Annotated in this window: 72 protein-coding genes and 1 pseudogene (2 of these 73 only partly in view); 38 read left to right on the plus strand and 35 right to left on the minus strand. The window is 48.5% G+C overall.

The window, feature by feature from the left end; all coding sequences use genetic code 11:
- Positions 1-845: the 3' portion of an alkaline phosphatase gene (locus tag KNQ05_RS05985; RefSeq protein ID WP_214769343.1), read on the plus strand. Its footprint begins 514 nt before the window's first position; only the last 845 of its 1,359 coding nucleotides appear in the window; the start codon falls outside the window, past its left edge; it ends in the stop codon at positions 843-845.
- An 11-nt stretch (positions 846-856) separates the two neighbouring features.
- Positions 857-1,495 carry a DUF4352 domain-containing protein gene (locus KNQ05_RS05990; protein WP_214765901.1) on the plus strand — a complete coding sequence of 213 codons (639 nt, stop codon included), beginning with the start codon at positions 857-859 and terminating at the stop codon, positions 1,493-1,495.
- 375 nt (positions 1,496-1,870) lie between these two features.
- Here the strand turns inward: KNQ05_RS05990 and KNQ05_RS05995 are convergent, their stop codons facing one another.
- From KNQ05_RS05995 to KNQ05_RS06015, 5 genes are all read right to left on the minus strand, one after another.
- Positions 1,871-3,535 (minus strand): FAD-dependent oxidoreductase, encoded by a 1,665-nt coding sequence (locus KNQ05_RS05995; RefSeq protein ID WP_214804719.1) that lies wholly within the window; start codon positions 3,533-3,535, stop codon positions 1,871-1,873.
- Between the two features lie 12 nt (positions 3,536-3,547).
- Positions 3,548-4,852 carry an arsenic transporter gene (locus KNQ05_RS06000; protein WP_088838476.1) on the minus strand — a complete coding sequence of 435 codons (1,305 nt, stop codon included), beginning with the start codon at positions 4,850-4,852 and terminating at the stop codon, positions 3,548-3,550.
- Between the two features lie 94 nt (positions 4,853-4,946).
- On the minus strand, positions 4,947-5,255 hold the full coding sequence (locus KNQ05_RS06005; RefSeq protein ID WP_214765897.1) for an ArsR/SmtB family transcription factor: 309 nt from the start codon (positions 5,253-5,255) through the stop codon (positions 4,947-4,949).
- 94 nt (positions 5,256-5,349) lie between these two features.
- Entirely contained in the window at positions 5,350-5,592 is a 243-nt protein-coding gene (locus KNQ05_RS06010; RefSeq protein WP_029333604.1) for a hypothetical protein, read from the minus strand.
- The gene (locus KNQ05_RS06015; protein WP_214801486.1) at positions 5,589-6,137 is read right to left on the minus strand and encodes a GNAT family N-acetyltransferase; all 549 of its coding nucleotides are present in this window, start codon (positions 6,135-6,137) and stop codon (positions 5,589-5,591) included. The genes KNQ05_RS06010 and KNQ05_RS06015 overlap by 4 nt, the downstream gene beginning before the upstream one ends.
- A 405-nt stretch (positions 6,138-6,542) precedes the next feature.
- Between KNQ05_RS06015 and KNQ05_RS06020 the strand changes: the two genes are divergently transcribed.
- Positions 6,543-7,127 (plus strand): VanZ family protein, encoded by a 585-nt coding sequence (locus tag KNQ05_RS06020; protein ID WP_214804721.1) that lies wholly within the window; start codon positions 6,543-6,545, stop codon positions 7,125-7,127.
- Positions 7,128-7,214: 87 nt separating this feature from the next.
- Here the strand turns inward: KNQ05_RS06020 and KNQ05_RS06025 are convergent, their stop codons facing one another.
- Positions 7,215-8,921, minus strand: coding sequence for a methyl-accepting chemotaxis protein (locus tag KNQ05_RS06025; protein ID WP_214804723.1), 1,707 nt, complete (start codon positions 8,919-8,921; stop codon positions 7,215-7,217).
- 165 nt (positions 8,922-9,086) lie between these two features.
- Here KNQ05_RS06025 and KNQ05_RS06030 point away from each other — a divergent pair, with 165 nt between their 5' ends.
- Entirely contained in the window at positions 9,087-10,139 is a 1,053-nt protein-coding gene (locus KNQ05_RS06030; protein WP_214804725.1) for a C45 family autoproteolytic acyltransferase/hydrolase, read from the plus strand.
- Positions 10,140-10,198: 59 nt separating this feature from the next.
- On the opposite strand, the gene KNQ05_RS06035 is transcribed toward KNQ05_RS06030, so the two are convergent.
- Both KNQ05_RS06035 and KNQ05_RS06040 read right to left on the minus strand, forming a co-directional pair.
- Positions 10,199-10,678 (minus strand): GNAT family N-acetyltransferase, encoded by a 480-nt coding sequence (locus KNQ05_RS06035; RefSeq protein WP_214765889.1) that lies wholly within the window; start codon positions 10,676-10,678, stop codon positions 10,199-10,201.
- On the minus strand, positions 10,675-11,262 hold the full coding sequence (locus KNQ05_RS06040) for a GNAT family N-acetyltransferase (protein WP_214765887.1): 588 nt from the start codon (positions 11,260-11,262) through the stop codon (positions 10,675-10,677). The genes KNQ05_RS06035 and KNQ05_RS06040 overlap by 4 nt, the downstream gene beginning before the upstream one ends.
- 101 nt (positions 11,263-11,363) lie before the next feature.
- Here KNQ05_RS06040 and KNQ05_RS15660 point away from each other — a divergent pair, with 101 nt between their 5' ends.
- From KNQ05_RS15660 to KNQ05_RS06055, 4 genes are all read left to right on the plus strand, one after another.
- Entirely contained in the window at positions 11,364-11,669 is a 306-nt protein-coding gene (locus KNQ05_RS15660; RefSeq protein WP_251131957.1) for a phospholipase D-like domain-containing protein, read from the plus strand.
- Between the two features lie 159 nt (positions 11,670-11,828).
- A complete protein-coding gene (locus KNQ05_RS15665) occupies positions 11,829-12,146 on the plus strand; it encodes a phospholipase D-like domain-containing protein (RefSeq protein WP_251132435.1) in 318 nt (105 codons plus the stop codon).
- Positions 12,147-12,386: 240 nt separating this feature from the next.
- Positions 12,387-12,908: an HAD-IIIA family hydrolase gene (locus tag KNQ05_RS06050; RefSeq protein WP_214804727.1), complete on the plus strand. Its 522-nt coding sequence runs from the start codon at positions 12,387-12,389 to the stop codon at positions 12,906-12,908.
- A 78-nt stretch (positions 12,909-12,986) separates the two neighbouring features.
- Complete coding sequence (locus tag KNQ05_RS06055) at positions 12,987-13,391, plus strand: NUDIX hydrolase (protein WP_214804729.1); 405 nt, start codon at positions 12,987-12,989, stop codon at positions 13,389-13,391.
- A 142-nt stretch (positions 13,392-13,533) separates the two neighbouring features.
- Here KNQ05_RS06055 and KNQ05_RS06060 read toward each other — a convergent pair whose 3' ends face one another.
- Entirely contained in the window at positions 13,534-13,992 is a 459-nt protein-coding gene (locus KNQ05_RS06060) for an NUDIX domain-containing protein (RefSeq protein WP_214804731.1), read from the minus strand.
- Between the two features lie 105 nt (positions 13,993-14,097).
- Here KNQ05_RS06060 and KNQ05_RS06065 point away from each other — a divergent pair, with 105 nt between their 5' ends.
- From KNQ05_RS06065 to KNQ05_RS06075, 3 genes and pseudogenes are all read left to right on the plus strand, one after another.
- Entirely contained in the window at positions 14,098-14,607 is a 510-nt protein-coding gene (locus tag KNQ05_RS06065; RefSeq protein WP_088836992.1) for a MepB family protein, read from the plus strand.
- A 132-nt stretch (positions 14,608-14,739) separates the two neighbouring features.
- Positions 14,740-15,501 (plus strand): arylamine N-acetyltransferase family protein, encoded by a 762-nt coding sequence (locus KNQ05_RS06070; protein ID WP_251132434.1) that lies wholly within the window; start codon positions 14,740-14,742, stop codon positions 15,499-15,501.
- Positions 15,502-15,503: 2 nt separating this feature from the next.
- Positions 15,504-16,003: pseudogene (locus KNQ05_RS06075) on the plus strand (NUDIX hydrolase).
- Between the two features lie 60 nt (positions 16,004-16,063).
- Here KNQ05_RS06075 and KNQ05_RS06080 read toward each other — a convergent pair.
- From KNQ05_RS06080 to KNQ05_RS06090, 3 genes are read right to left on the minus strand one after another with little or no spacing between them, the layout of a single operon-like run.
- On the minus strand, positions 16,064-16,774 hold the full coding sequence (locus KNQ05_RS06080; protein WP_088836990.1) for a DUF554 domain-containing protein: 711 nt from the start codon (positions 16,772-16,774) through the stop codon (positions 16,064-16,066).
- Positions 16,775-16,827: 53 nt separating this feature from the next.
- Entirely contained in the window at positions 16,828-17,742 is a 915-nt protein-coding gene (locus KNQ05_RS06085; RefSeq protein ID WP_214804733.1) for a DMT family transporter, read from the minus strand.
- A 2-nt stretch (positions 17,743-17,744) separates the two neighbouring features.
- Positions 17,745-18,428 (minus strand): GntR family transcriptional regulator, encoded by a 684-nt coding sequence (locus tag KNQ05_RS06090; protein ID WP_353049616.1) that lies wholly within the window; start codon positions 18,426-18,428, stop codon positions 17,745-17,747.
- 127 nt (positions 18,429-18,555) lie between these two features.
- Here KNQ05_RS06090 and KNQ05_RS06095 point away from each other — a divergent pair, with 127 nt between their 5' ends.
- The 6 genes from KNQ05_RS06095 to KNQ05_RS06120 all read left to right on the plus strand — a co-directional run bounded on the left by KNQ05_RS06095 (position 18,556) and on the right by KNQ05_RS06120 (position 21,392).
- Complete coding sequence (locus KNQ05_RS06095) at positions 18,556-18,876, plus strand: PadR family transcriptional regulator (protein ID WP_214769383.1); 321 nt, start codon at positions 18,556-18,558, stop codon at positions 18,874-18,876.
- A 3-nt stretch (positions 18,877-18,879) separates the two neighbouring features.
- Entirely contained in the window at positions 18,880-19,632 is a 753-nt protein-coding gene (locus tag KNQ05_RS06100) for a hypothetical protein (RefSeq protein ID WP_214804735.1), read from the plus strand.
- 84 nt (positions 19,633-19,716) lie between these two features.
- The gene (locus tag KNQ05_RS06105) at positions 19,717-20,535 is read left to right on the plus strand and encodes an SMI1/KNR4 family protein (protein WP_214769388.1); all 819 of its coding nucleotides are present in this window, start codon (positions 19,717-19,719) and stop codon (positions 20,533-20,535) included.
- A gap of 24 nt (positions 20,536-20,559) precedes the next feature.
- Positions 20,560-20,733 carry a hypothetical protein gene (locus tag KNQ05_RS06110; protein ID WP_214769391.1) on the plus strand — a complete coding sequence of 58 codons (174 nt, stop codon included), beginning with the start codon at positions 20,560-20,562 and terminating at the stop codon, positions 20,731-20,733.
- Positions 20,734-20,759: 26 nt separating this feature from the next.
- The gene (locus KNQ05_RS06115) at positions 20,760-20,993 is read left to right on the plus strand and encodes a hypothetical protein (RefSeq protein WP_214804737.1); all 234 of its coding nucleotides are present in this window, start codon (positions 20,760-20,762) and stop codon (positions 20,991-20,993) included.
- A gap of 33 nt (positions 20,994-21,026) precedes the next feature.
- Positions 21,027-21,392, plus strand: a complete 366-nt coding sequence (locus tag KNQ05_RS06120; RefSeq protein ID WP_214769395.1) for a cupin domain-containing protein — start codon at positions 21,027-21,029, stop codon at positions 21,390-21,392.
- Positions 21,393-21,512: 120 nt separating this feature from the next.
- On the opposite strand, the gene KNQ05_RS06125 is transcribed toward KNQ05_RS06120, so the two are convergent.
- The 3 genes from KNQ05_RS06125 to KNQ05_RS06135 are packed head-to-tail and all read right to left on the minus strand — an operon-like array spanning position 21,513 to position 23,972.
- Positions 21,513-22,148: a histidine phosphatase family protein gene (locus KNQ05_RS06125; protein WP_214804739.1), complete on the minus strand. Its 636-nt coding sequence runs from the start codon at positions 22,146-22,148 to the stop codon at positions 21,513-21,515.
- Positions 22,142-22,717 (minus strand): GNAT family N-acetyltransferase, encoded by a 576-nt coding sequence (locus KNQ05_RS06130; protein WP_214769399.1) that lies wholly within the window; start codon positions 22,715-22,717, stop codon positions 22,142-22,144. Before KNQ05_RS06130 ends, KNQ05_RS06125 begins: the two co-directional genes overlap by 7 nt.
- Positions 22,718-22,736: 19 nt before the next feature.
- A complete protein-coding gene (locus KNQ05_RS06135) occupies positions 22,737-23,972 on the minus strand; it encodes an MDR family MFS transporter (protein WP_214804741.1) in 1,236 nt (411 codons plus the stop codon).
- A 101-nt stretch (positions 23,973-24,073) separates the two neighbouring features.
- Here KNQ05_RS06135 and KNQ05_RS06140 point away from each other — a divergent pair, with 101 nt between their 5' ends.
- The 4 genes from KNQ05_RS06140 to KNQ05_RS06155 all read left to right on the plus strand — a co-directional run bounded on the left by KNQ05_RS06140 (position 24,074) and on the right by KNQ05_RS06155 (position 27,992).
- The gene (locus KNQ05_RS06140) at positions 24,074-25,711 is read left to right on the plus strand and encodes an ABC transporter substrate-binding protein (protein WP_214804743.1); all 1,638 of its coding nucleotides are present in this window, start codon (positions 24,074-24,076) and stop codon (positions 25,709-25,711) included.
- Positions 25,712-25,858: 147 nt separating this feature from the next.
- Complete coding sequence (locus KNQ05_RS06145) at positions 25,859-27,019, plus strand: globin domain-containing protein (protein WP_214804745.1); 1,161 nt, start codon at positions 25,859-25,861, stop codon at positions 27,017-27,019.
- 174 nt (positions 27,020-27,193) lie between these two features.
- Entirely contained in the window at positions 27,194-27,367 is a 174-nt protein-coding gene (locus KNQ05_RS06150; RefSeq protein ID WP_214804747.1) for a DUF6440 family protein, read from the plus strand.
- Between the two features lie 61 nt (positions 27,368-27,428).
- Positions 27,429-27,992, plus strand: coding sequence for a GNAT family N-acetyltransferase (locus tag KNQ05_RS06155; protein ID WP_214804749.1), 564 nt, complete (start codon positions 27,429-27,431; stop codon positions 27,990-27,992).
- On the opposite strand, the gene KNQ05_RS06160 is transcribed toward KNQ05_RS06155, so the two are convergent.
- Positions 27,978-28,481, minus strand: a complete 504-nt coding sequence (locus tag KNQ05_RS06160) for a DNA topology modulation protein (protein WP_214769414.1) — start codon at positions 28,479-28,481, stop codon at positions 27,978-27,980. The genes KNQ05_RS06155 and KNQ05_RS06160 overlap by 15 nt on opposite strands.
- A 248-nt stretch (positions 28,482-28,729) precedes the next feature.
- Positions 28,730-29,929 carry an MFS transporter gene (locus tag KNQ05_RS06165; RefSeq protein ID WP_214804751.1) on the minus strand — a complete coding sequence of 400 codons (1,200 nt, stop codon included), beginning with the start codon at positions 29,927-29,929 and terminating at the stop codon, positions 28,730-28,732.
- A 209-nt stretch (positions 29,930-30,138) separates the two neighbouring features.
- Here KNQ05_RS06165 and KNQ05_RS06170 point away from each other — a divergent pair, with 209 nt between their 5' ends.
- Positions 30,139-30,441 carry a hypothetical protein gene (locus KNQ05_RS06170; protein WP_088836975.1) on the plus strand — a complete coding sequence of 101 codons (303 nt, stop codon included), beginning with the start codon at positions 30,139-30,141 and terminating at the stop codon, positions 30,439-30,441.
- A gap of 521 nt (positions 30,442-30,962) precedes the next feature.
- Positions 30,963-31,484, plus strand: coding sequence for a hypothetical protein (locus KNQ05_RS06175; protein ID WP_214804753.1), 522 nt, complete (start codon positions 30,963-30,965; stop codon positions 31,482-31,484).
- Between the two features lie 104 nt (positions 31,485-31,588).
- Here KNQ05_RS06175 and KNQ05_RS06180 read toward each other — a convergent pair whose 3' ends face one another.
- Positions 31,589-32,353 (minus strand): SDR family NAD(P)-dependent oxidoreductase, encoded by a 765-nt coding sequence (locus KNQ05_RS06180; protein ID WP_214804755.1) that lies wholly within the window; start codon positions 32,351-32,353, stop codon positions 31,589-31,591.
- An 82-nt stretch (positions 32,354-32,435) separates the two neighbouring features.
- Between KNQ05_RS06180 and KNQ05_RS06185 the strand changes: the two genes are divergently transcribed.
- Complete coding sequence (locus KNQ05_RS06185; RefSeq protein WP_214801576.1) at positions 32,436-32,831, plus strand: MerR family transcriptional regulator; 396 nt, start codon at positions 32,436-32,438, stop codon at positions 32,829-32,831.
- Here the strand turns inward: KNQ05_RS06185 and KNQ05_RS06190 are convergent.
- A complete protein-coding gene (locus tag KNQ05_RS06190; RefSeq protein WP_353048686.1) occupies positions 32,828-33,904 on the minus strand; it encodes a threonine aldolase family protein in 1,077 nt (358 codons plus the stop codon). The two genes, KNQ05_RS06185 and KNQ05_RS06190, sit on opposite strands and share 4 nt — an antisense overlap.
- 127 nt (positions 33,905-34,031) lie before the next feature.
- Between KNQ05_RS06190 and KNQ05_RS06195 the strand changes: the two genes are divergently transcribed.
- Both KNQ05_RS06195 and KNQ05_RS06200 read left to right on the plus strand, forming a co-directional pair.
- Positions 34,032-34,703 (plus strand): hypothetical protein, encoded by a 672-nt coding sequence (locus KNQ05_RS06195; protein ID WP_214804759.1) that lies wholly within the window; start codon positions 34,032-34,034, stop codon positions 34,701-34,703.
- A 200-nt stretch (positions 34,704-34,903) separates the two neighbouring features.
- Positions 34,904-35,200 (plus strand): hypothetical protein, encoded by a 297-nt coding sequence (locus KNQ05_RS06200; protein WP_088836969.1) that lies wholly within the window; start codon positions 34,904-34,906, stop codon positions 35,198-35,200.
- Between the two features lie 63 nt (positions 35,201-35,263).
- On the opposite strand, the gene KNQ05_RS06205 is transcribed toward KNQ05_RS06200, so the two are convergent.
- The 6 genes from KNQ05_RS06205 to KNQ05_RS06230 all read right to left on the minus strand — a co-directional run bounded on the left by KNQ05_RS06205 (position 35,264) and on the right by KNQ05_RS06230 (position 38,790).
- Positions 35,264-36,406 (minus strand): GGDEF domain-containing protein, encoded by a 1,143-nt coding sequence (locus KNQ05_RS06205; RefSeq protein ID WP_214804761.1) that lies wholly within the window; start codon positions 36,404-36,406, stop codon positions 35,264-35,266.
- A gap of 109 nt (positions 36,407-36,515) precedes the next feature.
- Entirely contained in the window at positions 36,516-36,764 is a 249-nt protein-coding gene (locus tag KNQ05_RS06210) for an SPP1 phage holin family protein (protein WP_214769812.1), read from the minus strand.
- On the minus strand, positions 36,761-37,423 hold the full coding sequence (locus KNQ05_RS06215; protein WP_214801432.1) for a M15 family metallopeptidase: 663 nt from the start codon (positions 37,421-37,423) through the stop codon (positions 36,761-36,763). The genes KNQ05_RS06210 and KNQ05_RS06215 overlap by 4 nt, the downstream gene beginning before the upstream one ends.
- A 22-nt stretch (positions 37,424-37,445) precedes the next feature.
- On the minus strand, positions 37,446-38,249 hold the full coding sequence (locus KNQ05_RS06220) for a helix-turn-helix domain-containing protein (RefSeq protein ID WP_214804763.1): 804 nt from the start codon (positions 38,247-38,249) through the stop codon (positions 37,446-37,448).
- A gap of 145 nt (positions 38,250-38,394) precedes the next feature.
- Entirely contained in the window at positions 38,395-38,595 is a 201-nt protein-coding gene (locus KNQ05_RS06225; protein WP_214804765.1) for a hypothetical protein, read from the minus strand.
- A gap of 15 nt (positions 38,596-38,610) precedes the next feature.
- On the minus strand, positions 38,611-38,790 hold the full coding sequence (locus KNQ05_RS06230; RefSeq protein WP_088836964.1) for a hypothetical protein: 180 nt from the start codon (positions 38,788-38,790) through the stop codon (positions 38,611-38,613).
- 179 nt (positions 38,791-38,969) lie between these two features.
- Here KNQ05_RS06230 and KNQ05_RS06235 point away from each other — a divergent pair, with 179 nt between their 5' ends.
- Positions 38,970-40,082, plus strand: a complete 1,113-nt coding sequence (locus KNQ05_RS06235; RefSeq protein ID WP_088836963.1) for a GGDEF domain-containing protein — start codon at positions 38,970-38,972, stop codon at positions 40,080-40,082.
- Positions 40,083-40,095: 13 nt separating this feature from the next.
- A complete protein-coding gene (locus tag KNQ05_RS06240) occupies positions 40,096-40,353 on the plus strand; it encodes a hypothetical protein (protein ID WP_088836962.1) in 258 nt (85 codons plus the stop codon).
- 77 nt (positions 40,354-40,430) lie between these two features.
- Here KNQ05_RS06240 and KNQ05_RS06245 read toward each other — a convergent pair whose 3' ends face one another.
- Positions 40,431-40,622: a hypothetical protein gene (locus KNQ05_RS06245; RefSeq protein WP_214769431.1), complete on the minus strand. Its 192-nt coding sequence runs from the start codon at positions 40,620-40,622 to the stop codon at positions 40,431-40,433.
- Positions 40,623-40,756: 134 nt separating this feature from the next.
- Between KNQ05_RS06245 and KNQ05_RS06250 the strand changes: the two genes are divergently transcribed.
- From KNQ05_RS06250 to KNQ05_RS06260, 3 genes are all read left to right on the plus strand, one after another.
- The gene (locus tag KNQ05_RS06250; protein ID WP_214765805.1) at positions 40,757-40,978 is read left to right on the plus strand and encodes a DUF4177 domain-containing protein; all 222 of its coding nucleotides are present in this window, start codon (positions 40,757-40,759) and stop codon (positions 40,976-40,978) included.
- A gap of 14 nt (positions 40,979-40,992) precedes the next feature.
- A complete protein-coding gene (locus KNQ05_RS06255) occupies positions 40,993-41,454 on the plus strand; it encodes a GNAT family N-acetyltransferase (protein WP_214765802.1) in 462 nt (153 codons plus the stop codon).
- A gap of 166 nt (positions 41,455-41,620) precedes the next feature.
- Positions 41,621-42,859 carry an MFS transporter gene (locus tag KNQ05_RS06260; protein ID WP_214804767.1) on the plus strand — a complete coding sequence of 413 codons (1,239 nt, stop codon included), beginning with the start codon at positions 41,621-41,623 and terminating at the stop codon, positions 42,857-42,859.
- Positions 42,860-42,879: 20 nt separating this feature from the next.
- On the opposite strand, the gene KNQ05_RS06265 is transcribed toward KNQ05_RS06260, so the two are convergent.
- Positions 42,880-43,674 (minus strand): cytochrome c oxidase assembly protein, encoded by a 795-nt coding sequence (locus tag KNQ05_RS06265; RefSeq protein ID WP_214805071.1) that lies wholly within the window; start codon positions 43,672-43,674, stop codon positions 42,880-42,882.
- 3 nt (positions 43,675-43,677) lie between these two features.
- Complete coding sequence (locus KNQ05_RS06270) at positions 43,678-44,148, minus strand: DUF2243 domain-containing protein (protein WP_088836960.1); 471 nt, start codon at positions 44,146-44,148, stop codon at positions 43,678-43,680.
- A 227-nt stretch (positions 44,149-44,375) separates the two neighbouring features.
- On the opposite strand from KNQ05_RS06270, the gene KNQ05_RS06275 reads away from it, so the two are divergent.
- From KNQ05_RS06275 to KNQ05_RS06295, 5 genes are all read left to right on the plus strand, one after another.
- Complete coding sequence (locus KNQ05_RS06275) at positions 44,376-44,918, plus strand: hypothetical protein (RefSeq protein ID WP_088836959.1); 543 nt, start codon at positions 44,376-44,378, stop codon at positions 44,916-44,918.
- A gap of 49 nt (positions 44,919-44,967) precedes the next feature.
- Positions 44,968-45,186 carry a PLD nuclease N-terminal domain-containing protein gene (locus KNQ05_RS06280; protein WP_088836958.1) on the plus strand — a complete coding sequence of 73 codons (219 nt, stop codon included), beginning with the start codon at positions 44,968-44,970 and terminating at the stop codon, positions 45,184-45,186.
- A gap of 153 nt (positions 45,187-45,339) precedes the next feature.
- Positions 45,340-45,783, plus strand: coding sequence for a MarR family winged helix-turn-helix transcriptional regulator (locus KNQ05_RS06285; RefSeq protein WP_088836957.1), 444 nt, complete (start codon positions 45,340-45,342; stop codon positions 45,781-45,783).
- Positions 45,780-46,205 carry a MarR family winged helix-turn-helix transcriptional regulator gene (locus KNQ05_RS06290; protein ID WP_088836956.1) on the plus strand — a complete coding sequence of 142 codons (426 nt, stop codon included), beginning with the start codon at positions 45,780-45,782 and terminating at the stop codon, positions 46,203-46,205. The genes KNQ05_RS06285 and KNQ05_RS06290 overlap by 4 nt, the downstream gene beginning before the upstream one ends.
- Positions 46,206-46,227: 22 nt before the next feature.
- Positions 46,228-46,611: a hypothetical protein gene (locus tag KNQ05_RS06295; RefSeq protein ID WP_214765792.1), complete on the plus strand. Its 384-nt coding sequence runs from the start codon at positions 46,228-46,230 to the stop codon at positions 46,609-46,611.
- 246 nt (positions 46,612-46,857) lie between these two features.
- Here KNQ05_RS06295 and KNQ05_RS06300 read toward each other — a convergent pair whose 3' ends face one another.
- The 3 genes from KNQ05_RS06300 to KNQ05_RS06310 form a co-directional block, all read right to left on the minus strand.
- Positions 46,858-47,022 (minus strand): hypothetical protein, encoded by a 165-nt coding sequence (locus tag KNQ05_RS06300; protein WP_214769437.1) that lies wholly within the window; start codon positions 47,020-47,022, stop codon positions 46,858-46,860.
- Between the two features lie 145 nt (positions 47,023-47,167).
- Positions 47,168-47,527, minus strand: coding sequence for a DUF2178 domain-containing protein (locus KNQ05_RS06305; RefSeq protein ID WP_214804769.1), 360 nt, complete (start codon positions 47,525-47,527; stop codon positions 47,168-47,170).
- Positions 47,528-47,591: 64 nt separating this feature from the next.
- Positions 47,592-48,269 (minus strand): glyoxalase, encoded by a 678-nt coding sequence (locus KNQ05_RS06310; RefSeq protein WP_214804771.1) that lies wholly within the window; start codon positions 48,267-48,269, stop codon positions 47,592-47,594.
- Positions 48,270-48,382: 113 nt separating this feature from the next.
- Between KNQ05_RS06310 and KNQ05_RS06315 the strand changes: the two genes are divergently transcribed.
- Positions 48,383-49,249, plus strand: coding sequence for an alpha/beta fold hydrolase (locus KNQ05_RS06315; RefSeq protein WP_214769445.1), 867 nt, complete (start codon positions 48,383-48,385; stop codon positions 49,247-49,249).
- A 115-nt stretch (positions 49,250-49,364) separates the two neighbouring features.
- Here the strand turns inward: KNQ05_RS06315 and KNQ05_RS06320 are convergent, their stop codons facing one another.
- The gene (locus KNQ05_RS06320; protein WP_214804779.1) at positions 49,365-50,414 is read right to left on the minus strand and encodes a DUF871 domain-containing protein; all 1,050 of its coding nucleotides are present in this window, start codon (positions 50,412-50,414) and stop codon (positions 49,365-49,367) included.
- 136 nt (positions 50,415-50,550) lie between these two features.
- Between KNQ05_RS06320 and KNQ05_RS06325 the strand changes: the two genes are divergently transcribed.
- Positions 50,551-51,039: a DUF4825 domain-containing protein gene (locus KNQ05_RS06325; protein ID WP_214804781.1), complete on the plus strand. Its 489-nt coding sequence runs from the start codon at positions 50,551-50,553 to the stop codon at positions 51,037-51,039.
- Between the two features lie 92 nt (positions 51,040-51,131).
- Here the strand turns inward: KNQ05_RS06325 and KNQ05_RS06330 are convergent, their stop codons facing one another.
- The 3 genes from KNQ05_RS06330 to KNQ05_RS06340 all read right to left on the minus strand — a co-directional run.
- The gene (locus KNQ05_RS06330) at positions 51,132-52,505 is read right to left on the minus strand and encodes a PTS transporter subunit EIIC (RefSeq protein WP_214765770.1); all 1,374 of its coding nucleotides are present in this window, start codon (positions 52,503-52,505) and stop codon (positions 51,132-51,134) included.
- Between the two features lie 13 nt (positions 52,506-52,518).
- On the minus strand, positions 52,519-53,403 hold the full coding sequence (gene murQ / locus KNQ05_RS06335) for an N-acetylmuramic acid 6-phosphate etherase (protein ID WP_214804783.1): 885 nt from the start codon (positions 53,401-53,403) through the stop codon (positions 52,519-52,521).
- Positions 53,404-53,546: 143 nt separating this feature from the next.
- Positions 53,547-53,611: the final stretch of a glycoside hydrolase family 3 protein gene (locus KNQ05_RS06340; RefSeq protein ID WP_214804785.1), read on the minus strand. It continues 1,876 nt past the right edge of the window; only the last 65 of its 1,941 coding nucleotides appear in the window; the start codon falls outside the window, past its right edge — the gene reads right to left on this strand; the stop codon is at positions 53,547-53,549.

Here is a 53,611-nt window from a genome sequence, read left to right on the forward strand (position 1 = left end):
AGGAACGGATTAACGGGAAACATAAGATTGATGTTTTACTCGGCGGCGGCAAATCCAACTTCATCCGTCCGGATGTCGATTTGACGAAAGCATTCAAAAAAGACGGTTACGGATACGTGACGGATCTTGACGAATTAAATGCCGACCGCAACAAACAAGTCCTCGGTCTGTTTGCCGATGGCGGTTTAGCAAAACGGATCGACCGCGAAAATAGCGTTCCCTCATTGGAGCAAATGACGAATGCGGCGATTAAACGACTCGATACGAACAAAAAAGGCTTCTTCCTGATGGTCGAAGGGAGTCAAATCGACTGGGCCGGACATGATAATGACATCGTCAGCGCGATGAGTGAAATGGAAGATTTCGAACGGGCGTTTAAAGCGGCAATCGCCTTTGCGAAAAAGGACAAGCATACGCTCGTCGTCGCGACGGCCGATCATTCGACAGGCGGCTATTCAATCGGGGCAGACGGAATTTATAACTGGTTCGCCGAGCCGATTAAAGCAGCAAAGAAAACACCCGACTTCATGGCTGAAAAAATCGTTTCCGGCGCCGATGTCCGCAAGACCTTGACGACGTACATCGATCAACAAAAATTGGCTTTGACGGAAGAGGAATTCACTTCGGTCGAACGAGCTGCTGCCTCTAAGAACGTGACAGACGTCGATAACGCGATTGAAGAAATCTTCAATCAACGGTCGCACACGGGTTGGACGACGGGCGGACATACGGGAGAAGACGTTCCCGTCTATGCCTATGGACCGGCTAAAGACCGGTTTGCCGGACAAGTCGACAATACGGATCACGCCAAAATCATTTTTGATCTCTTGAAAAAGAATAAATAAGGAGGTCCACCATGAAGCGACTCCTGCTCTCGATCACGCTTGGAACCATCCTTGCCGGATGTAGTGATTCTTCAGCTGATCTGCCGGCACCACCCGTCACACACACCTCCGTCGCACTTGAAAAGACGGACGTCTATGTGCCGAACCCGCAATTGCCGGACGACCGGATGTTGACGAAACGGAATCAGACGGTTCGTGACGATAAAGGTGAATTGACGTTACAACAAATCCAGTCCGTCAAACAAACTCACTCGATTGGACCGATTGACATGACAATCGAGGAAGTAAAAGTTATTCAGACCCGTCCGAGTTACGCGATGATTGATTTCTTTCACGGCTTCACCCATGAAGAAGCATTCGATATGGTGAAGATCCGCGTCACGGTTACGAATACGAGCAAGCAACCGGTCACGTTCAATCCGGTTGCTCATGTAAAAATCAATCAATCGACAGAAAAAACAATTGATGATGACCTGTACCTCGAAGCATTGGCCGGGACATATGAGCCATCGGAACAGCGCAGCGGCAACCTTGGTTTTATCACGGAACGTCCCGTTGAAAAACTGGAGTTTTTGACGAGTGACGTCCTTGATGCGCAGCAGCAGGTCATTAAAAAAGGTCAACCTTTCACAGTGACGCTACACGATTAATTCAACAGACAAGACAAAGAACCACGTTCCGCTAGTCGGAACGTGGTTCTTGTACGTTAAACAAATTTTATGGAGAATAAAAACGCTACATCGGATAGTGCTCTAAACTATCTGTATGCCTGCTCTCCTCAATCATCACATAAATCGCGTCGTGTTTCGGTGACTCCTGCGGGAAAAAGCGCGTGATCAACGCGCTGCTAAGAGGCAGGCAAGACCCTGCTCCTTGTCCGTGAGGATCAAGGAGCAACGGCTTGCGCCTCACCCGAGGAAAGCAACGAAAAACAACGACGCGTATTACCGAACATGACTTTTCCTATACATTGAAAGCCACGCCCCGACTAGCGGAGCGTGATTCTTATTTATCCGGTTCTCCGCTTATTTCTTAGAAAAACAATGCTTCAGGTGCTGATAGTTCGTATTTCCACCGGACAAGTTACAGACATCCGTAAACCCGAGATTCTTGAGCACGTTTTGCGCTGCATTGCCGGTGACGCCTTTATTACAATAGACGACCGTCGGGATGGATGGATCGAGTTCCGCAGCCCGCGTCCGCAGTTCGCCGAGTGGGATATGAACCGCGCCGTCGACATGATTCTTCTCGAACTGTTTTTTCGACCGCGTATCGATGATTTGAATCGCCTCTTCCGCCGCCGTTTGCTCGATTAATGTTTCCGGTGTCACTAAGCGGGCCGTCTTCTTAATCGCATTATCAAGCGCCATCCCTGTGTAGAGGACAGGATCTTTTGTCGTCGAGAACGGCGGGGCATAGGCAAGATCGAGGTGGAATAAGTCTTCCGCCTTCGCCTTGAACGTGATTGCCGTCGCGAGGACATCAATCCGTTTGTCGACGCCTTGCGGTCCAACGATCTGTGCGCCGAGGACCCGTCCTGTTTTTCGGTCAGCAATCGCTTTGATGACCATATCCTTTCCGCCCATATACTCAGGACGGTCCGGTTTAATGTTGTGTAAAATCTCAATATCGAATCCGGCGGCAAGGGCTTCTTTTTCCGTCAAGCCAGTTTGGGCGACCGTCAAATCGAATGCCTTGAAAATCCCCGTCCCGAGAATGCCGCGATGTGCTGCCTCTTCCCCGGTGATGACCATCCCGGCAATCCGACCCATCTTGTTCGCTGTAGAACCGAGCGGCCGATAAATCGCTTCGCCCGTAATGACGGAAAAGCTCTCTGCGACGTCACCGACGGCATAGACGTCTTTCACGTTCGTCTGCATTTGCGGATTGACGGCAATCGCCCCCGTCTGACCGAGTGTGACGCCGATTTGCGTCGCCAGTTCCGTGTTCGGTTTGACGCCGACCGAGAGGATGACGAAATCCGTCGCAATTGATTTTCCGCTCGCGAGTTCGACTTGCTCTACTTTGCCTTCGCCCGTCAATGCCGTGACCGATTCATTTAACAACAGCCGGACCCCTTTACTTTCAAGATGATCGCCGACACGTGACGCCATATCAAAATCAAGCGGCGGCATGACTTGCGGTAGTCGTTCGACGAGCGTGACGGCAATGCCGCGGTACGTCAACTGTTCCGCCATCTCAAGTCCGATGAATCCGCCACCGACAATCGTGACCGTCTTCGGATCGTGTTGCTCGATGTACGTACGGATCGCTCCCGCGTTCTGGACGTTCCGGACGGAAAAGACGTTTGGTGCATCAACACCGGGAAATGGAGGAATGATGCTTGACGCACCTGTCGCGAGGACCAGCGTATCGTACGTATCCTCGAAGCGTTCACCCGTTACGCCATTTAAGATGGTCGCCGTCTTCGTCTGATGATTAATTGATTCGACTTCATGTCGGGTCTTGACGTCGATATTGTAACGTTTTTTAAAGAATGCCGCGTCCCGTGGTGTCAAGGTATCGATGTCTTCGATCTCGCCACCGACGAAGTACGGGATGCCGCAACCCGAGTACGAGATGTCTTGATCGCGGTCATAAATCGTAATTTGTAATGATTCGTCGTTCCGACGGGCTTTTGCGCCGACCGATGTTCCGGCAGCAACTGAACCGATGATGAGTAGTTTCATGAATAATCCCCCTTAGTAAAGTAACAAGCTGATGTAAAGACCGAGTAAGGTGATCGCAAGCGTCGGAACCGTTAAAATCGTTCCAATCTTAACGTATTGTCCCCACCCAATTTTAACACCTTTTGTCCGTAAGACGTGTAACCAAAGTAACGTCGCAAGACTCCCGATCGGCGTGATTTTCGGACCTAAGTCGGAGCCGATGACATTGGCATAAATCAAGGCCTCCCGGATCGATCCTGTTGCCTGACTGAGATCGATCGCGAGTGCATCAATCATCACGGTCGGCATGTTATTCATGATTGATGACAAAATGGCAGCGAGGAAGCCCATCCCGAACGTCGCAGCGGCGAGATTTGTCGCAAACCCATCGATGATGTCCGCTAAAAATTGCGTCAGACCGGCATTTTGCAGACCGTAAACGACGATGTACATCCCGAGTGAGAAGAAGACGATTGCCCATGGTGCACCGGCGATGACTTGTTTCGTCGGGACACTTGGTGAACGGCGGGCCATCAGTAAGAAGAACAAGGCGATGACGCCGGCAACGAGACTGACGGGAATCCCGATAAGATCACTCGTGAAGTAACCGACGACAAGCAGCACGAGGACCACCCATGATAATTTGAACATTCGCTGATCTTTGATCGCCGCGCGTGGTGCGACGAGTTGTGTCACGTCATAAGTCTTCGGAATACTCTTACGGAAGTAAAGATAAAGTACGAGTAAACTCCCGGAAACTGCAAAGACGTTGACGAACACCATCCGCGCCGCATAGTCCGTAAAGCCGATGTCAAAGAAGTCGGCCGAGACGATGTTGACGAGGTTCGAAACGACGAACGGCAGACTTGCCGTATCGGCGATGAAGCCGGACGCGAAGACATACGCGAGGACGACATAATCCGGTAACTTTAAGTGCCGGACCATCGCGAGGACGATTGGTGTCAAAATCAACGCGGCGCCGTCATTTGCGAACAAGGCAGCGACCCCTGCACCAAGCAGCGTCATGTAAATGAACAATTTCAATCCGCCGCCTTTGGCGATTCGTGCCATATGTAAGGCGGCCCATTCAAAGAATCCGATTTCGTCTAAAATCAGCGAGATGATGATCAGCGCGATAAAGGTAAAGGTCGCGTTCCAGATGATGCCCCAAACGGTCGCGACATCGTCAAGATTGACGACGCCGGTCAGCAAGGCGATGATGGCCATCCCGATCGCCGAATAACCGATCCCGAGACCTTTTGGTTGTTTGATGATTAAAAATAACGTGATTAAAAAGATTCCAATCGCAAGTACGTGTGTTCCAGTCAAAATCGTCACTTCATTTCTATAAAAAATTTTAATTTCAGCAACTTCACATAACAACCTTGTTATATAAGGACGCTGTCGACCAACCGAAAAGTGACCTTTCCGGTCAGCACATATTTCCTTCCGTCAAGGACGGTCGTTCAAGTGTTGCTAAAATCGTCACGAGCAATGCATAGTGTGAATGGTCCGGATTAAGCCGAAAATGAATCCACTGACGATCGCGTCGTTCTAAGATGATGTGCGCTTGCCGTAATAATTTCAAATGCCGGCTGATTGCCGGCTGGGATATGCCATACACATCGACGAAATCACAGACACAGTGTTCACGCTCTTGCAGGCGATTCAACATATCAAGCCGGATTCCGTCACTCAGCAATTTCAAATAGGCACTGACTGTTTCGACGTCTGTGTTCAATGGCCCCTCGCCTCCTCCTCTTTTCCTATGCCACGTGTTCTAACATAAACAGTCTATTATATAACTAACTCGTTATTCAATGATTTTTAAAAGATTATTTTTTGTTCTGTGTAAAGGATGTGAACGCCGGTAGATTGACGACCAAAAAATAAAGCGCGAATGCAATCAAAAAGAATACGGTGAAGGACAACAATTTTTCATCATGTAAAAACAATGTCCGGTCGATGTGCAGGTGCCCGGTTTTATCAATCGCGACCGGCATCGTCACCAGTGTTAAAAAAATACCGCCCATCAGGAAAAGTCCAAGTATGTTGAAATACCGTTGTGGTGTTTTCATGATTGCACCACCCAGTCCGGTTGAATTATCGAAAACAAACACCCATCATGCGAACGTCCACCTTGATAGAGATAACCCCGCAGTTTGCCTTCTTGAACGAACCCTTGTTTTTCGAGGAGATGGATTGACGCGACATTATCCGGGAAGGTGACGGCTCCGACACGGAATAAATCAAGTTCTTCAAACGCATACCGCAAAATTACCCGGACCGCTTCCGATGTATAGCCTTTCCCCCAATAAGTGGGACTTAATTCGAAACCGATTTCTGTTTTCTTGCTGTATTCACTCAAGTGATTAAAGCCAATCGTCCCGATGAACGCTCCGGTTTCCTTGTCGACCATCCCCCAGCGGATGCCGCGTCTTGTTTTATAAGTGTCGTCAAACGACTTGACGATCATGGTTCCCTGTTCGGCGGACGTCAACGGGTCCATCCCGTAAAAGCGCGTCACTGCCTCGTCCGATAAGATTTCAAATAATGCTTCCGCATGATCGGGTGTTACTTCGACGAGCTGTAATCGCTCCGTTTGTAAAACGGGAAAAGTCATATTCATTCCTCCGATTTTTCATTTACTGTCCTTAAAAGCATATTACGGCACTCCCATTCAAAATCCCTGCTTTTTCCACAAAAACAATGTTAATTCCTAATAATGAAAGACGAACGGGTTTTTGTTGTGTTATCCTATTTTTGGTCTTTTATTCCCAATTCACAGATTCAATAGTCTAGGAGGTAGATGTGTTTGAATACAAAACTAGCATTCATCTTATGCCTCATGCTTGTAGCTGGATTTCGCGTCATCCATCTGTTTGATTTGCCTTATTGGATGTAGCAATTCTATGGTGTGTTTTATCTTATCACGACAGGAATCATCGCATTCATGTTATGGAAACAAAAAAAAGCGAAACGCGTCCAACCTTAAGGGCGACAATTTATCTATGTAAAGGAGCATCATATGCCATCCATCTCATTTCCCGTTTTCACCCTGCTCGGACTACTCGGATTATTGATGTATGCCGGATTTGATTTCAGAAGACAGGCATTTAATCACTTAGGCAAACGAAGTATCATGTACAGCTTTCTCGTGTACGCGATTGTCGTCGTCCACTTGACAATCGGTTTCGTTTATTTCCCTCCGCAAGCAGGATCAATCGATATTCAGTTGCGCCCTTTCCATTTTATTAACGATTGGATGCTTGCAGGACAGCAAGGCAATTGGTTCTTTTGGAATTCAGTAAAGTTGACTGCTTATAACTTCCTTTTGTTCCTGCCGCTCGGCGTCTATCTTGTCTTCCTTTTCAAAATACGGTTCACAACAGGGTTGCTGCTCCTTTTTCTGACGAGCTTTGTGATTGAGACGCTGCAATTTGTCTTCAGTTATGTCGGTCTGCTGTTCCGTCGTACCTTCAACGTCGATGATTTATTGCTCAATACACTCGGTGGCGCGCTTGGTATGTTCGTCGCTTACATGGCTGTCCGATTCATTCTGACGAAGCCAAACCAGTTCCCGAAGCAAACGGATAAAACTAAAATTTCGTAACCAATAAAAACGACGGATGCCTTTCGCTGTAATAGCGTCGCATCCGTCGTTTTTGTATGATCTTATCTTTCACGATCCGAAATCGATTCAAACTTGAAACCGGTCCGCTAGTCCTTTTAAATCCTCTGCCATCGTCGCAAGCGACTGCGAGGCCGATGAAATTTCCTGCATCGATGCCATCTGTTCTTCCGTCGACGCTGAAATATTCTCCGTTCCGGCAGCAGCACTTTCCGTGACGCCCTGGATTTCCCGCATGACAGCCGCGATTTGTTCGCTGCCCGCTGCCATTTCCTGAACAGCACCGGATACTTCTTCGACTTGATCGGTCACGTCGACGATCGAGCGCTCGATTTCCTTGAACGAATCACTCGCTGCTGCGACGACGTGAATCCCGCTCGTCATCTCGCCTGATACCTTCTCCATCGAGACGACGGAATGTTCCGTCTCCCGCTGAATGACTTGAATCAATCCTTCGATTTGCTTCGCCGCAACCGCCGATTGTTCGGCGAGCGCCTTGACTTCTGCTGCGACGACGGCGAATCCGCGCCCTTGCTCCCCGGCACGTGCCGCTTCAATCGCTGCATTTAAGGCAAGTAAGTTCGTTTGCGCGGCGATGCCCGTGATCGACGCCGTAATCTGCCCGATTTCTTTTGAGCGACCACCGAGTCCGACGATGACGTGTCCAAGTTCCGTGACGTCCGTATTGATTTGTTCCATTTGTCGGCCGAGTTTGTCGACGACTTGACTGCCTTGCTCGACTTTCCCCATCGCGTCGCCGGTCACGTCAGACATCTGTTGCGCATTCCGCGCGACTTGGCGGATGCCGGACGTCAATTCCTCGACCGTTCGTGACGCGCCCGAGACTTGACCCAGTTGTCGTGTCGATCCGCTCGCGATTTCTTCCATTGTCACGGCGACGAGTTCCGTCGCTTTCGTCGTCGCTTCCGCGTTCGCACTCAGTTCGTCCGATGCTTTCGCGACGTGGTTCGACGTGCCCGTCATCTCGACGATGACATGATGCAACTGTTCCGTCATCGTATTGAACGATGCCGTCAATTGTCCAAGTTCATCTTTTGAATTGTAATCACCACGTACCGTCAAATCACCATCACCCGACTGTTCCATCCAGCCTTGGAGTGAACGGATCGGTCGCGTGATTAAGCGAATGATGTAAATCGCTAAAATCGCAAACAAAAGCAACGATCCGATGAAAATTGCCGACATTAAGTAAAAGGCTGTCTGTTTCTCTGCCTGATTTTGTTCGTTGATCGACTTCGCTTGATTCGTCATCGATTTCATCAAGCTTGCTGCCGTATCAGCGACTTGATCACGAACTTGTTCGAGACCTGTCGCGTATGTTTCGTAAGCCTCTTCTTTACTCCCTTCAATCGCTAAACTTTGAATCGTACTGAGTCCATTGTCGTAGGCGATGACAAGATCATTCAATTCCACGAGTTGTTTTCTTTCACGGGCACCAATGTTCGCCGTCCGCTCAAATTTAGTAATCGATGTCCGGATTTGTGCTTGACGTTGATCGATTTGTCCCTCCAGTTCTTCGAGACGTGCCGGATCTTTCGTCAACATCATCTCGGCGAGGAACGAATCGAGCGCCCGGGTATCAATCCGAATCTGTCCGACTTCTTGAACCGGGATTAAGTTTTCTTCGTACATCGCTTCAGATGCATTGGCCATGTGATTTAAAAAGTAGATACTTGCACTCGTAATCAGGACCATCGCGACGATTGCCGTCGCAATCAACATTTGAATCTTTCTTCGTACCGTCAAATTTTTCATCCATCTTCCCCCTCCCTTTTCTATATCGGTAAAATGAAGCGATGTTTGACTCTTTTTACGGAATTTTTCCAATCCATGATGTGTTACCGCCAATGCGTCGGCTACGACTTTTGTGGAGTCGTTCGGTATAATCGACAGTACGAGAAGCAGAAAGGATGAGTCGTCATGCAACAGGTCGCTAATGAAATCACCCAGTTTCGCGGCACCCACTACGAGTTCGGTCGCGAACAAGGACGGTACGTCAAACAAAATGAATTACTCCATAACCGGGAAGACAACTGGAAGATTCGGGTTCCACGCTTTCAGGTCGACCCGTTCGAAACAAAAGAAATGTTCTTACGGTATGTCCCGCACATGTGGGATGAAATCCTCGGACTCCAAGATGAACTTGAACTGTCGCTTGCGGACACATTGCTTCACTTTGGTCATTACCGCGTCGAAGGTCCGAAAAGCGGCTGTTCGATCATGACGGGCGATAATTTTTTAGTCCGCAATTATGATTATCATCCGATGACCTACGACGGACGGTTTTCCGTTTTCCAACCGACGGACGGCGGTTCTGCCATCATCGGTCCCGCGTCACGCGTGACCGGTCGGATGGACGGGATGAACGAACACGGTCTTGCGATGGGCTACAACTTCATCAACCGGCGACGTCCCGGAGACGGATTCGTCAGTTTCATGATTGGCCGGATCATCCTCGAAACGTGTACATCGGTCGAAGACGCGATTTCGCTCGTCAAGGAATTGCCGCACCGCGGTTCTTTCACCTACGTCGTTCACGATAAGTCGGCGCGCTCGTTCGTCATCGAAGCGACGGCACGCGACATCGAGGTCCGGGAGACGAATCTCTGTACGAACCACTTTGATTTACTGCAACACGAAAACCGGTTCCATCTCGATGACTCGAAACGACGGATGATGGAAATGAAGTCGCACCAGCACTTGATTCAAGATGCGGAGTCTGCCTTCCGTCTGCTCAACGATACCGATAAAGGGGTCTTTTCCGAGCTTTACTCCCACTGGGCCGGAACGATTCATACGTCGGCGTACTTTCCGGAGGACTTGAAGGTCTGGTTCGCGCTCGGTGGTGACCAAGAGCCGGTCGAGTTCGATTTCCGCGACTGGTTGGCCGGGAACGACTTTGCTCTGAAACGCATCGAAGGAGAACTTGAGACCGACATCCAGTTCGCGAACACGTTACAGACGTGGCGCTGAACGAATTCAACTAACAAAAAGCACGAAAGCAGCTGGTACAGTTGCTTTCGTGCTTTCATTTAATCCAACCGTTTTTCCATATGGAGATCCGTCGGCGCGTACCCTGACGATTCATACAGCTTGATCGCCCGCGTATTGTGGGCAAAGACATGAAGTCCGATGATTTTGATGTTCATCCGCCGTGCGACCTGTTCAAGCGCCACCATCGCCTGTCGCCCGTAGCCTTTTCCTTGGTGATGTGCATCAACCGAAAAATCATAGATGAATGCCGTCCGTCCCTGTTTTTTTTCCACGACATGAAACCACATCATGCCGACCGCCTCAGTCGTCGCCTCATCGACTAGCGAGAAAAGATAATTGTCTTTTGACGCGCGTCCGTCCGGTAAGAGTTGACGAAACTCTTCCGTCGACCGGTCGATGGCTTCCGCTTCCACCCACGTTCCGGCTTTCACCTTTTCCGCGGCGTACTCTTCAATTGCCGTCGGTAAATACGTCTGATACATCGTTTCCGTCATCGGTTCAAAGCGGATATTTATCATCGGCTGTGCCCTACTTCCGTTTGTTCGACCTGTGTCATTTTCGATTGCCAGTCCTGTGCAAGCATCGCGTAGACGATGATATCATGGAATTCTCCGTAAAGCCGTTCTGCCGACCGTAATGTTCCTTCTTTGACGAACCCGAGCCGCTCGGGAATTCGTTGACTCCGTGTATTGCCGGCCGCACATTCAATGACGACTCGGTTCAAGCCGAGGTTCACGAAACAGTACTCCGTAATGAAGCGAACGACTTCAATCATCAAGTTTTTTCCGCGCCCGGCTCCCGTTACGTAATAGCCGATTGATGTCTGGCGTAACGTTTGATTGATTTCGTGCAGAGCGACCGTTCCGACTAGAGCGCCGTCATAATAAATCCCGCAGGCGAAACCGTCTCCGTCCGCATACTGCTTCAGCCAGGCCGGAATCACTTCGTCGCGATAGCTGTCCGGTCCCGTCGCTCCATCGACCCAGCCGAGCCACTCCCGTAAGTGGTCCCGGTTGGCGTCGACTAAGGCGAACAGGGCGTCGGCATCTTGCCGTTCAATCAATTTTAATCCGAGTCGTTCTGTGATCTGATGGGTAAACATGTCGTTTCACTCCTTATGTATGTCTAAAGCTATACTTTAGACGTTAAACGTTAAAATACCTGCTTGAGAATCTGTTGCTGTGATGAGTGGGACAGATTTTTGTGAATGACCTGTTTTGGTTTCGTCGTCAGCGCGTTCTCTATGATGCGATCGGCTCCTGGAAACTCAAAGCGAAGGACTTCGCTGCCTTCAACCAAGACGGCGCTGAAGTCCGGTCGTTTTTCGCTTCGCCGTTCGGCATCTTCAACCTGCGGATCAACAACCGCAATCACCGGAAACTTTGTACGATTGACCGGCAAATCGGCTACATCGGCGGTTTTAACGTCGGATCGGAGTACCTTGGGGAAGACGAACAGTTCGGCTACTGGCGTGACACACATCTGCGGGTCCTCGGCCCCGTCGTCTAAGCACTCGAGTTTCATTTTGAACAGGACTGGGATGCCGCGAGCCGTGAGCGAACCGATTGGTCAACGGCACCGATTCCACCGCTAGCGGATTCGACAGACCGTGTCCCAGCTCAAAACGTGACGTCCGGTCCAACGTCAGAGACGGAATACTTGAAAAACATGCTGATCCAAATAATTCATACGGCGGAAAAATCAATCTATATTCAGTCACCCTACTTTATTCCGGACGCCAGTTTCATGGATGCCTGCCGGATTGCCTTAGCGTCCGGCGTTACCCTGAAGATCATGATTCCGAACCAGCCGAATCACCCGTTCGTCTACTGGGCGACGTATGCGGCGGTCGGCGAAGAACTGGAACTGCTCTTTTTATCAGACGTCGCCGATAGTAGCTTGTTAACGCGGGAAAAATACGCTGCCCGTCCGCGGATGATCCGTTTTAAGGAAAGTATCTCGCGTCTGTTGTCGCCGATCTTATGATGTTAAAAAAAGGAATAAAGAGCATGTAATGGAATAACTAAACAGATGGACGGCAAATCATAAATTAACTCATTTCTTGCTAAACATACTCATTTTGAGTGATTTTGAGTATGTTTAGCGTATTTGACTATGTTTAATGAGTTCATTTTTCTTCTAAACGGATTCATTTGTTATAAAAATGAGCATGTTTAATGGCATGGAGTGACGTACTGACTAAATTCATGACAGGAGATATAAACGATGAAAAATATAGAAGCTGTCTTTTTGGATCGTGATGGTACCATCGGCGGGGGTACCACCATTCACTACCCAGGAGAATTTGAACTGTTTCCGTATACGGCTTTGGCAATCAATCGATTAAAAAAAGACCGGATTCCATTATTTTCATTCACAAATCAGCCCGGTATTTCTAAAGGGTTAGCAACAATCGAAGACTTTCAACAGGAATTGACTGGATTTGGTTTTGATGAGGTATACATATGTCCACACAATCCTCAAGAAGGTTGTACGTGCCGGAAGCCTGGTATCGGCATGTTATCGAAGGCGCAAAAAGCTCATAATTTAACTCTAGAAAATTGTGTCGTCATCGGGGATCGTTGGACCGACATGCTGGCGGCTTCAAAAGCAGGTTGTATTAAAATTTTAGTACGAACAGGTGCGGGGGAAATGTCGTTACGCGACCATCGTGACGAATCAAATAACATCCGGATTGACTACATTGCAAGTGACTTAAAAGATGCCATCAGCTGGTTGTACAGCTAGTATTCGTTGACTGGCAGAGCATAAAACAAGATATAGTGACGGTTACAAGTCTTATATTTAAATAAAGGTGGAGATTAGATGATGCCAAAACATTCACTCTCAGCAGGTGCCGTCGTCCTTAATGATCACGGAAAAATCCTGCTCATTAAAGGGCCAGAGCGAGGTTGGGAATTTCCAGGTGGGGTCATTGAACTAGGAGAAACCATCGAGGACGGAATCATCCGTGAAGTGAAAGAAGAATCTGGAATCGATATTGAGGTGACTCGCTTTTGCGGCATCTATCAAAACATAAGCCAACATGTTTGCGCGACCTGTTGGCTGGCAAAAGCAGTCGGTGGGACACCGCAAACGAGCAGCGAAAGTCTGGAAGTCGGCTTTTTCAGTTTAAAAGAAGTTCTAGACATGGTGACCTGGTCAAATTTCAGTGAACGAATCCTTAAAATTTTAAACGAAGAGGAACAACCCTTTTATGTTGCTTTTTGACTCCTTCACTTCATAGTTCCGAGAAGACAGCACGTAGACAACGAAATGCTCCGAATTAGAGCATCCATCGACCCAAATCATTTGGCCAAATAGGTGTCCTTTGTTTACGGAGCCAGCATTTGCTTTTAATTCGATGATTTTATTAATCGACGGCTTCCCTGACCGCCCATCTCTGATGCGCATGAAATAACTTATCCGTATCTTGAAGACTGAGCCACGCCGGATGATGATCCATTTCGACTGCCGCTTGTGTCAACTCGAGTAACGTCACTTTGTAAAAAAACGCATCGTTGAGGATTGCTTGTCCGTTTCGTGCTATCAAATACTGTTTGGCCCGTCCAATCGGTACTTCGATACGAATCGTATAACCCGTCTTTTCTAACAGTTCTCTGTGAAGTGCTTGCTCCGGTGTTTCACCGACTTCTCTCCCACCTCCGGGAAGGAAGAAATGTTGTGAATTAGTCCGAACGCTTAGGTATTTTTGTTGTTCCTTATCAACGACAACAGCATATACGCTCGCCTTGTTTTGATAATGCATCCCTTCCTGCTTCAGTCCGAAAATCGGAATCTCTTTTTCAATATTCGTTTTAGACTGTCTCATTGATGATCTCCTTTATACGTGTAATGTCATTTCAAATAGAATTCGTGATATACAGCTTTATACTAACTATAGACCATTTAAATCCGTTGAGAGGTGAACTGAAACGTGCATGATTTTTTCGAAGTACTGAATTATGTAAATAAAATCATTTATGAACCCAATCGTTTACCATTAGAGAGGGTTCAAGAAGAACCACAAAATGCGAACTATGGTGCTGGGACTTTTAAAATATTTTCCAAAACCGTTCGTTTTCGGATAGGACATGTAACGCCTACAAAACTAGGGCAGTTTGTGGTCTTTTGGGAAAAAGACGACAACAATAAGAATCAGCCCTATCGATATGACGAAGCCCCTGATTTATTAGTCATCACGACTTTTAAAAATGAGACAGCATTCGGACAATTCATCTTTCCGAAAGAAGTACTTCTTCAACAAAATGTTCTTTCATCTAATGCAACAAAAGGAAAGATGGCGATGCGTGTTTATCCAAGTTGGGATACACCAACAAGTAAACAAGCCATCGCAACTCAAAAATGGCAGGCACCATACTTTATCGATATGTGCGATGCTAGTGATTCGTTAAATGAGGAACTAGTTGAACGTTATTCGCTTTAATTTCCCGAAAACCCTTTTTTCATCGATTCATTTCATTTTAAAAAATCAATTGATTCGGTACTATCCAGACTGTTTAATTAAATTTCAGACATTTTGTGCCATACTAAGGAGATTGAAAAAGGAGGAATTCAATTGTCATCTCTCATGAAAACAATCGCATCCCGGATACAGTTTCCACTTGACCGGCCGATTACGTTTGACGATTTACCATCTCTATTAGAAGCATTCGCCTACCACCTGCCGTTTGATAATCAGGCCGTCCTCTCAAAACGGACGTTACCTTTTAACGAAGCACGCCTTGAGCAGACGTTTGTCACCAATCAAGCAGGCGGTGTCTGTTACGATTTAAATCATCTGCTCTATGAAATTTTGCGGATCAAAGGATTTGATGTCGCGCTCGTCAAAGCGACCGTCTATGACAATGAACACGAAGTCTGGTCGGCGACTGGTCCGACCCATGTCGCGATTCTCCTCCAGCATGCAGGCGCGACGTACCTCGTCGACAGTGGGTTCGGAATCAATCTCGCCTTACGCCCTGTTCCATTGACAGGTGAGACCGTCCTTTCACCAAGCGGCAGCTTCCGGATTGCCCCGAACGGTGCCGGGTACCAGCTTGAAATGCAACGGATAGGACTCGACGACACGTTCATCATCGGCTACCATTTTTATACCCAACAGACGCTTTTGCCGGAGCAGCTCGCAGCAATCGAACAAATCATCCAGCAGCATGCCGCCTCCCCGTTCAATAAACGGAGTTTACTTGCCGTCCGGACGGAAACCGGCCACCGGATTTTGACGGAACAAGCCTTGACGACTTGGACGGATGGAAAGAAAACGATCCAACCCGTCCCGTCAGACGAACAGTATGCGAGTTGGAAAAAGGAGCTGTTCTGATCGTGCAGGACGTACCCTACCCGTATACGCTTTGTCTGGTCCGCCAAGGCGAACAGTTCCTCTTGCTCAACCGGCAAAAGCAGCCGGCGATGGGAATGTGGAACGGTGTCGGCGGTAAAATCGAGCCTGGTGAAACTCCGTCTGCCGCTGTCATCCGGGAGACGTTCGAAGAGACGGGAATCATGCTGTCACAAGTCCAGTTCGCCGGTACCGCCGTCCTACGCGCTGAACAGGCAGTCGGCATCTACCTCTACCTCGCCGATTTACCGGATGGTCAAACGCTTGCGACACCGCGCGCAACGCGCGAAGGATTCTCGACTGGAAATCGCTAAACTGGATTCTTGATCCGGACAATATCGGGATCATCAGTAACTTAAAACATTATTTACCGAACATCTTAAGCGGTCCACCGCGTCAACACACATTCACCTATAAGCAGCATCAGTTACTCGATTATTCGACGACCGTCTTACCTGCGGACGCGTTGCACCTCACATACTAAAAAAACTGCGTCCTTCATCCCGGAGACAATCGTTGTCAACGGAATGAAGGACGCAGTTTTTTAATTGAACCCGAACAGTTGAAGCCCCGTCACGATCACGGCCACCATCACGATACCGGGCAGGAGATTTGCGACCCGGATTTTTGTGATGCCGGCAAGATTCAACCCGATCGCTAAAATCATCACTCCGCCGGTCGCCGTCATCTCGACGATGAACTGTTGCAGGATCGCATCGGGAATGAACTGTGTAATCGCGACGGCACCGAGCGCAATCGCCCCTTGATACAGAAGTACGGGAATGGCGGAGAAGATGACGCCGATGCCGAGCGTCGAACTGAGGACGAGCGCCGTAAAGCCGTCAATCAGTCCTTTCGTATATAATACGTCGTGATCCTGACGCAATCCGCCGTCAAGCGCCCCGAGCACGCCCATCGCGCCGATGACGAAGATCAGCGTCGCCGTGACGAATCCTTCAGCGATGTTTGACGGACGACCCCGGCCGATTCTCAGTTCAAGCCATTCGCCGAGCCGGTTGAGCTTTTCATCGATCCGCAACCATTCGCCAAGCGCCCCACCGATGACGAGACTGCCGATGACGATTAAAAAGTTCTCACTTTTCAATCCCATCTGGACACCGAGCACGACGACGGCGAGACCGATTGCTTGGACGACCGTTTCTTTCGTCCGCTCGGGAATTCTGTGAAACAGGAGACCGAGTAACGTCCCGACGATGATCAGTCCTGTGTTGACAAGTGTTCCTGTAAGTACCATCCTTGTTCCCTCGTTTGCTAAGTTATTTTTAAATTAAGGTAGTTGAAATAAAGTCAATCCGAGATAACGGTCGGACTGGCTTGCCGAAAACTGTGGAGTGTCATCCCAAGCATGACGAGGATGATACCGAGCAGTCCGAGACCTGACGGAAATGCCGCGTGTAAAAAGACGGCTTCTCCGAGGACGGTGAACAAAATTTCGAACGATTGTGTCGCCTCGATTGTCGCGAGCCGGACGGGATCACGATGGACGAGCGATGTCGCGTAAAAGAACAAGGACGTCGCGACGACGCCGGAAAAGATTGCGACGAGTGCCGACTGTGATACTTGTGCCATCGAAGGGAAGCCACTCGAACGGTATGCAAATGCCGTCAAGATGAACCAAAACGGAAGACTCGCAAGCGTCATCCCGAGAATCCGGTCGAACACGTCGAGTTGGTCGCCGTACCGCATGAGCATCTTCCGGTTCCCGAGCGGATAGGCGACCGCTGCAATCAGGACCGGGACGACACCGTACAGCATCGATGACAGGCTGACGTTTTCCGCGACGGCAAGTTGCATGACGATGACGCCGGCGACGATGACAAGGGAAAACCGTAACGCCGTCCAGGGAATCTTCTGCTGAAACAACGGTGCAAGCAACGGACCAGCAAGGATTGTCAGTTGCCACGTCCCGGCGATCAACCAACCGGGCGCATGATCGGCAGCAAAACAAATCCCGCTGTAAAAAATGCCGAAGCCGATCGTCCCGTAGATGAGCCAAAATTTCAGGTCTTCGCGGAGCGCCCGGAAGACGTGTCCGACCCGCCGGCGAAAAGCGACGATTATAAACAACAACGGCAGCATAAAATAAAACCGGAGTGCCGCACTGTAAATCCAGTGCCCCCCACTTCCTTGCATCGATTGGTTCAGGATGAAGGTGACGGCAAAAAACAATGCCGCCAAGGTACCGAGTACGAGCGGACGCATTTTCACTCCTCCTTCAGTGCTGCGATGATATGGCGACCGAGCCCATTCCAGTTCTGCCTCGTCAACCGGACGAGTAAATCGACATCCCGCTGTTCGCACGCTTGAATGATCGCATCGTGGTCATCTGCCGACGAACTGCCGATCCGGCTGAACTGGGCGAACTCCAGCCGGCGGACGAGCGGCGTCAAGCGACTCAACGTTTCAGTCAGTTGCTGATTCTGACTTGCCTGTAAGAAGACATGATGAAACGCATCATCACATTGCATCGCCTCGAGGGCATCCTCCTGACCGATTGCCGTCCGAAATTCGCTATTCAGCTTGCGTAACGTCTCTAACGTCTCCGGCGTAATGTGCGGAAACGCCAGTTGACTCGCGAGTCCATGGAGCGTCGCGACGATCGGAAACGTCTCGCGTGCCTGCACCACATCCAGTGCCGTCACGTTCGTCCGTGAACCGGGTTTAAAGACGACGAGTCCCTCCTCTTCCAGTTTTTTCAGTGCTTCCCGGACCGGCGTCCGGCTGACACCGAATTGTTCCGCCAGTTCCAAATCGTTCAATTTTTCACCCGGCGCCAGCTCCAAGATGATGATTTGTTGCTGCAAGTGCTGATACACTTCCTGACTCAAGGAAGTCCGCTTGATTTTAAGAGCCTTTTTTGAGTTATCCATAAAACTAATATATTGCATATCAATACTGATTGCACCTGTTTTTTTCAATTATCAGGAAAATTTAATTCACTACCTTGTATTACAAGTTATTGAGTGATAAACTATATTTACCTTGCAATACAAGATAGTGAAACGAGGAATTCATATGTCATCTACTCAAATGTTAAAGGGCATTCTTGACGGTTGTTTACTAGCGTTGATCGCAGAAGAAGAAGTCTACGGTTATGAACTGGCAACGAAGCTTGCGACCTATGGCTTTGCTGACGTCAGCGAAGGAACGATTTATCCGTTATTGATGCGGATGCAAAAATTGGGTTGGATTGAAGCAACGCAACGGGTCTCACCGAGCGGACCGAAACGAAAGTATTATGCCATCACTTCGGCAGGACGCGACGAACTGACCGCTTTCTCGGCACGTTGGGAGAGACTCTCGACAAGCGTCAACCAAATTTTAAAGGAGGAATGATGAATGCATCCCTTATCCACTGAATCAACTCGTTTTTTAGACGACTTAAAGATCTATTTGTTAGCTTCCGGAAAAAATGAACAGGCGACGCAAGACATCGTCAGCGAACTCGAGGATCACTTGCGCGACGCTGAGACGGACGGCAAATCGGTCAAATCCATTACCGGCGGTAGTCCGGCTGCTTACATCCAGTCGATTTCGAACGAACTGGTCTTTGATTGGAAAGGATTGCTGCAAATCTTCGGGCTTGTGTTAGTAGGTGGATCCAGTTTTTCGTTTTTTCAACAGCTCTTTAATGGTTCCGTCTCCTACAGCGCCATTCTCTTATTGAGTTTTGCGAGCGCAGTTGCATTACTCATCGTCTGCCTCGCGCTGATTTTGCGGTACCTGTCGACGCATCCGGTCAGTCCTGTCCGTCAAAAGGTGTTGTCCGGACTGTTCGGCGGCTTATTTTCAGTCAGTATCTTGGTGACCGTTTTTGCCGACCGCTTCATCGATTCGCCGACCGTGACGTTTTCGCTCCCTGTCAGTTATGCGATCGGGTTGCTTTATCTCGTCGTCATCGTCTGGTTATCAGTTTCGTCAGGGACATGGGTCATCGCCATCGGACTCGCTGCTTATTTTTTACCACAATTTGTCTTACATCAGACTGGAGTCAATGGAATCATCGTCATTTTGAGCAGTTATCTCATTTCGATGATCAGTATGAATCTGTACTTTTTCTTACCGATGCTGCTAGCGAAACGACAGATCTAGAAGTGATTTAGTTCACAAAAAAATGGATTTTATTAAAAAGGAACCCTTCATTCTTTTACACATTTTTTTGATTGGAGATGAAAAATGAACATAATGAACATTTGGGATAAAGAAGACGATTATGGTATTCTCGCACCTTTATCGGAAAATGAGGTCCATCAAATTGAAACTGAACTACAGGTGACATTCCCGGAAATTTTTCTCACCTTGTTAAGAGATCAAAACGGAGGTACCATCCTGTATAACACTGTTTCGGTAGATTTTGAAAACACATGGTCTGAGCCTGGAGATGCGAGTTATTTACCAATCCGTTATCTCGAAGGGCTCAGCTACGAATCGTTCGTCAAATCGACGAAGCATATATTACCGGAATGGGATGTCGTAGGCAAACATGTCATTATTGGTGACGGCGAAGGGATTTATTTTTACTACTTAAACTTTGATCATGATGATAAAAATCCATCCATCTGGTACCTAGACATTTCAGATGCATCCACACGCGAAGTCGCTCCAACCTTTCAAGATTTTCTATCCCGCTGGCTGATCCAAGAACCAGACTTAGAACCACTAGATCTTGATGCGTTTTATGCGAGTTATCCTTCAGTTGAAGAAATTAATCAATATATTCAAAGTGAGGATACTGACACCGTTTTGGATGCATTCGCTTCTTGGATGACCATTGGTCTAGAACAAGAACAATTAGTTCATGAACTGATGAAACATATTGATAAAACGAAAGATTCCGACATCCTTGACTCTCTTTCCCAATACTTGACGCATTTAGTTTTGAATACAAGTGCAAGCTTTTACATTTCAAAAGAACAAGTTGCACGACTATTAGAATCAAAAGGGGTTAATACTAATTTAAATATCTATATTAGCTGGTTACGATCTGAAGATTAAAGTGAATTGAAGGAGGACTGACTGATGCCTGAAGATTTTTTATTTTTAGTGATCATCGTTTCTTTAGTCATTTGGATGACACTTTCAAAAGAAGTATTTAAACCTTCACAAGAAATCAATCGCCCGAAGATGTTGATCTTATTGTCTGCTGGATCTTTTTCTACTTTTATCCTGATCATTGTACTTTTGCAGTCATAAATACATCGCGATAGAGGTGAGTTAGCTTGAAAATCAAAACGTTTCTCCTTTCCTTCATCATTGTCTATCTAGTACTTAGCCTGCCGGCACTGTTCGGGATCGGATTTGTCATCGACTGGGTCCCTGAAGCGACCTTACTTCAAAAAATCAACGGTTACGTCCTCATTGGATTAACGGATAACTACTTGTTCAAATTTGTCATAGCAGGCCTGATTAGCATCGTCCTGCAACTGGTTATGTCTAAACGTCAGCGAAATTAAATCAGGTAGCAAACAATGCATCGGGGGAATTATATGAAACTTTATCGATTCACAAAAGAGACCGGGAAAAAAATCACAAAATTCGACTCTGATTTTGTAATGTCGCGGATCACGCAGACAGAGAAGCCCGTTCATATAGGGTGTGTCCATTTAGATGTCGCCGGGTTAATTGGTTATCATCAAGCGGTTGTTCCCCAGTTGCTTTTACTTGTGAGCGGGGAAGGCTGGGTTAGAAGTGAAGACGATACATCCGTTAAAGTCCAGAGCGGTGATGCCGTGTTTTGGGATAGCGGCGAATGGCACGAAACCAGAACTGACAGCGGATTGACTGCAATCGTTATCGAAAGCGAAGAGTTGATCACGTCTTCCTTGACACCGTTAGAGCGATTACAGGTATGAAACAAACATGAGCATTGATTAAAAGAAGGCTGTCTGACAGGGAGAAAAAAGTTCCACTTCCCCTCCGTCAAACAGCCCTATTTATTAAAAGTCACTTTCTTCAATGCCGATTTTTTCGAATTAACGTTCCATAACCTGTTCCTGCTGTTGGATATGGCTTATGTCTGCTTCTAGCACAATTTTAAGCTGATTCTCAACGCATTCAATAACCGACAAGGATGTATCCTTTATGAATGGAGGTGTTGACCATAACTTTTCTAGCGGTTGCTTTTTTAAAGTAGCCAACAACATTTTAATGACGACTGTGTGCGTGACAATTAGAACCTCTCCTGTTTGATGTCGACTTTTCAGTTTCTCAAAAAATGCAAGAACACGTCGTTTCAGCTCAAAGAAGTTTTCACCTGTTTCTGATATATACAGATGTGGCGCATTCCAAAAGTTGAAATAGGCTTGCGGATAGTTCTCACTTAACACCTGTCTGTTTTGCCCTTCCCAGTCCCCAAAATGTATCTCTTTTAAATCCTCCTCGATCACAAACGGACACGTCCGTCCCTGCATCATCAATCGAGCCGTACATAAACTTCTTTCACTCGGACTGGAATAGACCGTTTGAAATGCGATAGACTTCAGCCTTTCACCTAACTGACAGGCATTTCTTTTTCCTTTTTCAGTTAACGGTGAATCCGACCAGCCTTGCAGCTTCTGTTCTATGTTCCATTCGGTTTCGCCATGCCGCGTCAGATAAATCGTCAGCATGTTAGATCCTCCGGTACGTTTCGCTTGCGTTCCGCTTCATACCGCTCCCGCGTCCATTGATACAACCGGCTCGTCACCGTCCGCCCGTCAATCCGCTCCATGACGAACGGTCGGTCGAGCACGTGGCGGAAGCCCATTTTTTCGATGACGCGTTGCGATTGTCCGTTAAAATCAAAATGGGCAGACCAGACGATCTCCATCTCAAGCTCCACAAAAGCGACAGCAAGTGCCGCGTCGACAATCTCAGGCATCCGTCCCTGTCCCCAGTAATCAGGGTGCAGGACGAATCCGAACTCGACTTGTTTTTTGCCAGCCAGTGCCTCGACCGGTCGGCGCGTATGCATCCCGAAGCTGCCGATGACCTGGTCCGTCGCCCGGTCGACGATTGCATAACCATCATTCGCTTCCTGAAACATCGTAATGACGGCGCGGCTTTCGTCGATGGACGCGTGCGGTGCCCAGCCCGCGTTCGGTCCGACACGCGGATCTTTCGCATAGGCATATAAATCTTCAGCGTCACTCATGCGCCAGCGTCGTAAACGGTGCCGCTCCGTTGTCAATTCCTCCATTTTATCCACTCCTTTTGGATTACGAGACGTTTCGTTTCGTCTCGACGACTTCTTTCATGTAAAGACCCGAATACGCTAAGACTAATCCGAGGAAGACGATCAATCCGATATAGACACTCATCATGAACGGGGCTAGGACCGCTCCGAGGATGATCGTCGAGCGTGAAATCAAGTCGGCCCCGGCGTGGGACGTCCCGGCGAACGCCGAGTAGGCGCCGCGTTTATCTTCCGGCATCATATTCGCTTTTTCAGCGTTTAACGTCGGGGAATACAACAATTCCCCAATCGTCGCGATGAAGATGAACGTCAACAGGACGGTCATCGAATTCGCACTCGTGACGGTCATGTAGCCGATCAGGTATAACGTTAGTCCGGCGACAAGCGTCTTCCGGTTAGAAAATCGGTTCGCAAGCCGTTGGATGAAAAACGTCAGACAGACGACGAGAATCGTATTCTCGATGCTGATCAGGCTGACCATCCGGACGCCGTTGACGAGGAGACCACCGACTTCGACCGTCTTGAACTCGTCCGCCAGCCGGACGGCGACGTAACTGCCCATCGAAAACTCGGCGGCGAGGATACACATCGAACCGAGCACGACCTTGACGAACGGACGGTCGCGCCAGGCGATCCGGTAACTGTTCGTGATGTCGGTCAGGACGGACCGGAACGGCTGTTTCCGCCAGACGTGTTTCGATTCGTCGAGCAGGAAATGATACGCGACCGGTAAGAGGAGCGACGTACACGTCAATAAGCTGAACAGGAACAGTTTGTTGCTGACGTAGAGCCAGCCTCCGAGTGCCGTCCCGAGTGCAATCGAGAGATTGATCAACCAGTAATCGATCGCATAGACCGCCCGCCGGTTGTCCGGCGTCGTCGCGTCGATGATGATCGCCCCCATCGCCGGTCGCCCGATGTTACTCGTGACGGTAAAGATGGCGTAGGCAATCGTGAAGGCAATCATCTGATTGACGGCGAGACTGATCGTCATCACAAGGAACATCAAGCCGGTCGCCGTCGTCGAAAGGACGAGCAGCCGTTTTCTCGGGAAACGGTCGGCGAGATACCCGCCGATCAATCCGATGAAGAAACTTAAGAAGACGGTACTGATTAAAAACAATCCGGCGACGACAGCATTAAACGCGTCGACGAACAATAAGGCCATAAACGGCATGATGGCGAATGACACCGTCCGGTTAAAAAAGGATGTTACGAGTCTGACTTTAATTGGTTTAGGTATTTCTTTCCACTTCATATTGTCACCTTCCATTCTCTACCTGTATGATAAACAAGACAGATTAATTAAAAAATGGACATCGTCGTGAATCGATGTCCCCTTTTAGGAAGGAGCAGCTGATGGAAACGTATCTCTTTACGTTATGGAAAACCTGCCGTGACGGACATTATACGATCCAGCACCTCGCCGATACGGTTCATTTGAGTCCGAAACAATTCAAACGTTATTTGAAGCGCTGGCAAGACGACGGTTGGCTTGATTATACGAGTGGTCAAGGGCGGGGACATTTGTCGGAGCTCGTCTGGTTGCGGCACGTCGAGCGCGAACTGGCCCGTCAGCTGCTCGAGCGGATCGACCGGGAATCGATTGACGCCGTGACGGAACAGCTCAGTTGGGACTGGTCCCCTGCTCAGACCGGGCGGTTCATGCGGCGGCTCGAACAAAAATTCGGTTATGTCCAAACGGCATCCGACGCTTTACTCATTCCGCGGAAACGCCCCTTCTTGACGGCACATCCGCTCGAAGCAGCCGATATCCATAGTGCCCACCTGGTCCAAAATGTCTTTAACCGCTTGTTTTGGATTGATGAAGACGGTCTGCTTAAAGGGGAACTTGCCCATCACTATGCTTGGCAAGGAAACACCTTGTCGCTTTATTTACGAAAAGACGTCCGCTTCCACGACGGTTCACTGATGACGAGTAAAGATGTCACAAAAAGTTTACGGGAACTGATCGCCTTTCCTGCTTACGCCTGGTCGTATCGCCACATTGAACAGATTAAATCGAACGGACCGTACCGGGTCGACCTGATCCTTAACCAGCAACGGAACTCGATTTTACCGAAGCTTGCGACACTTCACACGAGCATTCATAAAGAAGGAATCGGGACCGGTCCGTTTCAACTGACGCAACAGGATGATAAAAAAACCGTCTTACAGGCGTTCGCGAATTTTTACGGTGTCCGTGCGTTACTCGACCGAATCGAGTTCATCCAGATGCCGGACGCCTACGATCCGGTTTACCGGACGTCGTTATCGGAATCGAGCGCAACCGGGACGATTGCCACCCAGTCCGGATTCGGCTTGATTTTCTTGAATCCCCGTCCGGGCGGCGTCTTTGAAAGTGTGGAGGCGCGGCACTACATCCACCGTCTGATTGCCTCCGTCCGCCCCTTTATCACCGAGTTCAACGAGCGCGGTACACCGAACGTCCGCGGCTTTCTCGGTGAGTTTAGTCAAGAATATGTTGTTCCCGATGGACCACCCGTCACGTTCGACCGGCCAATCCGGATTAAACTGACGGACTTCACGGAAAACGTCACCTACTGGTTATGTGAGATGTTCGACCGCCAGCACATCCCTTATGAATTCGTTCCGGTCGGGTTCAAAGAAAGTATTACCAATCTGCATGCCTTCGCTGACATCGATCTCGCGATCCACGCGGAAGTGTTTGAGCGCAACTTGACGGTCGCATTCCATCAGTTCTTAACGAATGAATATTCTCCGCCGGCCAAGCTGTACCGTCAGATGCCGGAGATGGAGCGACGTATTCAGCAGTACGATGACACGCCGTTTGAAGACTGGATGCCGCTCCACCAGTCGTTCGAGCGCTACGTCATCGACGCCTCCTATTTCATCCCGCTGTTTGATGACACGCGACTCATTCCTTACCCGATCGAGCTGCAGAACCTCGTCATCGATTCGTTCGGTTACCTCGACTTCTCAAAACTATGGATTCCGACTGGACCGCTGACTTGAGTCAACGGTTTATGTCCGTTTCTTGACGAATCGATGGCACGTTTGTGACAAAGTTCACTTTCTTTTTTAATCTAGTATTTTATATATTGTATTTAAGCACAAAACCGCTAATACTGTGGGAGAACGAACTGAAAAGGAAGTGGTCTTATGTTAAACGCAACAACGATCCAACTCATCAAGTCGACCGTCCCTGTTCTCGCGGAACACGGACCAGCCATCACCCGTGTCTTTTATCAACGTTTATTTGAACGGCACCCGGAGATGACGCACATCTTTAACCAGACGAACCAAAAAACGAATCGCCAGTCGCAAGCCCTCGCTCACGCCGTCTATGCGGCAGCTGCGAACATCGATCAACTCGACGTCTTAAAACCAACGCTCCTGCCCGTCCTACATAAACACCGGAGCCTGCAAATCAAACCGGAGATGTACCCGATCGTCGGGACAGAACTGTTGCGCGCGATTGAAGAAGTCCTAGGTGACGCCGCAACTCCGGCAATCATCGACGCGTGGGGACTCGCCTATCAGGAAATCGCTGATTTGTTCATGACGCTTGAATCCGAACTTTATGCACAAGACGAACAGGCAAAAGGCTTCACTGGATATCAGACCTTCACGGTGACGGCAATCACGCAGGAAGCGTCGGACATCAAATCGTTTACCTTGCAGCCAACACATGCCTTGACGTTACCGGCCTTTACACCGGGACAATACGTGACGCTCCGGATCAAAACGCCGGCAGGACTGTGGCAAAACCGGCAGTACAGCTTAATCAATCGCCCCGGTGATGCGTTTTACACGATTGCCGTCAAACGCGACGGAAGCGTGTCGAAGCAATTGCATGACGCAACAAACATCGGCGATACGGTCCTGCTCAGTGCACCGGCTGGCAATTTTGCGTTACCGGCTGGTCAAGCACCCGTCGTCCTGTTCGCTGGCGGGATCGGTCTGACACCCTTGCTCGCGATTGCCGATGCAGCACTTGCGGCAAGTCGGTCCGTCACGCTCTACGTCGCGATTCAAGATGACCGCGACCGCGCCTTTTCGACGCGTCTCGCAAGCCTGGAAACAGCCGGTGCAACGGTCATCCGTTATGCGGAACGGCATCCGCAAACAGGGACGACTTCCGGTCGATTGACGGAAGAAGTCATTCAAAACGTCGACAAGTCTGCGATCGCCTTCGTCTGCGGACCGGAAGCGATGATTCGGTTCGTCGCGTCGAACTGGCAAGGAGCGACGGAGCAACTGCATTACGAAGTATTCGGACCAGTGCTTGCGTTTGAGGCGGAAGCCGTCGGAGCAAACTAATCGAATAATCGACTGAAAAAAGACCGTTTCGACTGTGATTTTCGCAGTCAAAACGGTCTTTTTCCTTTCAAATTCAGTTATCTTAATAGTAATAGCGCTATGTCCGCTGAAGAATTTAATTTTTATGTTTGTTTCTGGCTACGCAGCTAAAAATAAGAAGGAGACGAGTACAGTATGCGTGATAAACGGTTCGTGTTGAAAACAAAACAACACCTCAGTGGAGGGATTATCAAAATCGTCGTCGATACGCAGACCGGCGTAAATTATTTGATGACAAGCGGTCTCGGGGTGAGCGGAATGACACCCCTTTTAGATCAGGATGGTAAGGTAGTCGTCGATAAACGTTAAGCTTCTTTATTTTTATTTTGCATGTGTGTTAATAAAAAAACTGACCATAGGAGGATTTAACATGCAACTACATCAGGAACGCATTCACTTACGTCCATTAACAATAAAAGACGCACCTCTACTGCTAGCAGCATCTCAAGACGACGAAATCCGATATGTGACGGCAACTAAAGCAATCTTTACATTAGAGCAAATTCAACAGCACATAAAAATTATAAACAGCGATTCAACACGATATGATTTTGCAATCTGTCTCAACAGTAACAATAAAATGATAGGAGAATTGTCTGTTTTTGAGATAGATCAAGAAAATAAGCGAGCAGGATTTCGAATTTCCATGAGCTCATTGAAATTAACAGGAAAAGGTTATGGTTCGGAAGCTTTACAATTAACGTTGCACTTCGTATTTAACAAACTACGATTGAATCGACTTCAACTTGAAGTATATAGTCATAATGTAAATGGGATAGCAGCTTATAAAAAAGCAGGGTTTGTAACGGAAGGTATACTCCGTGAATCGATAAATTATAATGGGGTTTATTTTGACGAACTGATTATGTCCATGCTCAAAAGTGATTATGAAAAACTGACTAACGCAAACCAAATTGCATCAAAGCTGATTTAAAAACGCCTGCACGTCACGCTTCGACGACAAAATGACGACGTTTTTCTCATGTCGCACTTCGTCAAGCTGGCGTAAGACACCCGGTCGCCGCGCTTTCGGGTACTGCCAGACCCACTTCAGGAACTGCCAGCTGAATTGTTCGATGCAGCCTTCCCCCATGTCCGGCCGTGTCCGGTTGCGGTACTTCAGATTACGTTTGATGACCCGGTACGCACAAACGGTCCGCGGCATGTCGAGAAAGATGACCGTATCGGCGGCGTCAAGCCGCATCCCGAGTGTTCCGCCGTAGTTTCCGTCAAGGATCCATTCCGGTTGTTCCATCAACTGCCGTTGCACCTCTATTTGCTCGTCCCGCGGGACGGCAACCCAATTCGGTTTCCAGAACAACGCATCGAGATGTGACACCTTAATCCCGGTTTGTTCATGCAATTGACGTCCGAACGTCGATTTCCCCGAACCGCCGGAACCGATGATGATGATTTTCTTCATGATTCTCCCCCTAAAATTTCGCATAAAAACAGACTGCCGGCTTACGGCAGTCCGTTCATTTCTTCATATTATTCTACTTCAATTCGTCGCCATAACAGATTCAACAACACCGTCATCCCACTAATCGGAATTAAAAATAACAATGCTATCATCATCAGACCATCCATCGTCGCTATCCCCTTTTGTTCTTCTTTTATTAAGTGTACTGCGAAAGAAAGCGCTTGCCCTCCACCTTAAGACCGATTTCCTTATCCTGCCTTGTCCTGACTGATATTACTAGCTGCGTGACGTGATGTAAGCATCAAGAATACGGCACCGACCAGTCCTGAACCGCCGAAAAACAGAAAAACGTGTTCGATTGACAGGAAGGTCGTCATATAACCGGATAAGACGTAACAGACGGCAGAACAAAGTGTCGAGACGGCGACCATCGCCGAGCGGACCCGTCCGAGCAGTAAATCCGGCGTTGTCTGCTGGAGCAGCTTCGAAAACGGAATCCCGAATAGACTGAGGGCAGCACCCAGTAAAAAGAGCGCGATGAAAGCGAGCGACACGGTATCTGTCCAGCTGAGGAGGATGATAAAGAGGCCTTGTAACAACACGGACAGCCGGAACAGTCGACTGTGGGCGACTTGTTTCGCGAACCGGGCATAGAGCAGCGACATGAGAATGCCACCGATGACGAGGGCGAGTTCCAGTACCGAAAAGGTTTTTGCTCCGCCAGCGACGACGTCTTTCGCGAACGGCGCGAGTAACGTATTCGCGGGTGTAATCATCCAGTTGGCGATGACGGCGAATCCTAAGATTTGCATCAGTTGCCGGTCTTGTTTTAAGTAAGTCAGTCCTTCCGTCAACGCGTCGATGTACCGGTTCTGTTTCCCTTCTCCCCCGGGTGCAGCAGGCTTGATGGACCGAAGCAACAGCCACGCTGCGCCATGCAGGACGGCTTCCATCAGTAAAATCGTCTCGATGGAGAAGCTCGCAATCAGCACGCCGCCAATCAAGAGTCCGCTTAACGTCCCGATTCGGTCGAGTGTACTCAAGTAGGCATTCGCGACCGGTAGACGGTCTGCTTCGACAAGTCGGACCACGACTTTGAATGCCGTATTTCCGCCAATCGTCTGTAAAACCGTCTGAGCAATCAATAATGCAATCAACAGGACGATTGAACCGGAAAACAGTTGCAAGCCGATTGCTGTCAAAACTAATAATCCCGTCCGGACGGCAACCGTCCCCTTGAGTAAGCGGACCGGGTCGACACGATCAATCCACGGACCACTAAAGGTCGCGACGACGAACCGTGTCAAAAAGACGGCGCCAATCAACAGGGCAAGCTGAAATGCCGTCAACCGTTCTGCACTCGTCCAGTAGATGGCGATATAGGAAATGCTCGCACCGACGACGGCCAACAAATCAGACAGATAAAAATAGCGAAACACCTTAGGCACGTCGTTCCCTCCTTGATGAGATGTAACTCGATGCTTCATTTTACACTTATTTACATATCCTGTCGAAATGTTTTTTGACTTTTACAAATTCAAGACGGGGCGACATCTGGATGTCATCTAGAAGTCAAATTGTTATGTAGTTCTTACGGGACTGTAACGAGGTTTCACCATCCCTTCCTTTATACTGAAATAGAAGGAGGTGACGATCCATGAAAATGTACACACGTATCGATCCGAACGACGAAGCAACTGAAGTTCCATCAGAAACACGGCTTGGTTTCTATTTTTTACTGATTGTTTTACCGCTTGGTTTAGCACACTTGGTTCAATCGCTCGTTCCTTCAACGGATCAACACCACTTGTTGTCGTTATCACTACTTACGTTTTTAGCAGTTCTGTTGTTTGCGATTCTCGGACATAAACATGATCGAAACGCAAAAGCGACGTTTTTCAGCTATGCCTTATTCTTAGGTGTCAGCTTACTTTCGACGCTTGCGATTCCAATCATTTAACTTTAAAAAAACGCCATTCCTAGTTTTAGGAATGGCGTTTTCAGACTGTAGACAATCTCTGTGGAGAACGAGGAATTCATACGGGGAAGATTGCGTGTCGCGCTTTCCTGTCTCGCCTCATCTCCCCCCTGCGCCACTGCCTAAAAAGCGTCGTTTTTCTGTTGACTCCTACGGGGAAAAATGCGTGTTTAACGCGACTTGCAAGAGGCAGGCAAGACCCTGCTCATTGTCCGTAAGGATCAAGGAGCAACGGCTTGCGCCTCGCCCGAGGAAAGCAACGAAAAAAACGCTTTTGTCTTCCGATAGCACGTTGTCTACAGCCTGACCATTCCTAGTTTTAGGGATGGCGTTTAAGCTGTTCATTAAGATATTATGGTTGCAACCGTTCATCGCTTTGAAAGCAGCGTAGCTCTATCTAAAAAAATTCGCTACAGCGACGAAAATACACTTTGATTTTTTTTAGATTGAGACATTACAATCAGTAGATACTGATAGATTCACAAGAAAGGATGCGCATCCCGTTGCATGAAAGTACTCTAAAAGAACTTATGCCAAAAGGAATCGATTATATCGACAAGATGATGGTCAAGCGGTTTCAGGCCATTCCCATCGATAAAGACGACGAAAAAATTGTCAATGTAATGGACGACCCTTTCATACCGCCTTATGAGACGATTTGTGGTGTTTACTGCATCTATCGGCGATCCATCCTGGATGTATTGCGTGGTCATATTGCATCGTTCGAAAGCTACGAATTCAAAACCGCATTTGCTGCCGATAAATTAATTGAAGAACAGCATGTGGAAGATGTTCTCGATTTTGCAACATTTGTCGTGATCGCTTCCACGGATAAGGAAGTGATGTCACATTACTTTATCGGCGGCGACTGCGAAAAACTCAACAGCATCTTAAACGTGTGCTCTGGTTATCCTAAAGGAACGAATAAAAAAACCTTCTCTCATGCGATTCAACGCTTCAAGAAGGATATTACGATAGTCGAAAACATGGGGTATCTGGAAAATATAGTGCACGAAAAGGCATAGGCATTTGACTGACTGTCAAAAGCGAGTATAAAACGAACCCGCTTCAACAACTAAACGCAAAACCAAGCCTCCGCATTAAAAGCGAAGGCTTAGTTTTTACGCGTTTAGTTCGAGTTCGCGCCACCGGCATACGTAAAGAGTGGTCCGCGTAGCTGGAAGGAATAATCTGCAGCATTGACGATCCCGACGATTGCGTCACTTTCGAGCAATTGATCGAGGAACGTCGCCATTTCTGCCGCTGTATGATACTGCGGGACGTTTTTGCTGTAGTCGAATCCAGCCTCCCCGCGTGAGCGATCTGCGAATTCGGTTTCCGTCGCTGCCGGTGCAAGAACTTTTGCCCGCAACTTCGCACCGGATTGTTGCAATTCCTGCGCGAGGCCTTCCGTGTAGGCACTGACATAGAACTTCGTCGCACAATACGTGACCGCATTCGGAACGATCCGGTAGCCGCCGCCTGACGAGACGTTGAGGACCGTTGTCCCTTCGACGTCATGGTGGTCACGGACGTACAGACTCGTCAGGACCGTCAACGCTTCGATGTTCAAACGAAGCATCTTCTCGATTTTTCCGATTTCGATGTCTTTGACGTTGTCGAAGTCTCCGAATCCGGCGTTGTTGATCCACGTCTCGATTTCAAGGTGCTTGACGTCGTCATACAACTGATGCACGTTCGCCATCTCCGTCAAGTCGACTGAATGAAGGATGATATCAAGTTCCGGATAGGTCTTCAGTAAATCGTCCCGTAACGCTTCGAGCTGATCGCTCCGCCGGGCGACGAGGACAAGCGACTTTCCTTTTGCAGCGAGAACTTTCGCCGTCTCAAACCCAATCCCTGAACTTGCTCCTGTAATGACCGTATACTTCATCTGTTTTTCCCCATTTCGTTTTGGTATAGTGAGAGTCTACTCCTTCGAGTGAACTCTAAGTCAAGCAGAAAAGGTGATGTTGATGTATTCCATCTCAGAAGTCAGTCGATTGACTGATACGAGTGCCCACACGATTCGTTATTACGAAAAGGAAGGACTGCTGTTTCCGGACCGGACGGCAAGCGGCGTCCGGCAGTACGATGACAAGCACATCGACTGGCTCCGGTTCGTCCTCCGCCTGCGGGCGACACACATGCCGATTGACCAAATCCGGCAGTATGTCGTGTTGTTCCGCGCTTCTTCAGACGATCACGATACGACGCTTGATCGGCTCGCCCTGCTCGAACAGCACCAAGCCCTTGTCCGGGCGCAGCTTGCCGAATTACAACTGACGGAACAAATGATCACTGAAAAAATCAGCAGCTACCATCGCCTACATCCGTCCATTCCCGGGAAACAGCCTACTCAATCCCGTTAAGCTGAAAATTCTGCCGTCAAGCGGGTGATCAACTGTTCGAACGCCTCGTTTGAGACGGCGTCGAAGGCGTCACCGAAACTGATTTCCGTCGAACAGTATCCGTCGTGTTCGACGAGGTATCCGACGAGTCCAAGTCCAAGTTGATCCTGGATGTGCGCCAATCGTGCAGCGACGTCTGCCACTTCACCATTAAAGTGGAGGTGGAACATGTTTAAGACCGGAATGCGCGGTGTCGTGAAAATGTTGTCGATCGTGTTCAACCGCTCGGCGGCGTACTTTGCCTGCTCATAATAGTGCCCCATCCGGTCCTTGCGTTGCTCATAATAATAGTCGGACGAAATGACATAGGGATAGAGACTGATCAAGTCGCCGCCATAACGCCGTTTCCAAATCCGTGCTTCTGTCGTAAACGCCTTCGGGCCGGCAAGGATCGCACCAGCAATCCCGCCGAGCCCTTTATAAAATGATAAGTAGACGCTGTCGAACAAGCTCGCGACGTCGCTTGCCGGTTTGTCATAATACGGCAACAGTTCCAGCAAACGGGCACCGTCAAGATGAAGACGGATTCCCTGCTCCCGGCAGTAGGCGACAATCGCTTCTAACGCGCTGAATGATGGCGCGACACCACCGAGTTCGCGGTTCGGCAGTTCGAGTAGTAGGCAGGCGATTTCCGGTAAGGCTTTGATGTCGTCTAGCGTCATCATCTTGTCCCGTTCACCGACGAGGATCGGCTCGATCGGATGAAGCTGCCGTAAGCCATCCTGTTCATGCAGCTCTAAGTGACAAAGCGGGTGGTAGGCGACGTGCCGGTTGTCCCGGTCATCGGACCAAATCCGTAACGCGATTTGCTGCGCCATCGTCCCGCTCGGGAAAAAGACGGCCGATTCATGCCCGAGCAACGCCGCGATTTTTTGTTCGAAGTCGTTGATGACCGCCCCGTTCCCGTAAATGTCACTTCCCGTATCGTCAGCGACGTTCAGCAAGGCTTCTTTTAGGACACCGACGTTCCGCTTGCCGTGTCCACTGACCTGCTGCCGCGCTGCTTGAAAACTTCTTCGTAATTCTTCCATCACAAAAAGCCCCCTATTATTTTTGTAAATAATGACTATATTTTGAAAAAACAAATAACAGACTGTACTTCTTTTGCTATACTCTTCCTAAAGATTCATCCCATTCAGGTTGAGAGAAAGGAGTAAACCGGTGCCACAGTCATTTCGTTTAAAAGTTTTTTTGTACATCAGTCTGACGTGTTCCCTTGTTTTATTTGCCCAATCCGTCCTCCCGTCCGTATATTTTTCGGCCTTATCACTTTTACATAAAACAGCTGATTCTTCGTGCGTAGCGCGTTGCGGCAATCAAGGCGATTCGTCCATCATTTCCAGTATCGAATCGTTCAACGTCGACCGTGGTGCCGTCGTCGACATCGAATCGATCACGCCGGAAAAACCGCTCTTTCGGACGAGTTTCGACTCTTCCATTTCGGCTCCACCTTATATTCTCATCTTAATCGTTCTAAGCTTCGCGACGCTCGCCTTTTTTTATTATTATATCAAGATTTACCGACCAAACCGGTTCCAACTCGCGGGGTTCGATTATGAGCATCACGTCACCGTCATCATCCAGCCGGATCATGATGTATCTTCCGAGCTGATTCGCGAACATATTCAATTTTTTAATTTTCGGCTACCGAAACATTTACAACGTTATGGTCATGAAACAATCACGGAATGGTTCAAACGAATCGGTTTCCCTTCCCCCGTCGATCCAGGTTATTTCGAGGTCCGTTACGGCAACAAATGCCAACTCAAAGTTCATCAATTTACGTTTTTCAAGCAAGCGACCGATGATTTTTTACGTAAACAACACCTCTAAACATTAACATTAACGAAGCAGGGCGTGAGCACGACTTCCGCCGCTTCGTTTTTTATTTTTCGACTGATCATCAAATTTCATTTTCTGTCGCTTTTCTGATATTTTCCGATAAAACTGGGTAATAACTACTATATAAGGCAAGCCGATTTTTTTATCCAGGTTTGGACAGGTTTTTTCGCAAGAGAGCGAGGTGAAACGGGATGATTTCAGCACAGGAAGCATACTTTATTAAAAATGGGTTGAATGAGCAATTTGAGGACCCCCGAATCGACTGCGATTTTTCTATTTTCTCGCTCGAACCATTTCAACTCCTGTTACACGTACATGATGCAGACATGGATGAACTGAGTACCGAGATCCGTTATGGGCTAAGTCGTAAAATCCGTTCACAGCTCCATCAACTCGATGCTAAACTGGGTGGAACACCGATCAACGTCGTGTTTGTGGTTTCTGCACCGTTAATCTCTGACAATTCGTACTGTGTGATTTTACATTGAATTTATTCAAAAAAGGCAACAGCTTCTGCGGAAGCTGTTGCCTTTTACGATTACGATCCATATTCAACTCGCATCGTGACGGACGAGCTGATTTTTCCCCGCTGCTTTTGCCGCATACAGTGCCATGTCGGCGCGATCAATTAAATGAATCTCCGTTAGCGCATCATCCGGCTGAACGGTTGCCATCCCTAAACTGACACTGACTTGGTACAGGGGCGCATACCGTTCATGGGGTAACTTCAAGTCGAGAATCCCTGTCCGAATCCGCTCGGCGACAAGCTCTCCTTGTGCCGATTGATCCGAGAGAACGACTGCAAATTCCTCACCGCCGTACCGGGCGACGTGTCCGAATAGTCCAGCCTGTTTCTTCAGGACACTCGCGACCTGTTTCAGACAAGCATCTCCTTGTAAGTGCCCATACGTATCGTTATAGAGTTTAAAGGCATCGACGTCGAGCAGGATGAGCGTCACTTCTGAAGCGGAAAGCCGCGCCTCTTCAAAGACACGCTCAAGGTGTTCGTCGAACGCCCGCCGGTTCGGGATCCCCGTCAAACTATCGTGCAGCGACCGGCGAATCAACGCACGTTTACTGCGTTCGAGCCGAAACGTCTGCAAAAAGGCGAACAAAATCAAGACGGCGACACTTAACACGATGACGATGACCCATTTCGCAGAGGAGGAGGCCGCTTTTGACCGGTTCGTCGCTGCCATGACAATCTGTTCGATTTCAGCCCGGATTTTAATGTCGATCTGGCGAAATTGATTGATGTACGCCATGCCGTCATAACGATTCCGCTCGGCTTCGATCAGATTGTCTTGTTGAATATACGTAAGCTGCTGTTGATAAAAGGCATCGGTCTGTTGCAGGAGCGGCACCGCCTCCTCTTGTAAAATCCGGCGCATCGTCAGGTCAAGATCGTCGAGCTGCTCTAACGCTTCAAGCGACGCCTGCAGGTTCGCGCGCGTCGTCTGGAATTGTTCGAAGTCTTGCTGACGTCGTTCCAGGTAAAAGCTCCGCACCGTTAATTCTTGATCGAGTAGTAAAGGAAACAATTGGGATGCTGTATTCGAAATCGGAATCGCTTCTGCAAGAATCCGGTCGTTCTCCCGCTCGATATTAGAAAACGCAGTGTAACTCCAAATACTTGTAAACATCAATGAAAACAAAGCCGTCATTAAGAACCATTGCAATGCGGAAAATTTCACGTCCAGTCAGACCTCTCTCTTTATACGCTCTCGCAAGAATCGAGAACGATTCAATTCATCACCTCTTTATCGGCATCTCGACTTCAAAGTATTAGTGTTCATCGCACATTCAGTCCGTCGGAACACTGCGCTTGAGTTCGTCAAGCAACGCTTGCGCCTCTTTTGCGGCCCGGGTGACGTTATTGTTTTTCCACCAAGCGACGAGTGTACCCAAAATGCCGACGAGCGTCGTCACTGCAAGATCGACGGCTGTCTCTGCAAATGGTAGCGGATCATACCCGCTCGCAAGAAGCGTCAAATTGACAATCGAATAGAGGGGGACGATCAGTCGCAAGGCTGCTGCATATCGCTTCGTCATCCGCGTCCCTCCTGAAACAAATGACGCCATGTCACAGGGCCAACGATTCCGTCGACTGTGATTTTCACCTGTCGCTGAAAGTCTTTGACGGCACGCGTCAGACCGTCATCAAACCGGCCGCTCGCCGGAAGACGTAACTTCATTTGAATCAAGCGAATCGTCTCCTTGTCCTGACTCCCTTTCGCTAGAGCACGTCCTAGATAAAGCGGGGCAAGGTGCGGCTTCTTCTTCCCGTTGACGGCGTCGAACAGTTGAAAGTGCGGATAATCCCGAAATGGTGTCCAGTCCCCGCCCCATTCCATCTGTCGCTGCTTCATCGCCGCGACAATCCGTGACAACCGTTTGTCCGGTGGTGCTAAAAATTCAGCGCGTGTTCCGTCAGATGAATAACAAAAGAGATCGACGGCGACACCGAAGTTATGATTCGACTGTCCCCCGCGCGCGTAGGTGACGATTTTTCCGGGGCGTGTCCGTCCTACAGCATACAAGGCATCCTGTTCCTGTTTCGTCCGGTAGCTTTGCGCGACGCCGACGTAAATCTGTTGTTGTGCGAGTTCTTTGATGACGCTCCGCGTAATCGTGACGACATCCGCGTCCATTCCCTTGACGGATAATTTCCGATCGGCGCGTTCGAGTAACCATGCTGTGCTGATAGTCATCTGTGTATCCTCCTTTATTTTTTTAAATCAATTGGGCGAGCAAGTCCGTCAGTTCGGCTTCTTCCGGGACTGACGCCGTCCAAGCCGCTCGTCGCTTTTCTTCGAACAGCCGCTGCTCTGTCCGCTCCATTTCGACCCAAGCCGGTAATACGGCTGACGAACGGTGCTTCGTCGGCTTCGTCCTTGCCGGTCGTTCCGCCCGTCTCGATTCATGACGCTTGATTTGTTCACCTGACGTGATCTGACGCGCGTGTAACTGATCGATGACGGCTTTGACGTATTGCCACTTGCGGACATTCGCCGCTGCCGCTTGCTCAATTGCATGGACGACGACGTCATGACTCGTCTTTATCACGGCTTGCGCCAGTTGCTGCTTGATCCAAGGGGAGGTGCAGCCAATTTCTGCTTCGAACAACGTGAAGACCGATGACGCCGTTGAGGATGGTTCTTTTTTTAAAGACTGTTTCTTCAAGACAGGTTCTTCGTCGTCATCTCGCGCCGCCCCGGTAGTCGGCTCCTGCTCCCCCGGTAGTCGTACCGCGTCCGGAACCGATCGGACGTGATATTCATTTGATGTTTGTCCCCCGTGTTGATTGAAGCGTTCCTCCTTTTCAATCAACCCTTTTTCAAGTAACGATGCAAGACACGCTTTGACGGTCGTCTTGCCGCACGGGACGGCGTCCGCAATCGTCTGGTGCGACGGAAAGGCACTCCCGGATGCTCCGGTATAACTCGCTAAAATCAAATAAATCATTTTTTCATGAACCGATGAAAACTGTTGTCCGTCGCGCAGGACACGGTGCTCGACTTGTAAATAAGGGTGCATCGCTCGTTCCTCCTTTGATATGCAAAGGAGGTTCGCCTCCTTTCTCTTAAGGATTAACAGGACCGTTTCGACAATTGTTCGAAAAAAAATAAAAAAAACGTGCGTCAGCTGATTAAAAAATCAGTGACACACGTTTCGTTAGTCTTCACTCGAACCAGAGACTAAACAATAAGGGGAGCAGTCCCGCGAGTAACACGGCCCCAATCGACGATGAGGCGGTCGCGAACACGAACAGTCCTTTTGAGATTTGTTGCCGGCGGTAAGCGATTGATCCCGCCCGGATGATCGTAAAGAGCATCCCACCCGCAATTAAAAATGAACCGATAAGAATGATGAGTTGTTCCAAGATACTACCTCCATGTTACTTAAATATCGTTAAGATAAACGGTAAAGCGAGCAGCACAATCGCTGTCGTGAAAACGATTTTGTAAGTCGCTTCCTGATCCGTGTTCCGCTTCTTTTTTTGTATGTAGACGACACCATAAATAATTGTGACGAGCATAATCAATATGGCGAGTAGTGAACCAAGTGTTGTACTCATCTGTCTCCCCCCTTTTTCAACTAGTATTACGAAAAGGAGGAAGAAAAGGTTTCAGGTTGAATTATATTGAATAAAATTATCTGGTGTATGAAAAATGTACATATCCAATGGTTATCTTTTATTGACAACTTTTGTCAAAGTGGTAATGTGAAAGTATCATGTGCAAGGATGTGAAAACCATGTTCATCGTCGAACTGCTCGTGAATGCCTGCATTGCCTTCACAGGGTTTTATATCATCTCGAAAATTATCCATTCCACCCATTTTGAATCTTATGTCGTCAAGTCAATCATCGTCGGCCTTTTGACTGGGGCACTGGGTGTTTTATTGATGTTCAAGGGAATCGCCGTCAATGAGACGCTTCGGATGGATTTGCGTCACCTCCCACTCGTCTTGCTCGCGTTTTACGGGGGGCGCTTCCCGCTCGTTATCGCAACACTGATCATTGCCTGTTCCCGCTTCTTGTTCGGGGTGACGGAACAAGCTATCGTCGGCTTCACCGCCGTCCTTTGCATCAGTTTCGGGATGCTTGCGCTTCACCGGAAACTGCTCAATCGGCCGTTTTTTCAAAATGTTTCGATGAACGTCTGGGCATTATCAATGATCACCATCGCCGTCTTGATTAATTTAGGTTGGGGTCAACCTGCCCTCACCCTCCTGCTATCGACATGGACAATCGGTTTGGTAGTCGGTATTCTGTCCAGTCTGCTGACGCTCGATTTTCAACTGTTGAACCGGCAAGTCGACATTTATAAAAAGTCAGCCGAAGTCGATCATTTGACCGGTCTCTACAATCGCCGGGTTTGGGATACTCGGACAGCAGGACTTGAACAGGAAGGTCGGATTTACAATATTCTCGCGCTCGATATCGACCACTTTAAGCACGTCAACGATACATACGGGCATGGCAATGGTGACCTCGTCCTACAACAGTTCGCGAACATTCTGAAAGAAGAAACGCGTCCGCATGATTTTACGGCACGGATTGGCGGCGAGGAGTTCATGGTCTTAATCTATGATTTAGCACCGGAAAAAGCGACCAAAGTCGCAAACCGGATTCGTCAACGAATTGCTGCTGAGCACTTCCAAATCGATGGATTCCCGGCAATCGATGTGACGACATCGATCGGTGTCGCCCACGGGAAGAACATTCATATTCAGCGGATGAGTGTCATCGCCGACGAAGCGTTGTATACCGCTAAGCAGCAAGGGCGTAACCGGACGATTTTGTTGGATAGCGAAAGTGAACAACATGTCGCAGCAACTGCGAGCCGGGAGACGGTTCGCTCTTGATCGGAGGTAAAGTATGCAAGAGAAAAAACTTGATTTCATTACGACGGCAGAAGCGATTCTATTCGTCAGTTCACTGTTCATGTGGATTTACGTCGCCCATACCTTTGTTTTTATCGATTCCTTTGCCTCGTTGTTTTTCATGCAATCGTGGTGGCTTCTGTTACCAGTCATGACATTCCTGATGTTTTTGACATCGTTCATCAGTCGCCGGACAGCGTGGCGCTGGAGTAATCCGGAAACGGAAGAGTTGAACGAAAAAAGAAAAGCCTGACTGAGACAGAACAGGAGCACGAGCATGTCCGATTACTTTGGACGACGCTTGTGCTCCTTTTCGCATGCCCCGACGGACTAGTCGCGGGATTTATGTACTTTTCGATTAAAGAAATATTCAATCGTAATCAAGACGAAAGCAACACCGGTTAAGAGGACGAACGCCAGCAAGGAATGGAGCAGCTTTTTATCGACAGTAACGTACATTGACAAATAATAATTGATCGTGACAATCAATCCGAAGTAAATCAGGTAACGCATGTATTTCATGATGGTTCCTCACTCTCTTACTAACTGATTTCTTCATTTTACTCGATAAGTGTGAATCATTCATTGTATATTAGGAAACTTCTCCCATTTTGAAACGTAGGTATGATTAGTCGATTGTCAAAGGAGGTAGCTTCATGTTCGAATACAAGTTCGTGCGGATTGATTTTAAGCGATTATCTGGTAATCCGAAGGAAGATTACCGGGAAGTAATCACGACACATGCCGCAGACGGCTGGCGCTTCGTACAAATTTTCGCACCAGATTTCGTCACGTCCGGTGTTGCCGTCGGTTCTTACTATGAATTGATTTTTGAACGAACAAAACGGTTCGAAATTACGGACACGAAAACATCTTAAGGAGACTCAAACGCATGCACATCGAGACAGCTCGATTACGACTTATTCCATGTACACAGGAACAGCTTCCGGTTATTACCCGTCAAAACTATCAGAACGGTCCCGAAATTACGAATCATTTAAAGGCATTGGAACAGGATCCGTCCTTATTATTCTGGGGGAGTTGGTTAATCATCCGGCAGGCAGATGATGTCATTATCGGTGATGCCGGCTTTAAAGGGAAACCGGATCGAGACGGAGAGGTGGAAATCGGTTACGGTTTGCTCGAGCACTACTGGCAGAATGGATACGCAACAGAAGCTGTCGCAGGGTTGATTCAATGGGCGCGACAGACAACAGCTGTCTCAAACATCGCTGCCAAAACGGATGCAACCAATCGAGGATCGATCCGCGTATTAGAAAAAGTGAACATGGAACGACTACAAGAAACGGATTCAACGATTTATTGGGAAATACAAACAAATCCGATTAACTAGTTCCACAACACCATGTGGTAGCGATATTATTGTCGCTACTTCTTTTTTCGTGTCGCTTCAAACATTTGATTGCCTTCAAACAAACAATCGCGTAACATCAAATGTAATAAATTTCTATTTCTAAATAAAAAATTGGTTATTTACAACCAGAAGGGAGCGCCCGACTATGAATCGTACAGCTTGGAAATACCCTGCTTTACTCCTGATTGGTGTCGGAATCTCGAACTTAGGCGCCTGGGTGTACTTCATTGCCCTCAATTTGATTATTCTTGATCGAACAAGTTCTGCGTTCGCGGTGTCACTTTTATACATGTTAGTTCCTGTCGCTTCTTTAATAACAAGTTTATGGTCAGGTTCTTTGATTGACCGGGTCGACAAACGTAAATTGATGATGCTACTCGATTTATCACGAGCACTCTTCATCGCCCTTCTCCCCTTTATCGACTCGTTGTTCTTCCTCTATATATTTGTCTTTTTGATCAACGTTGTCAGCTCCTTGTTTGAATCCACATCGATGATTTATATGACGAAGCTCGTCTCAAAAGGTAATCGTCAACGTTTTAATGCGTTGAAAAATTTCATTCAATCGTGCGGTTTCATTGTCGGTCCGACGATTGCCGGTCTCCTGTTCATCATGGGCTCACCGTCCCTTGCGATTCATATCAATGCTGTCGCGCTCGCCATTTCTGCCCTTATCTTATTTTTCCTGCCCGCTTTAGAAAAAGAATTGACCTTTGCGCAGGCAGAACGATTGAGTCTTCAAATGATTATCAGCGACTGGAAAGAAACGTTGCGCTTTACGAGCCAGCACCGTTACATCACGCTCGTCTACAGTCTCTTTTGCGTCATGATGGTTTTCATGTCGGGTCTTGATTCACTCGAGGCTTCGTTTGCGACACGTGTGCTTGGTTTCTCGGAAAGTACCTATGGATTTCTTGTCAGTATCGCCGGGATCGGGATCATCTTCGGTTCCATCATTAATGCGACCTGCACGAAATGGCTGCGTCTTCGCTTTTTGATTGGCTTCGGTGCAGTCACTACGCCCATCGGCTACCTTCTATTCGCTACTTCCGATAACTTCATGGTAGCTTCCGCCGGCTTTTTCCTACTGACATTCGCTCTATCGTTTGCGAATACGGGCTTTTTATCGTTTTACCAAAACAATGTCCCGGTCAATCTCATGGGCCGCTTTTCAGGAGTCATCCATGTCGCCGAATCACTCCTCATCATTCTCTTGACGGCGACAATCGGTTTACTCGCCGAAGCCTTTTCCATCCGCGCGACATACATCATCTTTTCAATTGGTTTTTTACTCATCGGTTTACTCACTATACCGCTCGTCTTTAACCGTTCGAAGCAAAATCTTTATGAGCAGCCAATCGAAGAGGAGATAAAAGTCTCGTAAGAAACAACAAACCGTTTCCTTCAGTCCTTCCTCATTTCCAATGTTTCTGACGCTTGTAAACGCGGCGCCGTCGCCTCGTACCAGTGATAACAAAGAATGATGATGAGCGCGAGATCAACGACATCTCCCCCGTAATACATCAGCATGGCCCCTTGTTCCGCTTCCGCCTTCCCCACTCCACCGGGTGGATGAGCGTAGAGATATTTCGAAAGAATCTTATGCCCCGCCAACGCCAGTATTAAAATACCCGCCCGGTAGACGTGACTGTAGCGGTGCGGCGTCAAATCGATATAGATCAGGGCACTTGTAAACAAGTAACCGGCCAGGAAGACATGGAGATGAATCAGGGCATAGAGTGCAGTCGACTGATGCATCATCGGATAGAGTCCTGTCGTATAAAGCAGGTACAAGCCGCCGATGTTTAAAACCGTTGCCGTCATCGGGTGCGTCAAGAGACCAAGCGGCCGACTGTTCAAGACGCCCGTCACCCGTCTTGCCGCCTGCACGGGTAGCGTCCGTAACAATAACGTCACCGGCTTCGCAAACACGAGCAGGAGTGGTGCGAGCATCCCGAGTAAGAGATGCCCCGTCATATGTCCCGCGAAGTTCATGTGTGCCCAGTCTGCAACCGGACCGACGAGCGCAGCACCGGCACTCAGTATCCCGCTTCCCCAAAACACGTACCGATGGATTGGCCAGCGCCGATAGTGATTGTTCGTTTTCCAGGCGGAAACCGGATAAACGAGAAGTAAGACGAGCACGAGGAGCGTCACACTCGTTTCAAAACCGTTTCCCATGCCTTCATGCGTATGCATCACTTATTTCACCTCCTCTGTCGTCCGCAGTTGTTTCCCGGTCTGCAGGAATAACACAATCCCTCCCGCTAAAATAAGCGCAGCGATTGCATTCCAAGCGATATCATACGGAAGAAGTTCCACACCGTAACGAATTTGATGAATTGCGAAGACTTTATGATTGATCAGACCATCGTACAATTGGAAAAAACCTCCGCCGATCATCACACCACTGATCCACCGCTTCATCCAAAAGGCGGATCGTCTCCGTAAGTCCGCAACTAAAAACAGGGCTGCCACTGTCGCGAACCAACTGAATGCGTGAAACAGACCATCGGAAAACAGTCCGACCGCGGTCGTTGATTTGTCATAAAAATGATGCCAGCCTAACAATTGGTGAAAAATGACTTCGTCTAAAAATGCGACGAGACCCAGACCGAATAAAAAACCGGACCCGAGGTTGCGCAACGCATAACGCTGTTGATTTTTCTGCATGAACGGACACTTCCTTTTTTTAGATATACACTTCAACACGAATTTTCCCTCTTACAGGTGTGATAAACGTATATCTTCCAGGAAAATGACCGCCTGGAATGAAAAGATGCTTTCCCCCTGTCCATTTTTTTGATTTTGGTTAAATAATATTAATACCGTTCCTTTTATAATTTTTCCAAAAAGTGTATATTCAAAGTACTAGTCAAAAAGGAGGTTCCACGCATATTATGAAATTCATCAGGACACCCCGGAGGCCTGCACTAAAATGGATTCCCGAAAATGAATGGCCGGATGTATGCAGGAGCCGCTCCCTTACGATTCAGGATCATCCACAGGAATCTTTAATAGGACTGGCTTACAACAACGAAAATCAAGTCGTCCAAGTTACGCGCAATGTACACAAGTTAGATTTTATCTATTACGTCACGCTATTAGAGAATCCGCAAACGACCAAGTCGCTAATCTCATCCCGGTCACACATGACGATTGAATATACTAAAACGTATCATTGTAATCATAAAGAGGTTGCAACCTTTACGTTACTTGACGTCCACGTCCGCAAAGAAGGACTCGGCGAACGTAACCTTCTGTTAGAAGCTTTGATTAATGATGTACAAAAACGTCATCTTTATTATCGAATCAGCGGTGACTTTGAAATCGTCACGCATCATGGCCAAGTATCGACAGATTGTTTTACCCGGTACGGTTTTCAATTACATCAAAATGCATTGATCCTTCAAAATTTCAATGCCGAACTTTTTGTGACGTAACGATCTGATGATCAACGTCAATTATTTTTGGAGAGTGCGGTGACACACTATGAATCATATTCAATCATTTTTACAAAAAACGATTTATTTGACGGGGTTTTGTTTACTTGCCGTCGCTTGTATCGATTTGTTTAAGCGTCAGCAGACACGTGGACCGAAGTGGGTTTGGGGTCTCACCATTTTCAGTGTCAATTACATCGGCCCTCTCCTTTATTTAGCTTGGGGCCGTCACCCGGCAGACAATGTAAACAAGCAAAGCGCCGATTAAAAACACATCGCTATACAACGCCTGTCCTGTTACTGGAACAAGTATTGTACAGCGATGTGTTTTTTCCAAAAATAAGAGCTAGTCCCGCCCCCTTTTTTGTGTTATTTTGTATCTAATCAAATCGTACTATCACTTTAAAACAAGAGGTTACATATGCAACCCAATACAGAGACATTATCGATCGCATGCTGGAACACGATTACGACGTACCACAATCATCAAACGAAACAAGTCAATGCCTTCTTAAAGACGTGGGACCTCTCGCACACGATGTTCGAGGTCTTGCGCTGCTTAAAGTCGACGACGTGTACAAGTCAAAAAGAAATCGCCCGCCTGATTCATGTCACGGACGGGACGATCTCTCAAGGGATTAAAAAGCTGTTCGCCAAGCGACTGATCGAAAAACAACGTCACCGCAAGGTCAACTATTTCCATCTGACACCGGCTGGAGAACGGTTTTTAAACGAAGTCTTACCGAAGTACGAACGTTTTCAAGCGAATCAATTTCATGCCTTGACCACATCGCAACAACACGCGTTACATCAACTTGTAATGCAGCTCCATAGTACACAACAACAGGAAGGGGAAGTTCGATGAATCCACATGCTGCCTTTTCATCGATTGGACACTGGCAATCGATCCAACGCATCCACAATCGTTACGTCAAAGAAGTCAATGATACGTTAAAACAATGGGAACTCTCACGTTCTCAATTCGATATGCTCTATACGTTGTACCAACTAGAGAGCGCGACACAAAAGTCGCTTGAGACGACACTCGAGCTCTCGAGCGGATCGATTTCACAGACGCTTAAAAAACTGATGCAAAACCGACTCTTAACCCGTAAACGGATTGACCGTGAAAAACGGATCGTTCTGACGGCGGACGGGGAAACACTCGTCCAGGCATCCGCGCCGGTCATCGAAGTCATCGACGAGCGTTACTTTCAGTCCTTTACGAAAAACGATCATCAAACGTTTGATCAATTGTTGAACAAAATGCAAAACAGTCAATTTTGATAGCAAAAGGAGGCCGGCCGGCATGATTCTCAGACACTACACCCATCGTCAGTTTTTACCGGCAATCGTTGCCCGGGGCGGCATCTCTACAAACCTTCACACGGAAAGTCCGCATAGCGGTTATTTACTGTTTGAGCTGAACCCTATAACAAATCAACTCGCACAGACCGTCCATCAGTTCTATTCGAACTCAGAACCCCCTTGGGACGAGACGGATACGGTCGTCCTCGACTTTGACTTCGTCAAACTGCAGGCTGCCGGCATCGAGGTGCACAAGACACCGCATCACTTCGCTGACGGCCTGGCGCCGAATCAACCTGCGGATTCTTTCCGCTTCGTTCAAAGCTTCTTGTCGCTCGGTTATTTAACGGAAGCGTCACGAGAGCAGCTGTCGGAATACTATTAGAATGCGATATGACTAGCTGACTTAGAATGGAAAGAAGGAATTGCCATCGTCATAGATGCGCAATTCCTTCTTTTTTCGTTCTATATTATCAGATTGGCCCTCAGGCAATAGTCTGAATGGGCCACTTTCTCAGGTTTGCCACTACATGAGTGAAGCCTAGTTTACGTTTCATCTTCGGTTTTCCTCATAGAAAAATACCCTCGAAACCGTGCTCTGTTCCAGCCTCAATTCAAATTATTTTAAGACTTATTTTTTAGCAGTCGACAATACACCATCTGCAGTAAATTTTACAAATGCACCTACACAAATGGCTAGCATTACTGCACCTGCTTTTGTCTCATATGTACTCGTAAAGAATAATACAGCCGATATGATGATCGCTACGATGGCAGCCATATAGTATTTATTCAAAACCATCTTCTCCTTTCAATGTACCTTCACTAAATACATTACAAATACGTTGTCAATCAGTAAACGTCCGTCCGTCGCTAACGGGCGCCAAGCGTTCGGGCATTAGGAGCTTGCTAGCGTCGTTTTTAACAATTTTTAATCTTTACTACATAACGCGTTTATACAAGAACAGCATTGCCGTGTACGTAAGCATTTGCAAGCTAAACATGATCAATAACGCCGTCATGACATGTTGAATGAGATTAAAGTGAACGAGCGCTAAGAGAGAGAACGCATACACAATACTTAAAGCATAAGATGTACTGCCACTTTTCGACTGGACGGACCGTTGCCGCTCATCAACCGAATCGTTCTTCGGAAAAACCAAATCAACCGTTAACTGGGTAATGCCCGCTAAAATTAAAGCGATGCTGAGCGTGTCCGGTCCTTCAAATACAGCTAAGTATCCTCCATACAACAGAAAAGCAGCAGCTAGAAAACACCTGAACACATTGACTCTTTTCATGATTCACTCTCCTCTTTTAGACGTCATTAACATATTTTTAATCGCGTAGACACCGTTCTACCTCTTATTTACGATGCAGCACACCCTCCCGATCAAGTCGGACATGCATCTGATTATCGATCTCTAACTCGAGCGGACTCGTCAGCGCTATTTTCGGTGAAAATAACCACGGCCGTCCGGCACGTCCGAGCAACAGATGGGTCCCGTCTTCCGCTTCTCCGAGGAAGTTCAGGACATCCGGTTTGATTGGCTGACGATCCCGCCGAACGATACCGAGTTCAGCAAATCTTGCCCCGACACCGGCGACGTCCGGCGTCGTCACGTTCATTTCACCGATATCGAGTATATCCTGTACGCTAAACGTTGAAAGCGACTTATCCGGATTGACATCACGCCGGGCAATCAATTCGACGACGTTCTCGTCCGGATCGTAAAAGTAGACGGAATGCGCATCGATGTTTTCGAAATAGATTTCGTCCACACCGTCCTCGATCAATAACGGTACGTGCTGCTGCAACCAATTCTTCGCCAGCTGAAACGCATCTCCCGGAATATTGAACGCAAAGTGATATTGTTTCTCTTCCTGCATCATGTCCTGTTCAAACCGAAGCTGACTCGTTCCGATTTGGACCGCAAAGGATGTTTCCGTTTCCTCGACGAGCGGAAAACTGAGTGTCCCAGTGTAAAAGTCCTGCATCGGTTTTACCTGATCCGTCCAAAGTGTCGCCACTGTAATTTTCATTCCGCATTCCCTCCATAGTGTTTCCCTTCAATTTCTTAGCTTCAGTATACAGTAAATGATGTATAATACTGGTTAAAAAGTAAGAACTCACCTATCGAAACGGAGGAAGTCAAATGAAACGGTATAACATTGAATGCGCAGGTACCTCTACACAGGTCACCGAATGGGGCGAACCGGACCGTCCGGTGATTTTTTGCCTGCACGGCCTCGGCGGAACAAGCCTCAGCTTCATTGAACTGGCTGATTCCTTGAAACATGACTACCGGATTGTTTCGATTGACGCCCCGGGTCACGGGAAAACGGCACCGTTCACGGACGAACGTGATTATCAGTTCGCGCGCTTTTCTAACTGGTTGAACCAACTGTTTGAACTTCTACAAATCCAAGATTTCTATTTTCTCTCGCACTCCTGGGGCAGTTTCATCGCGCTCTTTTATCAGAAGGAACAGCCGGAGCGGGTCCGCGGATCGATTTTGATTGACGGCGGGTATCAGAGTAAACGGTTGCGGGGCACACTCCTCGAGCAGGAAGCTGCCTTTTACGAGACCGACTTCGAAGAATCGGTCGCAACACTCGAAGCGTTTTTAGACGTCGCTGTCTATGGACCGAAGATGCGCCGGTCGCCGTTACTTGACTTGGCCGGACAAGATTTCGTCCGGATGCAGGACGGACGGTATTACTGGCATGCCCGTGCGAAAACGGCGCGTGCGATCCTGGCGGCAATGTATCAGGACGAAATTCTCGACTTCCTTGACGACGTCCCGGGAGACAACGTACTGTTGCTGCGGGCGACGTTACCCGTCTCGGATGAACCGTTCCGCCAAGAAGCGATTGCCATCTGGCAGGAGAAAACCGGTGGGACGGTAATATCTGCTCCGTCGACTTCCCACATCTTGCACTGGGATGATCCGGAGGTTGTCCTTGAAGCGATTCGGAAAAACTGGTCAACGGATGATGTTTCCGCCCCCTTCACGAGATAGATGACATGGAGCTAATTATGATAGCTTGCACAAAAACAACAAGAGACGTCCCACGCCGAGCATATGCAAGGCATGGACGTCTCTTCTTGCGTGACCTGCTGTTAGGCCACTACGATCAGCACCATTCGATTTGAAACCGTCCCCCGGGTCCAATCTGTTGCAGCAACGGCCGATCCGCCTCGATCACGCGACCGATGACATTGACCCGTTCGTCGCCCGCAAGATTCCGTTTCGTGACTTGCAATTCGCCGGCGTACCGTCCGTACTTAAGATTGTCGATCGTGATCGAGCCGACAGGCCGGTCTGATACGGTCGCGGGTTCAAGCCATCCATTGCCTGGGTGCCCGGAGCTACGCGACTCGACGGACCGGATGACGTCGCGTGCCGGATCCAACCGGTTCGTCTGTACGCGCGTCAACAACGGATCATCGCTTTGACCCGTCGCCCGGAGGACAATGATTCCCTCCTGATAGGCAGCAAACTGGTTCATCGTGCTCGCCGACAAACCCGGGTCTCCGATCAGAATCCGGTCGACGGATGCTTGAAGCTCGAGATAACAGGCAAACGGTGATCTCCTGCGGTGGTCTTCGAGCGTCGGTAACGTGGCATGAAGCGGACCACGCCGTTGTCCGTCTCCCGGAATGAACGCCTGGACACGGATTCCCTGTTCACGGAGCCAGCGGTTTTTATCGTGGAACCAGTCTCGGTCAAGCCCCGTTTCCGGTCGCGGATAAAAGTTGTGCCACGCCTCGACCTGCTCAAGGACAAGTCCCTCTGCTTTCATCGCAGCGAGCTCTTCTGCCGTCAATGTACTAGCGTTTAAGGCGACCATCATCTGTCTTGACAAGTCCGCGACCTGCTTCGGCGTGATGCCATAATCGACCCGCAGACCGGTCACGCCCCATTCGATTAAGGTAGCAGCATCGTCCCACGTCTTGCCTAGTGCGGCAAGCGAACTTGGTGCGATATCCGCGACGAGTTCCATCTCGAGCTCCCGAGCGAGCGCCCCGAGGTCCCGCAAGCGCTCCGTATACAGCGTCGGGTCGTCTTCCGGAATATGTAATGAGGTAAAGATTGAGGTAAAACCAATTGTCCGCATCTGTCGGATGTTGTCTTTCGCCTCATCAGTCAACGGTTCACTCAAATAAACGGCGAGTCCTTTCATCTGCTTCACTCCTCTTGATTGACTAGATGTTCACTCTTGACGAATTGTTACTAAAGTCCCAATATAAGAATTTTTTAGGAGGTATTCTACAAATTATGATACCATGAGAAGGAGATACTTAAAGGAGCGATTATCAATGAAACGAATTTTAATCCCATTGCTGTCGATTGTCTGCCTCGTACTGATTTGGAACGGCTACAGCCAACGTGCTGATTCAAAGATAGACCTGTTCCACTACAAACATACTTATGTCGGCGATAACAGTGCTGTCGGAACGATCGTCAAGCAATTGGCACACCATCAAGAGTTGCGACAAATCGCTCTTGAAACCAGACAAACACCGTACGGAATCACTTTAGACTATAAAGAAATTGAGACAGAAGAAGTCGAACAAGAAATCAAAGAAACGGTCTTGTATAATGCAACCTATCTCTTTGCACTTGTCGACAATGTCGACCACATCACCTTTTCGTTCCCGGACTATACCTTCAAGGTGACGCGGGAACAGCTTGACGGGTGGTACAACACGCAACTCAGCACAATCGAACAGGAAAAAGACTTGAAAAAGCTGATCCGGAATCAGCTGAAGTCCGATAAATCAGTGAATCAGTTTTTTGCTCATTGATTTTAAATGGGCCGGGAGTCAAAAAAAAGATGGAACATCACCTCAAACGTGATCTTCCATCTTTTTATTTCTTCTGAAATACTCTATCCCCGTTAAATCCCGTCTGCCATTTCCTCCTTAAAGCCAAACCAATACGTAAACAGGAATCCTGCCGCGTACGAGATGATAAGACCGGCGATATACGTCAAGTACATCCCGTTATCAATCAACGGTGTCAATGATAGGCCGGATACACCGATTCCAAGCGCCGTCGTCTTCATCGTCGCCTGGAACGCGCCACCGACGGCCGCTCCCATACAAGCCGTCAAGAATGGACGACCGAGCGGCAACGTGACCCCGTACAATAGCGGTTCACCGATCCCGAGGAAACCGACCGGAATCGCCCCCTTGATGATGTTACGTAAACGCTGATTCCGCGTCTTGACGAAAATCGCCAGTGCCGCCCCGACTTGTCCGGCACCTGCCATCGCGAGAATCGGTAAGAGTGGCGTATCGCCAATCGTGTTCAGGAGCTCCAAATGAATCGGTGTCAAGCCGTGATGGAGACCGACCATGACGAGCGGCAGGAAGAATCCGGCGAGCACGGCACCGGCGAGTGGTCCACCGACTTCAAGCGTTGCATTGATGCCTAACATGATGCCGTCGGACAAGATGCCGGCGACCGGCATGATTGCATAAAGTGCCGTAAAGCCGACAATCAAGACCGTAAACAGCGGTGTAAAGATGATATCGATCGAGACCGGCATGAAGCGGCGGATGTGTTTTTCAAGATAGGTCATCAGCCAGGCGGCAAAGATGACACCAAACAGTCCGCCCCGACCGACGACGAGCGGTTCCCCGTATATAACGATGTCGACGAGTAACGGATTAAATAAAATCCCGCCGGCAATCGCTCCGAGGACAGGTGTGCCGCCAAACTCCTTCGCCGTATTCCAGCCGACGAGGATCGCTAAGTAGGCAAAGACGGTACTTCCGAGTAACAATAGAATCTGCATCCAGGTCACTGTTGCATCGACTCCGGCATTCTTCGCGAAGTTCGCTCCGCCGTTGATGATTCCGGATGCGACCAGTCCCGGGATGAGCGGGATGAAGATGTTCCCGATCCGGCGTAAGAAGCGCTTGAACGGGGACTTTTGTTTCTCTTTAACTTTTTGCCGTTCGATCGCGGCCCGTTCCTCGAACGTCAAGTTTTCATCGACCGATTCCTCACCGATTGCAAGTCCTGTCGTGCGGCTGAGATGATCCGCGACCCGGTTGACGGTCCCCGGTCCGACGACGAGTTGTAACGTCTCGTCATCGATGACACCCATGACACCGTCGATTTGTTTAAGTGCCTCGATGTCTGCTTTCGTCGGGTCTTTCAGCGACAACCGGACCCGTGTCATGCAGTGGGCGAGTTGCCGAATGTTATCCGTTCCCCCGACCTGTGCGAGGATGGCTTCCGCCAAGATTTCTTCTTTTTTCATCTTTTATCCCCCCTTAAAGTGCATCACGGACGAATCCGTTTGCGCGGTGCAAGCGTTCGACTGCTTCATCATACGATATGTCGGCTAAAATCATCACGATCGCTGTCTTGACGTGACCGTTCGCCGAAGTGAAAGTACGCGCTGCCGTCTCTCCGTCAACCCCGGTCGCTTCGACAATCATCCGTTTCGCACGGACTTCTAACTTTTCGTTCGTCGACTGGACGTCGACCATCAAGTTTTGATAAACCTTTCCGACGCCGATCATCGCCGCCGTCGAAATCATGTTCAGGACAAGTTTTTGTGCCGTGCCCGCCTTGAGTCGAGTCGAACCGGTCAAGACTTCCGGTCCGGTTTCGACTTCAATCTTGTACTGCGCGTGCTTACTGATGACCGCTTGTTTGTTACAGGACAGGGCAGCCGTCGTCGCACCGACTTCGTGTGCATAATCAAGTCCGCCAATGACATACGGTGTCCGTCCGCTCGCCGCGATGCCGATGACGGTGTCGTTTACGTTTACTTTAAGTGCCTGTAAATCTTCAACAGCAAGCGTCTGACTGTCTTCCGCCCCTTCGACGGCTTGAATCAGTGCCCGTTCCCCACCCGCAATCAGTCCGACGACCATGTCCGGCGAGACACCGAACGTCGGCACACATTCCGCCGCGTCGAGGACACCGAGTCGTCCGCTCGTCCCGGCTCCAATGTAGATCAGGCGCCCACCTACTTGAAACGACTGAATGACGCGCTCGACGACTTGTTTGATGACCGGGATTTCCTGTCGAATGACAGTGGCGACCGTTTGATCTTCCGCGTTCATGACGGTCAACATGTCTTCGACCGCCATGTCGTCCAGGTGCATCGTTCGTTCGTTTCGTCGTTCTGTTGCTAATTTATCTAACATCGTCAACACCCTCTCTACTCACTATGTAACCTTTTAAAAAACTTTAGTTTACTCTTCTTAACAAATCATTAAAATTTTATTGCAAAAAAAGTCAATAGCGAAAGCCCAATCCGATTGATTGAGCTCACCTATTCCCTTCACACTTACCGGTTCCAGTTCCGGAACCCGTCTCCAAACTCGAGATGAAGCACCTCTTTAAACAGACCGT

Source organism: Exiguobacterium sp. s125 (assembly GCF_018618605.1).
Taxonomy (GTDB): Bacteria; Bacillota; Bacilli; order Exiguobacteriales; family Exiguobacteriaceae; genus Exiguobacterium_A; species Exiguobacterium_A oxidotolerans.

What these genes read in the sequence shown, in the direction of transcription:
- KNQ05_RS05990 (WP_214765901.1), top strand. Translation starts at nt 857, where the DNA reads ATGAAGCGACTCCTGCTCTCGATCACGCTTGGAACCATCCTTGCCGGA.
- KNQ05_RS05995 (WP_214804719.1), bottom strand. Translation starts at nt 3,535, where the DNA reads ATGAAACTACTCATCATCGGTTCAGTTGCTGCCGGAACATCGGTCGGC.
- KNQ05_RS06010 (WP_029333604.1), bottom strand. Translation starts at nt 5,592, where the DNA reads ATGAAAACACCACAACGGTATTTCAACATACTTGGACTTTTCCTGATG.
- KNQ05_RS06015 (WP_214801486.1), bottom strand. Translation starts at nt 6,137, where the DNA reads ATGACTTTTCCCGTTTTACAAACGGAGCGATTACAGCTCGTCGAAGTA.
- KNQ05_RS06020 (WP_214804721.1), top strand. Translation starts at nt 6,543, where the DNA reads ATGCCATCCATCTCATTTCCCGTTTTCACCCTGCTCGGACTACTCGGA.
- KNQ05_RS06025 (WP_214804723.1), bottom strand. Translation starts at nt 8,921, where the DNA reads ATGAAAAATTTGACGGTACGAAGAAAGATTCAAATGTTGATTGCGACG.
- KNQ05_RS06030 (WP_214804725.1), top strand. Translation starts at nt 9,087, where the DNA reads ATGCAACAGGTCGCTAATGAAATCACCCAGTTTCGCGGCACCCACTAC.
- KNQ05_RS06035 (WP_214765889.1), bottom strand. Translation starts at nt 10,678, where the DNA reads ATGATAAATATCCGCTTTGAACCGATGACGGAAACGATGTATCAGACG.
- KNQ05_RS06040 (WP_214765887.1), bottom strand. Translation starts at nt 11,262, where the DNA reads ATGTTTACCCATCAGATCACAGAACGACTCGGATTAAAATTGATTGAA.
- KNQ05_RS15665 (WP_251132435.1), top strand. Translation starts at nt 11,829, where the DNA reads ATGCTGATCCAAATAATTCATACGGCGGAAAAATCAATCTATATTCAG.
- KNQ05_RS06050 (WP_214804727.1), top strand. Translation starts at nt 12,387, where the DNA reads ATGAAAAATATAGAAGCTGTCTTTTTGGATCGTGATGGTACCATCGGC.
- KNQ05_RS06055 (WP_214804729.1), top strand. Translation starts at nt 12,987, where the DNA reads ATGATGCCAAAACATTCACTCTCAGCAGGTGCCGTCGTCCTTAATGAT.
- KNQ05_RS06060 (WP_214804731.1), bottom strand. Translation starts at nt 13,992, where the DNA reads ATGAGACAGTCTAAAACGAATATTGAAAAAGAGATTCCGATTTTCGGA.
- KNQ05_RS06080 (WP_088836990.1), bottom strand. Translation starts at nt 16,774, where the DNA reads ATGGTACTTACAGGAACACTTGTCAACACAGGACTGATCATCGTCGGG.
- KNQ05_RS06085 (WP_214804733.1), bottom strand. Translation starts at nt 17,742, where the DNA reads ATGCGTCCGCTCGTACTCGGTACCTTGGCGGCATTGTTTTTTGCCGTC.
- KNQ05_RS06090 (WP_353049616.1), bottom strand. Translation starts at nt 18,428, where the DNA reads ATGCAATATATTAGTTTTATGGATAACTCAAAAAAGGCTCTTAAAATC.
- KNQ05_RS06095 (WP_214769383.1), top strand. Translation starts at nt 18,556, where the DNA reads ATGTCATCTACTCAAATGTTAAAGGGCATTCTTGACGGTTGTTTACTA.
- KNQ05_RS06100 (WP_214804735.1), top strand. Translation starts at nt 18,880, where the DNA reads ATGCATCCCTTATCCACTGAATCAACTCGTTTTTTAGACGACTTAAAG.
- KNQ05_RS06105 (WP_214769388.1), top strand. Translation starts at nt 19,717, where the DNA reads ATGAACATAATGAACATTTGGGATAAAGAAGACGATTATGGTATTCTC.
- KNQ05_RS06110 (WP_214769391.1), top strand. Translation starts at nt 20,560, where the DNA reads ATGCCTGAAGATTTTTTATTTTTAGTGATCATCGTTTCTTTAGTCATT.
- KNQ05_RS06120 (WP_214769395.1), top strand. Translation starts at nt 21,027, where the DNA reads ATGAAACTTTATCGATTCACAAAAGAGACCGGGAAAAAAATCACAAAA.
- KNQ05_RS06125 (WP_214804739.1), bottom strand. Translation starts at nt 22,148, where the DNA reads ATGCTGACGATTTATCTGACGCGGCATGGCGAAACCGAATGGAACATA.
- KNQ05_RS06130 (WP_214769399.1), bottom strand. Translation starts at nt 22,717, where the DNA reads ATGGAGGAATTGACAACGGAGCGGCACCGTTTACGACGCTGGCGCATG.
- KNQ05_RS06135 (WP_214804741.1), bottom strand. Translation starts at nt 23,972, where the DNA reads ATGAAGTGGAAAGAAATACCTAAACCAATTAAAGTCAGACTCGTAACA.
- KNQ05_RS06140 (WP_214804743.1), top strand. Translation starts at nt 24,074, where the DNA reads ATGGAAACGTATCTCTTTACGTTATGGAAAACCTGCCGTGACGGACAT.
- KNQ05_RS06145 (WP_214804745.1), top strand. Translation starts at nt 25,859, where the DNA reads ATGTTAAACGCAACAACGATCCAACTCATCAAGTCGACCGTCCCTGTT.
- KNQ05_RS06150 (WP_214804747.1), top strand. Translation starts at nt 27,194, where the DNA reads ATGCGTGATAAACGGTTCGTGTTGAAAACAAAACAACACCTCAGTGGA.
- KNQ05_RS06155 (WP_214804749.1), top strand. Translation starts at nt 27,429, where the DNA reads ATGCAACTACATCAGGAACGCATTCACTTACGTCCATTAACAATAAAA.
- KNQ05_RS06160 (WP_214769414.1), bottom strand. Translation starts at nt 28,481, where the DNA reads ATGAAGAAAATCATCATCATCGGTTCCGGCGGTTCGGGGAAATCGACG.
- KNQ05_RS06170 (WP_088836975.1), top strand. Translation starts at nt 30,139, where the DNA reads ATGAAAATGTACACACGTATCGATCCGAACGACGAAGCAACTGAAGTT.
- KNQ05_RS06180 (WP_214804755.1), bottom strand. Translation starts at nt 32,353, where the DNA reads ATGAAGTATACGGTCATTACAGGAGCAAGTTCAGGGATTGGGTTTGAG.
- KNQ05_RS06185 (WP_214801576.1), top strand. Translation starts at nt 32,436, where the DNA reads ATGTATTCCATCTCAGAAGTCAGTCGATTGACTGATACGAGTGCCCAC.
- KNQ05_RS06200 (WP_088836969.1), top strand. Translation starts at nt 34,904, where the DNA reads ATGATTTCAGCACAGGAAGCATACTTTATTAAAAATGGGTTGAATGAG.
- KNQ05_RS06210 (WP_214769812.1), bottom strand. Translation starts at nt 36,764, where the DNA reads ATGACGAAGCGATATGCAGCAGCCTTGCGACTGATCGTCCCCCTCTAT.
- KNQ05_RS06215 (WP_214801432.1), bottom strand. Translation starts at nt 37,423, where the DNA reads ATGACTATCAGCACAGCATGGTTACTCGAACGCGCCGATCGGAAATTA.
- KNQ05_RS06220 (WP_214804763.1), bottom strand. Translation starts at nt 38,249, where the DNA reads ATGCACCCTTATTTACAAGTCGAGCACCGTGTCCTGCGCGACGGACAA.
- KNQ05_RS06230 (WP_088836964.1), bottom strand. Translation starts at nt 38,790, where the DNA reads ATGAGTACAACACTTGGTTCACTACTCGCCATATTGATTATGCTCGTC.
- KNQ05_RS06235 (WP_088836963.1), top strand. Translation starts at nt 38,970, where the DNA reads ATGTTCATCGTCGAACTGCTCGTGAATGCCTGCATTGCCTTCACAGGG.
- KNQ05_RS06240 (WP_088836962.1), top strand. Translation starts at nt 40,096, where the DNA reads ATGCAAGAGAAAAAACTTGATTTCATTACGACGGCAGAAGCGATTCTA.
- KNQ05_RS06245 (WP_214769431.1), bottom strand. Translation starts at nt 40,622, where the DNA reads ATGAAATACATGCGTTACCTGATTTACTTCGGATTGATTGTCACGATC.
- KNQ05_RS06250 (WP_214765805.1), top strand. Translation starts at nt 40,757, where the DNA reads ATGTTCGAATACAAGTTCGTGCGGATTGATTTTAAGCGATTATCTGGT.
- KNQ05_RS06255 (WP_214765802.1), top strand. Translation starts at nt 40,993, where the DNA reads ATGCACATCGAGACAGCTCGATTACGACTTATTCCATGTACACAGGAA.
- KNQ05_RS06260 (WP_214804767.1), top strand. Translation starts at nt 41,621, where the DNA reads ATGAATCGTACAGCTTGGAAATACCCTGCTTTACTCCTGATTGGTGTC.
- KNQ05_RS06265 (WP_214805071.1), bottom strand. Translation starts at nt 43,674, where the DNA reads ATGCATACGCATGAAGGCATGGGAAACGGTTTTGAAACGAGTGTGACG.
- KNQ05_RS06270 (WP_088836960.1), bottom strand. Translation starts at nt 44,148, where the DNA reads ATGCAGAAAAATCAACAGCGTTATGCGTTGCGCAACCTCGGGTCCGGT.
- KNQ05_RS06275 (WP_088836959.1), top strand. Translation starts at nt 44,376, where the DNA reads ATGAAATTCATCAGGACACCCCGGAGGCCTGCACTAAAATGGATTCCC.
- KNQ05_RS06280 (WP_088836958.1), top strand. Translation starts at nt 44,968, where the DNA reads ATGAATCATATTCAATCATTTTTACAAAAAACGATTTATTTGACGGGG.
- KNQ05_RS06285 (WP_088836957.1), top strand. Translation starts at nt 45,340, where the DNA reads ATGCAACCCAATACAGAGACATTATCGATCGCATGCTGGAACACGATT.
- KNQ05_RS06290 (WP_088836956.1), top strand. Translation starts at nt 45,780, where the DNA reads ATGAATCCACATGCTGCCTTTTCATCGATTGGACACTGGCAATCGATC.
- KNQ05_RS06295 (WP_214765792.1), top strand. Translation starts at nt 46,228, where the DNA reads ATGATTCTCAGACACTACACCCATCGTCAGTTTTTACCGGCAATCGTT.
- KNQ05_RS06305 (WP_214804769.1), bottom strand. Translation starts at nt 47,527, where the DNA reads ATGAAAAGAGTCAATGTGTTCAGGTGTTTTCTAGCTGCTGCTTTTCTG.
- KNQ05_RS06310 (WP_214804771.1), bottom strand. Translation starts at nt 48,269, where the DNA reads ATGAAAATTACAGTGGCGACACTTTGGACGGATCAGGTAAAACCGATG.
- KNQ05_RS06315 (WP_214769445.1), top strand. Translation starts at nt 48,383, where the DNA reads ATGAAACGGTATAACATTGAATGCGCAGGTACCTCTACACAGGTCACC.
- KNQ05_RS06320 (WP_214804779.1), bottom strand. Translation starts at nt 50,414, where the DNA reads ATGAAAGGACTCGCCGTTTATTTGAGTGAACCGTTGACTGATGAGGCG.
- KNQ05_RS06325 (WP_214804781.1), top strand. Translation starts at nt 50,551, where the DNA reads ATGAAACGAATTTTAATCCCATTGCTGTCGATTGTCTGCCTCGTACTG.
- KNQ05_RS06330 (WP_214765770.1), bottom strand. Translation starts at nt 52,505, where the DNA reads ATGAAAAAAGAAGAAATCTTGGCGGAAGCCATCCTCGCACAGGTCGGG.
- murQ (WP_214804783.1), bottom strand. Translation starts at nt 53,403, where the DNA reads ATGTTAGATAAATTAGCAACAGAACGACGAAACGAACGAACGATGCAC.